Below are 57,671 nucleotides of genomic sequence, written 5' to 3' on the forward strand. Positions count from 1 at the left end.
CCGGCAAAAACAAGCTCAGCATCTTGAAAAGCGATGGCAGAATCTGTTCGTTGAGTCCAAAAAACATAATCTTTTAGCCCCTCCAATGTCAGAGATTCTTTGGAAGATTTAATTTCCATCGATGGAGCAGCCTCTGTAAATACTGAAACCAAAGGAACATCCTGAATGTAGGAATCACCATTTCCGGGCTCCAAACCATAAGATTCAAATTCATGAACCAAAAAATCAATCGTCTTCTTTTCTCCTTCCGAAAAAGGCATTCGACCTTCAAAATAATCCGAAGACAAACTATCAATAAGTGGCTCAAGATCAGAAACCTGAAATTGATAGGGCTTTTCAGGACTACAGGCTACCCAAGCAAGTAGGGAGGCAAGAAGAAATAAGTTAATTCGTTTCATAGCTCTAGAGAATAATTAGCAGGTAGTAAGCTACATAAAATTTGAATTTGGAGATAATTTTTAAAAAATTAGAGCTAGATAAAAACCTTCACTTTTTAAAATGAAAATCGCAATCATCATTATTTCAATCATTCATGGGCTAATCCATCTCCTCGGTTTTTTGAAAGCCTTTAAACTTGCAGAAATCTACCAATTAAAACAGCCCATTTCTACCTTGGCAGGTGGGTTTTGGTTATTGGCAAGCGTCCTCTTTTTGGCTTTTGCACTTATTACTTATCTGGAAAAATCCATCACTGGATATCTAGGTCTAGTTGCCATTATTTTATCCCAGATTTTAATTTTCACAGTTTGGCAGGATGCAAAATTCGGAAGCTTGGCGAATCTTTTTTTGCTATTAGTTTCCATCCAAATGATTTTCTATGCGATTTGGGAGCAAAAACTAACTCGCGAAAAATCCGATTTCATTAACAAAATGGAAGCTGTAGAATTGCGCAAAGTTCAAGAGGCTCCAGCTATTATTCAAAAGTGGCTAAACAGGATTGGATTTGATGAAAATCACTCCATGATATCAGCTGAAATTCATCAGCTCGCCCAAATGAAAATGAAACCTGACCAGGAGGATTGGAAAAAGGCAACCGCGTATCAAATCAGTCGAATAAATTCTCCTGCCTTTCATTGGGAAGTAAAAATGGAAATGATGCCCGGATTGACCATTTATGGAAGAGATCAATTTTTAGAGGGGAAAGGAGAAATGCTCATTCGACTGGGGGCAATTCTTTCCATTGTTGACGAAAAAGGGTCGAAAATTGATAAGGGAAGTCTACAACGGTTACTTGGAGAATTGGTTTGGATACCAAGCTTGGCACTTCATCCTCAGGTTTCATGGAAAGAACTTGACGATCATTCCTTAGAGGGAAGTCTGAAGGTAGGCAAAACAACAGGAAAGGGTATCTTTTACTTCAATGAGGACGGGGATTTCACAAAGTTTGAAGCGCTTCGATATTATGAAAACAAACCCGAATCAAACCGATTTCCTTGGATCCTAACCGTAAAAGAATATCGAGATTGGGATGGAATTAGAATTCCAAATCACATGGAAGCCACTTGGATCCTACCTGACGGAGATTGGACTTGGCTAGATCTAAAAATCACCTCATTAAAATATTCCTACTGATCACTTTTTTTTGATGCTAATCACCTCAAGATGTGATGGATATCATTCAATTTTCATTCGAAAGAAATGATATTCATTTCATCATTTAAACAACAAAAAAATGGGCACTATAACTAAACGAAGTAGAGGTTTTTGGCCCAAAATGGCCCAAGACTTCTTTGGAGCAGAAAATCCCTTCGAATGGGATAACAAGTTTTGGATGACGGATAAATCCGTAGAGGTTCCCTCAGCGAATGTAATCGAAAATGACAAAGAATTTAAGATCGAACTTTCCGCTCCGGGATTTGATAAGAAGGACTTTAAAGTGGAAGTTGAAGATGGCGTTTTGAACATTTTTGCTGAAAAAGAGCACAGAGACGAGGAGGAAAAAGAAAACTATCGTAAAAAAGAATTCTCTTATACCAGCATCAGGAGATCCTTTGTACTTCCTGAAAATGTTGCCGAAGAAACCATCGATGCCAAATACGAAAACGGTCTATTGAGATTAGTCCTTCCAAAAAGTAAAATGGCTCAAAAAGACCATAAAAAAGCCATTGAAGTAGGTTAAGTAGCTTCCGTAGGGAAACACTTTTTTGTTAGTAAAAGGAAAGCCTCGGTTTAAATAAGCCGGGGTTTTCTTTTTCCTGTGGGCAAAGCCCCTTCATTGGAATTATGCAATTATTTGCAGAAATTACTTCAAACCCAAACGCCATGAACTTCAATCTAAAACCTTCTTTGGTTGCATTTTTCTTATTGGTAATTGTAAGCGCTTGCCAAAAGAATCAAATCCAAATCCCAGGACTTCAGGCAGAGGTGGAAGTCATCCGGGATGAAAACGGAATCAATCATATTTTCGCTCAAAACGAACAGGATCTTTTCTTTTCCCAAGGCTATTTAGCTGCGAAAGATCGACTGTTTCAATTTGAACTTTGGAGAAGACAGGCTACTGGGACACTTTCTGAGATTTTAGGAGAACGGGAATTGGAACGGGACCGAGGGGTGCGTTTATTCAAATTCAGAGGTGATAAGGAAACCGAACTTCGTCACTATCATCCGAGGGGAGTAGAGATCGTTGATGCGTTTGTGGCAGGAATCAACACCTATATAGAAGAAGCGAGACAAAACCCCGAAGAACTCCCCATAGAATTTAAGATGTTGAATATTCTTCCCGAACCATGGACTTGGGAAGTTGTTATTTCCCGCCATCAGGGACTTTTGGAAAATGTGGTGGACGAATTAAACATCAGTCGAGTTGTTAGTCAAATCGGAGTTGAAAAAGCAAAAGAGCTATATTATTTCCATCCCAATGAACCCATTTTGGAACTGGATCCTGACATCCCAGAGGAGTTATTAATGAAGGATATTTTAGCTCCTTATCAAGCTTTTCGAAAGCGTGTGGAATTTCTACCGAAGGACATTACAGAACCCTATAGAATTCAAAATGAAAACTTTGATGAATCCACCGCAGAATTAGAAGAATCCATTGAATACACGCTGGCTTCGGATGCCTTTGCACAAGGAAGTAATAATTGGGTTGTTTCAGGAGAAAAAACGGATACAGGCTTCCCTTTAATGGCGAATGATCCCCATCGGCTGCAAGCCATTCCCTCACTACGATATTGGGTCCATTTAAACGCTCCGGGATGGAATGTGATTGGAGCAGGAGAACCTGAAATTCCGGGAGTATCCATCGGCCACAATGAATATGGGGCTTGGGGCTTGACGATTTTCTCTACAGACAATGAAGACTTGCGCATCTATGATCTCGACCCCGAGAATCCGAAACGTTATTATTACAAAGGGGAATGGCTGGAATTAGATGAGATTCAGGACACCATTCACATCAAAGGAGGAAAAACAAAAGTTGTCACACACCAATATACCATTCATGGTCCCGTCACCTTCGTCGATCAAGAATTGAATAAGCTTGTAGCTGTCGAATGTGCCTGGCTCGAACCCGGGTCGGCGCCTTATTTGGCGAGCCTGCGAATGGATCAATCACAGACTTGGGAAGAGTTTCGGGAGGCTTGTACTTACAATAATATTCCTGCTGAAAATATGGTATGGGCTGGCAAAGATGGAACGATCGGTTGGCAGGCTACCGGTATTACCCCCATTCGAAAAGGATTTTCAGGTTTGGTGGCTACTCCGGGAAGGGGCGACCATGAATGGGACGGCTACCTACCCATTGCAGACCGCCCTCATAAAGTCAATCCAGAATCAGGATTTATTGCAACCGCAAATCAAAATGTTGCCGAAGAAAACTACCCCTATCCAGAAGCTTTGGGCTATGAGTGGGCAGACAATTTCCGAGGCGAACGGATCAAAGAAGTCTTAAGCAAAGACCGGAAGTTCACAATCGAAGAAATGGGGGACTTACAAAATGACTACCTCTCCCTACCGGCACGAAAGTTAGTCCCCTTCTTGAAAAACTTAACTTGGAATAATCCGCTTGCAGATTCATTAAATCAAAAATTACAAGAATGGGATTTTGTATTGGATAAAAATTCGTTTGAAGCTGGGGTATATGTAATGTGGGAGCGGATTTTAAGAAATAAAGTCTCGGATTTTATGATCCCAGATGAAATAAAACCTTGGCTCGGAAGCATTCAATTGACACGAGTTTTAGAATGGATGGAAAAGCCTGAATTGATGTATTCCAATAACCCATTGGAAAATCGGGACCGCCTTTTGGCTGACAGCTTTGAAGAGGCACTTCAAGCTCTTGAAAATAAATTAGGCCCAAATCCCAAAAATTGGAAGTATGGTCAGGCGGATTACAAACATGCCCAAATAGTTCATCCTTTGGGTAAAGTCGTGAATGAAGAATGGCAAGCCAAATTAAACACCGCTATTCTCCCCCGCGGAGGCTATAGCTATACGCCTGGAGCCAATGCCTATGGAGACAACAATACTTCAGGTGCTTCCTTCCGAACCGTAGTCAATACGGGAGATTGGGAAAAAGCGATAGGAATTAATACCCCTGGCCAGTCAGGAAATCCCGAAAGCTCATTTTACAAAAACCTGTTTCCAATTTGGGCAAATGATGAGTTTGTAGATCTCCCTTTTTCAAAGGAGCATATTCAATCTAAAAAAGCATATGTGGAACAGTTAATTCCCGAAGATTAAACCCACCACCAGTCTTTTCCTTCCTTGAGACCGATTTGAGCAAGGTTCTTATGAATCTCAATCCGCTCTTTCTCGTCAGGATATTCTGTTATCAACAATTGGGGTTGCGTAAGTTTTTCAATCCGATGAAAATCGCCCATCTCCTGAATTTTGAAGTGGATATGATGGGATTTGAGCAACTTGGAAATCAACTCTGATTTTTGGTTTTTACCCCATATGATCAAGGGGGCTCCACGAAAATCATTTTTTAAAAAAGCATTGATTTTTAATTCAAAAAACAAACGTTGATTGTAAAAATTTGAATTATGAGAGGCACGGTCTGGATGATCTCTCCAATACAAAGTCAATTCCTGAACCGCCTCAAAAGCAATCTGATTCTCATACCATTTGATCGCCAAGTCGTAATCCTCAGGATAATGAAGGATTCCGAATCCGCCTATTAAATCAATATTTTCCCGATAGGTAAGCCAATTCGGAGAAGCGATGACACAATCCCTGTAAATATTGGCATATTGATTACCATGCATGTTTACATCATTCAGCCAACTTTGATAATCCAAATAACCTGGACTCACCTCATGTTCAGAAAAGTACAATACTTTTCCAGTGACTACCGTCCGTTTGTCGCAGCGAAGTAGGCGATTCCGCATGATTTCCAATCGATGATCCGGCATGCGGTCATCGGGATCCATTCGGGTGATCATATTTCCTTTGGAGGCAACAAAGGCCAAGTCCAAGGCAGGAATAATCCCATGGTTGGTATTGGAAAATAAAAGGAATCGGGAATCCTTTTTTACAAATTTTTCAAAAATCGCCTTGCTCCCATCGGAAGAAAAATCATCCACCCCAATCACTTCAAAATCAGCAAATGATTGATTTTCAATAGACTCTAAACATTCCTCTATCCAAGCTTCAGCATTTTTAAAAGGAATCAATATGCTGATCTCGGGTGATTCTTGTTTTTTTCCAGACATTTAAATCCCCTCCTGCTCTATCAAGTACACCAAAGCCGTCATGGCTGCAGCACCCAATTCTAATTCCCGTTGATCAACGGCCTCAAAGACATCTGCAGGCGTATGATGATAGATGAAATAGCGTTGGGAATCCGGATGCAATCCTATCAAAATCGGCCCTTGATCCCGAAGCGGACCAATGTCTGCTCCTCCACCCGGCACATCAAATTTCCAAATATTATAAGGGGTAAAAAGATCCTTCCAACTGACTAGTTTTGATCGTTGGGCATCGGTACCGGAAGATGAAAAACCAAGAGGTAAAAATCCTCCCGCATCGGATTCAATAGCCGCGATGTGTTTCTCTCCTTTCTCTTTAGCTACCCTGGCATATTCTCGACCTCCCATCAGGCCATTCTCTTCATTCATCCACATCACAGCCCGTATGGTGCGTTTTGGTTTCCAACCAAGCTCCTTATAAATCCTTAAAACTTCGATTGCCTGTATACATCCTGCACCATCATCATGCGCTCCTTCTCCCACATCCCAAGAGTCCAAATGCCCTCCAACAGCAATGATTTCTTCTGGTTTTTCGGTGCCTCTTATTTCTCCAATAACATTGTAGGAAAGAACTTCTCCTTTCATCTCCCCTTCAGACTTAAGGAAAACCTTTAGATCAGATTGTTCCTCCAGGAGATCACTTAATAATTCTGCATCCTTGGTACTAATAGCCAAAGAAGGAATTTCAGTATATTCCGGATTGTAACGTTGATTTCCAGTATGGGGAATTTCGTCAATTCGATTACTCATGGAACGGACAATCACTCCCACAGCTCCAAATTTTGCAGCTTCGGCGGCACCGGAACCCCGCTGCCCTACAGCACCACTATAAGCTTGAAAAGTGTTGACTTTGGTGGGATCCATTGGTTGATTATAAAACACAATCTTTCCTCTCGCACCCTCTCCAAGTGCCTGTAGGCCATCTAACCCTTGTACTTCTACAACTTCGCCGAGCAAACCTGAAGGTCCTGTTCCCTGCGTATTCCCCAAAGCCAAAGCATGGAGATCAACAGTTCCCAATTTTTCAGAATTGACAATCTTTACCTCATCTTTTCCACCGCGTACCCAATGCGGAACCATTACAGGCTGTAAATACACTGTGTCGAATCCGTAGCTTTCCATAAGTTGTCTGGTATATTCCACAGCAGCTGCAGCTTGTGGAGAACCTGATAGCCGATGACCAATTTCTTTGCAGAGGTAGCGCAGATTTTCATAGGTATGGCCTTGCGTCAACTCCAGATTGAAAATAGTTTGAATCTTTTCTTTATGGCTTTGTGCCCAAGAAAAGGCAGGAATTAGAAAAAGAAATAGAAGTAATTTTTTCATGCTTGATTGGGTTTGGGATGAAATGAATAAAAAGTTCGGAATTTTCAAACCCAAATCAGGATAAAGAGGAAAATTAGCCTATCACTTGAAGACCAGAATCAATAGAGCGGCAGGAATTTCGTATCTTATTTTTTCATCTAATCCCATAACCATGAAACTAGGAGCATTCTCAATCAGTCTCTCAGTGAAAAACTTAGAAACCTCCCGAAAATTCTATGAGCATTTAGGCTTTTCGGTTTTTGCTGGAAGTGAAGAGATGAATTATTTAATCATGAAAAATGAGGAAACTTTAATCGGACTTTTCCACGGAATGTTCGAAAAAAACATCCTCACCTTTAATCCAGGTTGGGATCAAAATGCCCAAGAATTAAAAGAATTTGACGATGTGCGAAAAATCCAACAGACCTTGAAAGAAAATGGGATCCCACTAGCTCAAGAAACCGAACCTCAGAAAAAAGGCCCGGGAAGCATTTTATTATTCGATCCGGATGGAAATGGAATTTTAATTGATCAGCATATTTGAGCAGAGTTTTTTGGTAATTTTTCTCACAGAAAAATGCCTTTTATTAACCCTACATTTGTCAAAAAACCTTTCCAATGAGAAATTTCGCCCCTTTTTTCCTCTTTCTAATTCTAGTTTTCACTTCCTGCCAATCCGAAAAAGGATCCCAACAGGATTCAGTCGCAGGAGAAGTGGTGAATCTTAACCCCCAAGAGTTTCAGAAGTTGGGAGCTACTGGAAATGTACTTGATGTCAGGACTCCTGGAGAAATTGCCCAAGGAAAAATAGAGGGAGCTATTGAGATTGATTATTACCAACCTGATTTCAGGAAAAAAGTTGAAGGACTTCCAAAAGACGAACCTGTTTTACTTTATTGTGCGGTAGGTGCCCGAAGTAGAGAAGCTGCAGATTTATTGTTAGAGATGGGATTTACAAAGGTCTACCATTTACAGGGTGGAATTCAAGCTTGGTATCAGCAAGGCCTTCCCATAATCCGAGAATAAAAACTAATACACATCCAGAATGAAATAGCGGATTCCTCCATACTCGAAGGAATCCCCTTCGACTTTTCCTTGCATCACTGGAAAAATCGGGGCTTTTGTGGATATTCCGAACAATGATTTTCCTTCCACATCAAACTGTTCGATCGAAGTAGAAACAAAGAATATCCGCTGATCCGTTTCTACAACAGCTCCCTCATTGACTCGTTCCAAAATCTTTTCCGGGTCAATGGAATCTAGCGTTTGCAATTCTTTCTTCAAAAACATGAGCTCGTGTTCCAATCGCACAATCATTTCATTGTCGCTGCTACTCCCTTTTTGAGATTGGCTGGCACTTTCATCGTGATTGGTAAGATTTTCACGAATATTTTTTAGTTCCTGATCAAAATCTGCAATCGTCTGCTTTTGCTTTTGTTTACAGGCCTCTATAATGCTTTTCTTGGAAAGTCGATCGGATGTCATAGCTCTTGGAGTTTATTATCAATATTAGCCACCAAATCCCAGTCTAAAAATGACAATTATCACCTCTTATCCTGAATAACACCAGTAAGGCAAACAGCATTTTAAATCCAACAGAGCAAGAACTATTCAAATCTTCAATTTTGAGGTTGAAAGACCTCGTGATTTTCATTTCCTCCCGAAATCAGGTATGCCATCAAATCCTTCAGTTCTTCCTCATTTAGGCGATTAATGAGCCCCGGAAGCATGATGGAAACATCTGAATTTTTGGTAAAGGCGACTGTATTTTTTGGTACAGTCCGTAGGTTATCAGGCGCAAAAGGATTCTGTGACACATAAAAATTTGCATCATCCTCATTGGTCAGTCGTCCTACGACTGAGCCCCCTTCTCTCAATTCAAAGACAGTCGCATGATATTGCTCTGAAATCACGGCACTGGGGTGGATGGTGGCTTCCAAAATATCCTTTTTCGAGAAGCGAGTTCCCAATTGGGTTAAATCTGGTCCAATGATTCCTCCTTCTCCTTGCATGGTATGGCAAGACTGACAAAGCGTAGCCTGATACATGGCTTTTCCTTTGATAAAATCTCTGCCTTCAAGTGTATCTACCACGGCGAGCGCCTCGTCAACTGTCCAGCTTCTTCCGGGACCTTCAGGTTGGATACCTGTATTCGCGATATCATTGCCACTAGCAGTCAATAATTTTCCACCAGAAAGCTCATCATACTTTTCGAAATCTTCTGATGCCACATGAGACAAAGCCATTTTGCGGCTACGATCCAAGAAGCCTACATAGCTCCTACCCCCCTTGTAATTGGTAAGAGCATTCTTGATCCAGGCAAAATATTCTTCCCGCATTTCAGGAGTCCAACCTGTCTCAGCTCCTCCCAAAACGGTGGCAAAATAAGTAGCTTGGGCTGGTGGAACATTCGCTAGCATATTGGCAATATCCAAGCCGTATTGAGGATTTCGGAATACCAGTTCAGCAGAAGAAGTGAAGGTCTTTTGATAGTCTGAATCGTCTTTGGCTGTTTTCAACAATGCCAAGGTCTTTTCCACTGCATCTGGTGCATTAAGGTGGGTCAAAAGCACCGAAAGTGAACGGTTCAAAAGATTGTCATCAGCCGGGAAATTCGGAGAAAGATAAGTTACTAAATCTGATTTAATTGGATTTGCAGCCTCATCAAATCGATATAAAATCACTTCAATCGTCCGAAGTAAATCCTGCCTTTCTTTTTCCGAAAGTCCAGAATAATCAATGCTCATCAAGGCCTGCAGCATCGGAACAGCATCTGCATTTTGACCGTGTCGGGCCAAAGCTAATATTGCCTGGGTTTTCTTCACAGCATTGGGTTCGGTTAATGCTTTTTCCTTCCAAGAATCAATCGGTTGATGCTCTAAGGCTATCCTTGCTGCATATTGAACAAAACGATCTGTATGATTGAGATTTTCCCAAGCCAGTTCCAGTCCAGCCGGATCTGCCGGACTTTGATGGTATTTTTCTAAATCACGACGAAGTTTTGCCTCCGCCGGAAGAGCTGATTCTGTTAAAGGTTGGTATGAATCCGGAGATCCTTCATAATAAACGCGATACAAATCCGACTCTAGCCTTCTACCTCCTGTCGCAAAATACATTGCACCATCTGGACCAATCGTACCATCAGTCAAGGGTAGCGGGGAACCTGAAAGAAACTCTTCAGCTGTTGCTTGATAACTTGCACCTAAAGGTGTCAGATGGATAGCGTAGATAATGCCAAAACTCCAATCAAATGCAAACAAGGCTTTTCGGTAATTGGATGGAAAGTTTGCTTCCGTTCCAAACATCACGTTGGTGGGAGAACCTTGCCCAATATTCAAAACAGCGGGAAGGTTGTCAGGGTAATTGGGAGACCACTTGGCATTCCCTGTTCGCCAACCGAATTCCGCCCCACTCGTCACGTGATTGATTCGTGTAGGACGATACCAAGGCATCCCAAAGTCCCATTCCATATCCGAATCGTAGGTGAATAGATCTCCCACTTCATTAAATGCAATGTCAAACTCATTTCTGAATCCCGCTGCAATCAATTCCCAATTTTTACCTTCAGGATCAATTTGTGCAATCCAGCCTCCCGGTGCTTTTCGGTTATTCGCATGCCCCCTAGGATCCTTAATCAAAGGAAATAAATTGTCTTCATCCCAAACCCTTGGCAAACGATATTGATCCATTTCCGGCACATCTACATGGTTTCCAGCAGAAAGAACAATATGGGTTCCATCTGGAGATAATTTCAAAGAGTGCGGTCCGTGTTCTCCGGGTTCTCCTGAGAAAGTTCGTATCTCCGTGACCGTTTCATACTGATCATCCCCATCCAAATCCTGAATCCGGTACAAGCCTGTACTTTTTGAAAATCGATCATCCGGATTATGGTTAACCATAACATACAGACTATTGAAAGCATACAATAATCCTTGTGCATAGCCCATACCCACCTGCGGTTCAGCCACATTTCCAACGATCAATCTTTCCACCTTCGGAGTTACATCTTCAGAACCAATTGTAGGAATTGTCAGTCGATACAAGAATCCGTATTGGTCGGCAGTAATCATTCTGCCCTTCTCATCAAAGGTCATCGCTACCCAAGATCCCTGCTCATTTTCTCCTGGACTGTACAAGTGCTCTACCCTAAAGCCTTCCGGGATTTTGAGCTTATCGATTTTAGGATTACCTGTTAATTCTCTTTCGGATCTAGGTTTTTCACAAGAAAACACCAGCAACAAGACGGCTAGAAAAATGGATAAAACAGGGATTTGATTACGGGTTATCATGGGTTTTTAAATGGATTTCAACTTGAAATTTAAAAAAAGCAACAGAGATAAGCACCCAAACGATCTACCATTTACAAAAAAGGTGGTGAAATTTTATTTTGAAAGTCCTTGATTTTGCTCCAGTTGAACCTTAGAAAAATAAAAGCGATATTTCAAATTCTTATCACCAGTCCCAGAAACCTTGAACCCATGATCAAACGCCTCTCCCTAACTAGCCTAATCCTGAGTTTTCTAATTCTTGCCTCCTGCAAAGAAGAACAGCGACTCCAATTAAAAAAAGATGCTCATATCACATTAATTGGGGGAAATCTCGCTTCAAGAATGATGGAATTCGGCTGGTTTGAGACAGAGATGCATCTTCGATATCCTGATAGCACCTTGTTTATCAGAAATATGGCAGATCCAGGAGACACACCTGGTTTTCGTCCACGTTCTGCCACCAATGATCCCTGGGCTTTCCCTGGCGCGGAGGCTTTTCAAGATGAATATGCCACGAATTCAAATTCTGAAGGCTTTTTTGAAAAACCAGATGAATGGCTTACAAGATTGCAGGCAGATGTGGTAGTTGGATTTTTTGGATTCAGCGAATCGTTTCAAGGAAAAGAAAAACTTGAAACCTTCAAAGATGAATTAGAAGCTTGGGTGATTCATTCCAAAGCTCAAAAATACAATGGGCAAACAGCTCCTCAATTGGCCTTGGTATCTCCCATTGCCATGGAGGACATCTCTGATATTATAGATGTACCCAGTGGAGAAACTCAAAACGAAAACATCCGACTCTACACCAAAGCGATGGAGGAAGTCGCCAAAAAGCATGAGTTGGTTTTTGTGGACGCTTTCTCAGCAAGTCAAAAATGGTATGAATCCACAGCTGAACCCTTAACAATCGATGGATCGCAGCTAACCGAAGAAGGGTATCAAAAATTTGCTCAATTGTTAGCAGATGAACTTTTCGGAGAAGTTGATCAAAAAGCTTCGAGTCAAAAAGAAGCGGTTCATCAGGCCGTTCAAGAGAAAAACTGGATGTGGCATAATGATTACAAAATCCCTAATGGAGTCCATGTTTTTGGAAGACGCTATGATCCTTTTGGACCGGATAATTATCCTTATGAATTAGAAAAAATCCGTCAACTCACCGCAAATCGGGACGCTGCCATTTGGGCTGCCGCGCAAGGAGAGGATTATGATTTAGCTGCAGCTGATGCCAAAACACGGGAACTTCCAGATGTAGAGACCAACTACAATCCGCAAGCAAATGGGAGTTTGGAATACAAGTATGGAGAAGAGGCTTTAGCTAGTTTAAGAGTACCGGAAGGATATAAAATCGAACTCTTTGCTTCAGAAGAAGACTTTCCCGATCTGGCCAATCCGGTTCAACTTTCCTTTGACAACAAGGGACGGCTTTGGGTCGCTACGATGCCCAGCTATCCGCACTACAAGCCTGGAGATCCCAAGCCTTCGGATAAACTCATTATTCTGGAAGATACTGACAAGGATGGTAAAGCAGATAAGCAGACCATTTTTGCCGATAACCTCCACCTCCCTGTTGGCTTTGAGATCGCTGCAGAGGGAGTGTATGTTTCCCAGCTTCCTAACTTAGTACTTCTACAGGATAAAGATGGAGATGACCGGGCTGATCAAGAGACCATTTTGCTTTCAGGTTTTGATGACCATGACACCCACCATGCAATTTCTGCCTATACCACCGATGAATCCGGAGCTATTTACATGGCAGAAGGGGTCTTTTTGCATACCAATGTAGAAACTTCCTATGGACCTGTACGAGCTACAAATGGAGGATTCTACCGCTATGAACCTAAACGACATAAACTGGAACGAGTCAATCAAGTGTCCATTCCAAATCCATGGGGAATTGCCTTCGATGACTGGGGACAAAACTTCTATCTAGAAACCTCCGGTCCAAATCTCAACTGGATGCTTCCGGGTTCGGTCTTACCACGCTACGGAAATGCTAATTTCAAAGGACCCAATTTGGTAGAGCAAGAACAGATGGTCCGTCCGACATCAGGCTTGGAATTCGTTTCCAGCCGTCACTTTCCGGATGAGGTGCAAGGGGATATTCTATTGAACAATACCATTGGTTTTTTGGGAACCAAGCAGCACCGAATGATGGAAGACACCGTCGGATTCAAAACTGAATTTCGACAGGATTTGGTGAGTTCTACGGATCGAAATTTCAGACCGGTGGATTTGGAGTTTGCTCCTGATGGTTCCTTATACATTGTGGATTGGCACAATATCCTGATTGGCCACATGCAACACAATGCCCGAGATCCACTTCGAGACCATGTCCATGGCCGAATTTATCGGGTCACTTATCCTTCCCGCCCTTTGGTGACACCCGCCAAAATTGATGGTGCAAGTATTCCTGGATTATTAGAAAACCTAAAACTTCCAGAATACAGAACCCGCTACAGAACCCGAAGAGAATTACGAGGAAGAGATGCAGGCGAGGTATATGAGGAAGTTGAAAAATGGGTGGCAAATCTTGACCCAAATGATCCAAACTATGATCATCAGCGACTCGAAGCCCTATGGGTAACTTGGGGGATCAACAAGGTTAATCAAGACTTACTTCGGGAATTATTGAATTCAAAAGATCACCGTGTTAGGGCGGCTTCAGTTCGAGTTTTAAGATATACGGGGCATCAGGTAAAAGATCAGACCGAGTTAATGATGAAAGCAGCGACAGATCCGCATGGAAGAGTCCGAATGGAAGTAATCGCAGCTTCTTCGTGGTTACCACAAGAGGACGGAGTAAAAGTGTTGGCTGAAGTCGAAAAACAACCAAAAGATGCAACTTGGATTCCGAGAACCTTGGAAACGGCTATAGCACATATCAATGGCCTTTCTGTGGAAGAGAAAAAAGAAGAGGACATTAAATCCAGTCTGACGGGTTCTGATCGGGAATTATTTGTTATAGGTAAAGAAATTTATGCCCGTGATGGATTCTGTGGCACTTGTCACCAATTGGATGGAAGAGGGCTGACGGCCTCTCAGTTCCCACCACTAAGGGGGACAAATTGGGTGACTGGTAATCAAGAACGATTAATCAAAATTGTCTTGAAGGGAATTATGGGTGAAATAGAAGTGAATGGCCGCGTATATCCAGGACAGGTTCCAATGACTCCTTACGAAGGCATGCTAAATGATACCGAAATTGCTGCAGTACTTACATATGTGCGTAATTCATTCGGAAATCAGGCTTCACCGATTTCTCCTGAGTTGGTTAAACAAGTACGGGAAGAAGTGAAGGATAAAAAAGGATTTTGGAGTGCAGAAGAACTGCTAAAAATGCATCCGATGGAAAAATAAAAGGTACTTTATTTTAAAACCTAAACCAATCCCTAACTATTTGCTCTGATGATCCTTCGCATTCTTTTCTTCTTGGCTTTCCTTTTCTTGATTGACTGGTACTCCTTCCAGGCTTTCAAGGCTTCATTTCCTGCTAATTTCTGGGTCAAGCTAATTTTCTGGATATTTTCCATTACGGTTTACCTCTTTATCACTTACTCCATCTTGACTTTCAATAATAGAGGGGTGAGCAATCCCAGCTTTGGGAGAATGGCCTCTCTGCTCATACTTTCATTGATCCCAAAACTGATAATTCTAACTTTTCTTTTTGGGGAGGACATCCTCCGTTTTTCAACAGGAATATTTCAATCCTTTTCGGGAAACCGGGAAGGAGATTTTTTGCCTGACCGGCGAAAATTCATCAGTCAAACAGCCTTGCTTCTTTCGGCTATTCCTTTTGTAGGAATTCTCCATGGCGTTTTGATAGGGAAATACCGCTACCGAGTGGTTAAACACACCTTGGAATTCGATGATCTCCCTGAGGAATTCGACGGTTTTACGATCACCCAAATTTCGGACATTCACTCTGGAAGTTTTGATGATAAAAAGAAACTTGAATACGGAGTTGACCTGATTAACCAACAAGGCTCGGATGTGATTCTCTTTACCGGAGACTTGGTCAACAACCGGTCTGAGGAAATGGAACCCTGGATCGAAACCTTCAAAAAGCTCCATGCCCCGATGGGCAAATTTTCCATCTTGGGAAATCATGACTATGGAGACTACATGGCTTGGCCGAGTCAGGAGGCAAAAGCAGCAAACATGCAACGCCTTTTCCAAATACAGGAAGAACTGGGGTTCAAGCTTCTCCGAAATGAAAATATTCAACTCCAAAAAGGGAATTCAAGCATTGACCTGATTGGAGTGGAAAATTGGGGAAAAGGATTTGCCCAATATGGTGATTTGGCGAAAGCTGCAGCCAAACTTTCCCGAGAGAGCTTCAAAATTCTGATGAGTCACGATCCTTCCCATTTTGACGAGGAAGTAAAGTCTTTTGCTCACCATATTCACCTCACCCTTAGCGGACATACCCATGGGATGCAGTTTGGGATAGAAATCCCTGGATTCATCAAATGGAGCCCTGCCTCACTACGCTACCCCAAATGGGCAGGATTATACGAAGAGCTTGGCCGCTACCTTCATGTCAACCGTGGCTTCGGATTTTTAGCATTTCCGGGAAGAGTCGGTATTTGGCCTGAAATTACGGTGCTGAGGTTGAAGAGGAAATAACTATTTATTATTCTTTCTAAATCCTGTTTTTAGGAGTATACCTTGTGAGAAAACCAATAAGACCATTGCAATTGCAGTGAAGTTAGGGACACTTTTTGCCTCATTAAGCCAAAGACCGCTATACCAAATGGAAACACCTCCTTTTACCAAAGCAACGAGAATTATAAAAAGATGAAAATAAAATCGGGGTTTGCCCATTGATTAAAAATTATTTATGAACTAATAAAGCACAATACACACTAAAAAAACAACCCCCTCGAGAATTTCTTCTCGAGGGGGTTGCTTTCAGACTTTACTATTCAGCTTTCTGAATTATTTCAAATTTTTATAGCGGATTCTTTTTGGCGTCACATCGCCCAACCGCTTCTTCTTGTTTTCCTCGTAATCGGTGAAGTTACCTTCAAACCAATATACTTGGGAATCACCTTCGAAAGCTAAGATGTGGGTACAGATACGATCCAGGAACCATCGGTCGTGGGAGATGATCACCGCACAGCCACCGAAATTTTCCAAAGCCTCTTCCAATGCTCGAAGTGTATTTACATCCAAATCGTTGGTAGGTTCGTCCAAAAGCAAGAGGTTTCCTCCTTCTTTCAAGGTCAAGGCCAAATGCACGCGGTTCCTTTCCCCTCCGGAAAGGACACCCACTTTTTTCTCTTGGTCTGATCCTGCAAAGTTGAACTTGGAAACATAAGCCCGGGAATTCACTTCCTTATTGCCCAGTTTCATCAATTCATTTCCTTCTGATATGGTCTGATAAACCGTTTTATTCGGATCCAAATGATCATGCTCCTGATCCACATAAGCAAGCTTCACCGTCTCACCCACTTCAAAATGACCAGAATCCGGTTTTTCCTGCCCTGTAATTAACTTGAAAAGGGTGGTTTTACCAGCACCATTGGGGCCGATAATTCCGACGATACCACCTTGTGGGAGCGAAAAGCTCAAATCTTCAAACAACAACTTATCGCCGTAGGCCTTCGAAACATGGTTGGCCTCTATCACCTTCGCACCTAAACGGGGACCCGGTGGAATGAAGAGTTCCAGTTTTGCTTCTTTTTCTTTTGCCTCTTCCCCTACCAATTTATCATAGGCATTCAAACGCGCCTTTCCTTTGGATTGTCGAGCCTTTGGAGACATGCGTATCCACTCCAATTCTCGCTCCAAGGTCTTCTGACGCTTGGATTCGGTCTTTTCTTCCTGCTTCAGTCGTTGCTGCTTTTGATCCAACCAAGAGGAATAATTTCCTTTCCAAGGAATACCCTCTCCCCGATCCAATTCCAGAATCCATCCTGCCACATTATCCAAGAAATAGCGATCGTGAGTCACCGCGATAACCGTTCCTTTATACTGTTGTAAATGTTGCTCAAGCCAAAGTACAGACTCCGCATCCAAGTGGTTGGTAGGTTCGTCCAATAGCAAGACGTCCGGTTCTTGAAGCAATAACCGACAAAGGGCAACTCTTCGTTTTTCACCCCCAGAAAGATTTCCAACGATGGCGTCACTTGGTGGAAGTCTCAAGGCATCCATCGCCTTATCCAACATCACATCCAGTTCCCATGCATTGGCTGCATCGAGTTTTTCCTGCACCTCACCTTGTCGCTCAATCAATTTATTCATCGCATCCGGATCATCCATCAAGGCCGGATCCATGAATTTTTCGTTGATTTCTTCAAACTCTTTTAGCAGATTAACTGTGTCAGCCACAGCTTCTTCGACCACTTCTTTCACCGTCTTGTTGGGATCAAGCTGGGGTTCTTGCTCCAACATTCCTACGGTATAACCCGGTGAGAAAACGACTTCTCCTTGATATTCCTTGTCTACTCCTGCAATGATCCGAAGGAGCGAGGATTTACCGGAACCATTAAGACCCAAAACACCAATTTTGGCTCCGTAGAAAAATGAGAGGTAGATATCTTTTAGTACTTTTTTCTGTGGCGGGTAAATTTTGGATACCCCGGCCATGGAAAAGATGATTTTTTCTGCACTCATGCGATGAATTTTTCCTGGAAATTTGCGTTAAAAAGCAAAGATGCAAAAAAAGCCCTTTCTTAGGATAAGTGCTTTTGAATTAATTAATTTGCGGAAAATTGAAAACGACCACCTATAACCTACTGTAGTGCGATGGACCATCCATATGGATACATTAAGGATAATAAAGTTTTTCTAAAGGGGTTTTTAGGAAAACCTGACCGGGAAATCGGCGAAGTGAAGGAAGATGAAGCTTCTACCATCGCTTATTTTGAAGACCGCTTTGCCCAAATCAAGGAGAAAGTTGAAAAACTGAAACAAGACATTCAGGAGAATCAAAACAAAGGTTCTTTCCTGATGAAACTGATCCACCTTCGAGATTCTTTGTATGAATCGGACGCGCTTGGTGATTTTGTGCCTTTGATTGAAGAACTCAATCAGCAGGAAAACTACCTAAACGAAATCATCCAAAGTAACCGGGCCAAAAACTTGGAAATCAAAAAAGCGTTGATTCAGGAAGCCGAAGCCAAAAAAGACGATACAGACTGGAAAGAAACCACAGAGTTTTATAAAGATCTCAAAATGCGCTGGATCAAAACCGGACCAGTTGAAAAAGAAATCCAGGAGGAAATCGAGGCCCAGTTTAACGACGCCGTCCAGCATTTCTTCGAAAATCGTAGACATTACTTTGAAGGAATGGCCCTTCAGGCGGAAGAAAATATAAAGGTTTATGAAGCCTTGGTTGTACAAGCCCGAGAGGCACATGATCTTCCTGATGCTAAGATGGCCTTTGAAATCAGCAAGAGAATTCAAAAGGAGTGGAAAGCAGCCGGAAAAGTACCTGCCGAAAAACGACAACCGCTTTGGGATGAATTTTCCCGCTTAAACAACCGAATCTTTTCCCGTTACAAGCGCACCTTGAATACAGGTCCGCAAATGCATCCTCGGGAAGTCATGAAAAAGGTGGAAACTTTGACGGAGGAAATCAAAAAACTGGCAGCTAAGGAAACCAGCCCAGAACTAATCCAACGAGCTAAAGAAATCCAACAAGAATGGCGAAAACTCCCTCCTCGGAAGCCGAAAGACGCCAATCTTTTGGCGCGTTCTTTTCAGTTCTTCTCTGATATAGTTTTTGAAAAAGCTTTCTTGGATAAATTAATCCATAATAAATACACTGATTTTGACAGCAAATCCCCTCAGGAGCAACTTCAAATTCGAACAGCGCTATTGAGAGATTTACTTCACCGAGATCAGACTGAATATGAGACCGCCCAAGACAACTCAGGGAACTTCCGAGTTCAAACCGGAGACTTTGAAATCATGATGAAGAAAAAATTATTTGGGCTTAAGCGAAAAGTAGATGTAAAAAATCACATCTTAAAGCAACTTTCTCAGAAATAATGAGTACAAGCATACATATTTGAAAAAAAAGATAATTTTGCACCCTTTATAATCCGGAACACTTTAAATCGAATACTATGTACTGGACACTAGAATTAGCATCCTACTTGGAAGACGCTCCTTGGCCAGCAACCAAAGACGAGTTGATCGACTACGCTATCCGCTCAGGAGCACCACTTGAAGTGGTCGAAAACCTCCAAGAGTTGGAAGACGATGGAGAACCTTATGAAACCATCGAAGAAATTTGGCCGGATTATCCGACCAAGGACGATTTCTTCTTTAATGAGGACGAATATTAATTGAAAGCCCCTTCTTGGGGCTTTTTGTCTTTTTGGGCTAAAGCCCGAGCACTTGTCTTAACCGACTATATCCTGTCTTGCTGACGGGAAGTTTTTGCCCGCTTTTTAAAAATACCAAATAGCTATCCCGCTCATAGGGCTCAATTCGAGTTATTTCATTCAAATTCAGCATATAGGATCGATGAATCCTCGCAAACTTTTCGGGAGAAACTGCATCTTCCAATGCTTTCATCGTCATTTTTTTAAGATAGGTACCCGATTCCGTTACAATTCGGATGTAATCATCAGCAGCCTCGAAATAACTTACCTGGTCAATAGGAATAATCTTAATTTCATTTTTAACCCGAACGACCAAACGCTGTCCCTTATCCGCTAATTCTGAAATGGAAGCATTTTCCTTTGCTTCTCCTGCTGCATATTTTTCCAAAAATCGATCGATTGCCTGTTGAAAGCGCTGCTTGGAAAAAGGCTTGAGTAAATAATCAATGGCTTTCGCATCAAAAGCTGCCAAAGCATACTGATCAAAAGCGGTGGTAAAAATCACCTCTGGTGGATTATCCAGTAATTCTAGCATTTCAAAACCTGTAATCTTAGGCATTTGTACATCTAAAAAAATCAAATCGGGATTATACTGGTGAATGGCCTTAAATCCCTCAAATCCATCATGACAAATAGCGGCGATTTCAAATCGCTCATCATCTTTTAAAAATTCCTGAACCACACTGGCAGCCAAAGGCTCATCGTCAATAATGATGGTTTTGATCATTTCGGTTGGGGTATTTTCAAATTTACAGAAAAATCACTCCCCTCTTTTTGAGTGGTTAGCAGATCATTCCTTCCAAAAAGAAGATAAAGTCTCCTTCGCAAAGAACTCAATCCAAAACCAGTACCTTTTTGAGAAGGGGTTTCCGGATCAAAGGGATTGTCAATCTGAATGACCAAATAGTGTTGATCTTTCTTTGAACTTAGGTGGATTTTAACTTCACCAGTCACTCCATAAAGCCCATGTTTGATCGCATTTTCTAAAAGAGGTTGAATCAATAATTGAGGGATTTTGAGTTTTTCAGAATCGGGTGAAATTTCAAATAAAACCTCCAACCGATGTCCAAAACGTACCCGTTCAATTTCCAGATACATCTGAAGGTATTCCAACTCTTCTTTTAAAGATGTCCAAGCCTTTAAATCTTTCCGAATGGTCCCTCGAAGAAAATCCGAAAGCATGACAACCATTTCTCGGGCCCGCTCGGGCTGACTCATCACCAAGGCACTGATGGAATTCAAGCTATTGAATAAAAAATGTGGTTGAAGCTGTTGCCTTAGCTGCGAAAGTTCGGCTTCTTTACTCAATTCCATCATGTGCAATTCCCGATTTTTTGTTTCCTCCTGTTGCTCCAATCTTGACATGACCACTGCCAATAAGGTAATCATCATGGCAGCCAAGGCTAAAATTGCCCAACGGAGGTAAAAATGCTGCCCGAGGAATTCGAGGTATTCAAGATCATCTGCAAAAGCAAAAGCTGAAGAAAAGCGATGGAGCAAAACCACCAAGAATGACAGGATTAAGGGAAGAATAAAAAGCAGAATCATATTCCCACTCTTGGGATTATAGAAGGTGAAAATCCGATCCAGTACGGTCACCATCCCAACAAAAAGAAGTGTAAAAATCCCAGCATCAATCAATGCTTGAAAGGTTTCGATTTCATAATTCCTCAAGATCAAAAAAGTACCAAGGAACCAGACTAGGCCGGCTCCTTGGATAATCCAATAGTATTTCTTGGTGGATCGAAAGGCTCTTGAGAACACAGTTCTTGAGATTTGATTGATGGAAATTCGTTAAAATGATTTGATTTCCAAACCTCCAAAGAAGACCGTGCCTCGGAGTACAAGTACTTTATCGGCATCTACTTCAGATTGACGATAGATTCGTTTGTCTTCTACTCCGGCTGCTACATTGGTGACTTCCACACGTACATCCCAATGAGGGGGAACGATAATCTTCATCCCTCCAAAAATCACATCCACTTGTAAATTGATTAACCCAGAAAAATCCGCTTGAGTCAAATCCAAATCCACTCCCCCAAATGCTGCAGTCAGTTTTCCTCCTTGGAAATTTTTAGATAGAACCCGTTTGTTTACCCCGCTGAAAACCGCATCAATGTTAATTCGATCTGAGAAACTTGTTCCTGAAACTCCTGAAATGGGAGGTTTCTGTGATGTTTCTGCTGAATTAGCTCCTTGAGAACTGTCCGAGGAATCTCCTCTGCTTCCAGCAGAATCAGAGGATTTGAAGCTTTTATTCCGGATTTGATCCTGAATATTGTCCATTATCCGCTTTTCCTTTTGCTTCTGGGTAATGAGATAAATCCCCAGAATAATAAGACCGATTGGTAGAATGTAGCGTTCGATTCCAAAGTTCAAATCAAATTCCCTATCAAAGAGGAAATAGACACCGATAAAGAGCATAATCCCTCCAAAAAGAGATCGGAATTGATGTTTTACTGACACGACCAATCCGATTGCAATCAAGATCATTGGCCAGCTGAGTAACCAATCGGGAAAGAAAATACCAAGCTTTCGAAGAAGCAGGAGAACACCTAAGCCTAAGATGATAACCCCGAAGATTAAGCCTCCGTCACTGCTGTTATTGGGTTTAGAATAATTTGCCATCGCTTTTTATGATTTGAATGATGCTCAAATGTAGCATGGCTTATTCTCATCAAATAAAAGCTTTCGACAGCCTATCAAAAAAGTCGGCGAATGCGGAGAAAAAGTCGGTGAAATTGCATGAAAATTTTACCGACTCTTTATTTTTTGAATTAAGAACTCCGCATAATCCATGTCTTCAGGTGTGGTGATTTTGATATTTTCAGGGTTTCCTGGAATCAAAGTTACCTGCCAACCTTGATGCTCATAAACCGTAGCATCATCAGTGAATTGAGGCAATTCGGTTACCCCAAATGCTTTTCTGATTTTTTGAATATCAAATGTTTGTGGGGTTTGAACAAGGCGAAAATATTGGCGCTCTTGATAGAAACTCCGGTCATCGTCAGTCAATTTCCGAATGGAATCCTTTAATGCCACTACCGCAACAGCACTTCCTGTTTCAGCAGCTTTTTCAAAGCTTTCTTGAATGACACTTTCTTGCACGAAAGGCCTGACACCATCATGAATAGCCACCACTCCTTCAGTAAAAGAAATTGAAGAGATACCATTCTTCACAGATTGAAATCTTGAATTTCCACCGGCAACAACCCGGTGTGGAATAGAAAAATCATGCTCTTCACATAATTTCCGCCATAATTCGAAATCATCTTGGGGGATCACCAAAATCAACTCCATTTCTGGATCCACGTGATAAAAAACAGAAAGGGTATGCATCAAAATGGGCATCCCCCCAATGGGAAGGTATTGCTTTGACAAAGGGCCACCCATTCGAGTCCCCCTTCCTCCTGCTACCAAGACTGCTGCTTTTTGCATTTTCTATTTTTTGAAAAAGTAGTTTCTTTCTACTCTTATTTTGTGATCAATACCGGGTAAAAATAAAAAAGCTCCTCGAAAGGAGCCTTTTGTTTAAAGTATTAACATCGCATCTCCATAGGAGAAAAAGCGGTATTTTTCTTTGATTGCTTCTTTGTAAGCTTTCATGATCAAATCATAGCCTCCAAATGCAGCTGCCGTCATCAATAAAGTAGACTCTGGTAAGTGGAAATTGGTAATCAGCGCATTGGCTATTTTGAATTCGTAAGGCGGAATGATGAATTTATCAGTCCATCCGCTGGAAGCTTTCAAATGATTGCTTGCAGTAACTGAAGATTCTACTGTTTTAAGCACTGTAGTTCCCACTGCTACTACCCGCTTTTTATTATCCAATGCCTCATTGACCAATTCAACGGTTTTCTCAGGAATATCATAATTCTCAGAGTCCATCTTATGCTTGGTCAAGTCTTCTACGTCTACTTGTCGAAAAGTTCCTAAACCCACATGAAGAGTAATCGGAGTCACTTCAATTCCTTTTAACTCCAAGCGCTTCAATAGATGAGGAGTAAAATGCAAACCAGCAGTAGGTGCGGCAACAGCGCCAACGTTCTTTGCGAAAACGGTTTGATAACGCTCCCGATCTTCAGGCTCAACTTTACGATCGATGATTTCTTTTAATAGTGGAGTTTCCCCCAAGGTATCGATTGCCTTGTAAAACTCTTCCTGCGTTCCGTCAAAAAGGAATCGGATAGTTCTACCTCTAGAGGTAGTGTTGTCAATCACTTCAGCAACCAAATCGGAATCTCCGAAGTACAACTTATTTCCTACACGAATTTTACGAGCTGGGTCAACCAAAACATCCCAAAGTCTCAATTCAGGGTTCAATTCCCGAAGCAAGAAAACTTCAATCTCAGCACCTGTTTTTTCTTTATTTCCATACAATCGAGCCGGAAACACCTTCGTGTCGTTGGTTACGAAAACGTCCCCTTCATCGAAGTATTCAAGAATATCCTTAAACATGCGATGTTCGAACTCTCCTGTTTTCCGGTGAACAACCATGAGTCTGGATTCATCCCGGTTTTCTGTTGGATAAAGTGCAACAAGTTTCTTTGGTACGTCAAATTTGAAATCTGATAATTTCATAGAGAAGCGTTAGGTGTATGGGGTATAATTTTTTTATTAGAATTACTCTAAAAAGCGCAAAGTTAAGAATATAATATCCAAATTCCGCTAACTTTATAGATTGATTTAACCAACTATTCCCCGCCATGCTCTTTTTGAGACTTTCTTGGGAGAGCCTCCGATTTGCTCTCAATGCCCTGAAATCCAATCTAACCCGCACTATTTTGTCTTTATTGGGGGTTACAGTCGGGATTTTTGCAATCATAGCTGTCTTTACTTTGGTTGATTCCCTTGAAAACAACATCAAGTCTTCTTTTTCTTTTTTGGGAACAAATGTCATCCGAGTAGACAAATTTCCGTTTCAATCAGGCCCTCCGGGAAATTTTCCCTGGTGGAAATACTTCCGTCGACCGAATAACACGGTTGAAGAATATGAGTTTTTGAAAAATAGACTTACAACTGCTGAAGGAATTACCATTGCAGCTTCGGCAAATACGACGGTGGCTGCAGGAAGTAATGCTTATCAAGGCGTCTCGTTAACAGGAGCCTTTGAAGATTATGGTGACGTATATGATGTTCCGATCGAAGAAGGTCGATTTTTTAACGGAAATGAAATAAAAGCAGCTAGAAACTTGGCTGTCATCGGTAAAAAAATCGCCAATACTCTTTTCCCGAATCAATCAGCAGTAGGAAAAGAATTCAAAATCAAGGGGCTGAAATTTGTAGTCGTTGGGATTTTTGAAGAAGAAGGAAGTGGCGTATTGGATTTGCCTTCCAAAGATGAGGCCTGCCTGATTCCTTACCCGGCTTTCACCAAATTGTTCAATACGGGAAAAAACGGGATCAACCCAACCATTGCTGCTAAGGGAAAAGAAGAGGATGTAGGTCTAGTTGCGATCGAAAATGAAATGATCGGTTTGCTTAGAGCTAAACGGGCACTCAAACCTACAGAGGACGATTCTTTCTCGCTTAATAAAACTGAATTCCTTCAAAACGCCATTGGATCCGTATTCGATGTAATTTCTACCGCAGGATGGGTAATTGGAGGCTTCTCCATTTTGGTAGGAGGTTTTGGTATCGCCAATATCATGTTTGTATCCGTTCGGGAGCGAACCAACATTATCGGTATTCAAAAATCGCTGGGTGCAAAAAATTATTTTATCCTTTTTCAATTCCTCTTTGAGGCAGTTTGTCTGAGCTTGATTGGGGGAGGAACAGGAATAATACTCGTTTACTTTTTGAGTTTTATCCAACTCGGAAGTTTAGATCTTATTTTATCATTTGGGAATATTATTTTGGGAATCGGCGTGTCTTCCATCATCGGAGTAGTATCTGGTATCGTCCCCGCAACCCTTGCTGCAAGAATGGATCCAGTGGAAGCGATTCGTACCGCCTAAAAACAAAAGGTGTTAAAACAAAAAAGGAAAGCATTTCAAATTTGCTTTCCTTTTTTGTTATCAATCAAACACACCCCATTAATCCATATCTGGAGTAGGGTCAACAGGTAGTAATCCTGCCGCAGCTTTAATTTTCGTTTCTAGCTCCTCCATTAATTCAGGATTATCAAGCAATAGATTTTTCACAGCATCCCGGCCTTGTCCCAATTTCTCTCCATTGTATGAGAACCAAGATCCGGCTTTTTTAATGATGTCAAATTCCACTCCCAAATCAATCACCTCACCGACTTTGGAAATCCCCTGACCATACATGATGTCAAATTCCACCACTTTAAAAGGAGGAGCAACTTTATTTTTTACCACCTTCACTCGCGTACGGTTTCCAGTTACATTATCGGCACTCTCTTTGATTTGGCCGATCCGTCGGATATCCAATCGAACAGAAGCGTAGAATTTCAAGGCATTACCACCTGTGGTAGTCTCAGGGTTGCCAAACATCACTCCGATTTTCTCCCGAAGCTGGTTGATGAAGATACAAGCACATCCGGTTTTATTTATTGCGCCAGTCAGCTTTCTCAAAGCCTGGGACATGAGCCTAGCCTGAAGACCCATTTTACTTTCACCCATTTCACCTTCCAATTCCCCTTTAGGAACCAAGGCAGCAACCGAGTCAATTACGATGATGTCAATTGCTCCAGATCGGATTAGGTGCTCAGCAATTTCCAAAGCCTGCTCCCCATTGTCCGGCTGGGAGATCAAAAGATTTTCAGTATCAATACCTAGTTTTTCAGCATACACTTTATCAAAGGCATGTTCCGCGTCAATAAAAGCCGCCAAACCACCTGCCTTTTGCGCTTCTGCAATACAATGCATGGTCAAGGTAGTCTTACCGGATGACTCTGGACCATATATTTCAATGACTCTTCCTCTCGGAATCCCTCCTACTCCCAGGGCCATATCCAAACCTAGCGAACCGGTAGAAATTGCAGGAACATCCTGCACCGTATTATCACTAAGTTTCATCACGGTCCCTTTTCCGTAAGCCTTCTCCAGTTTATCAATGGTAAGTTGGAGGGCTTTTAATTTTTCTGCATTCGTACTCATGAGTCTATGTTTAAAGAATTCTTACGTTAAAGTTAAATCTTGTAAAGGATATGGTCAAAAGAAGTAACCATCTTGATTTCGAGAAGCAAATTCGTATTTTTCGCCACTAATCGGCATGCTTTTTCGTAATCATGTTAAAAATACCAGCTTTTTGTCAGGTATTGTCAATTAATATGAAACAAAGTATCAAAATCTCATTCTTCCTCCTTTTCCTCACGCTTTCCCAACTTTCTTGGGGACAGCAAGAACATCCCTTTACCTATGGAGAAGAATTGGAGTTTGAGGTAAGCTACGGCTGGTTCAATTTGGCGGATGCGAAGATGAAAATCGCTAAAAAGCCCGAAACCATCGAAAATAAACCCCATTATAAAATCGATGTATACGGAAAAACAAAAGGAGCAGCCACCATTTTTGGACGGGTAAACGATAATTGGGGAACTATTTGGGACGTAAATTCTAAATTGCCCTCTGTATCCTACAGACATATTGAAGAAGGAAAATACCGGAAGCATGAAAAGGTATTTTTTGACCAGCAAAAGGAGAAAGCTCGGATGCAACTCTTCGATAAGGAAAACAAAACTCTCAAAGAAGAAAATGAATACCTTCTTCCCGGAAAAGTTCAGGATATCGTCAGCGGGTTTTATTACTTAAGAACCCTTGATTTAAGGAATTTAAAGGTGGGTGATACCGTAAATATCCTCGGATTCTTCGATAAGGAAATATATAACATAAAATTAATCTACGAGGGGCAAGAGCGGATTGACACTGAAATTGGAGAGAAGGACACCTATATTTTTTCACCACAAATCCCAAAGAATAAACTTTTCAGAGGTGATTTTCCTGTAACCGTTTGGGTAACCCAGGATCAAAATAAAATTCCGGTAAAAATTAAGGCAAATTTGTTTCTTGGCTCCTTGAATTTAGAACTGAAATCAGCCAGTGGGCTCCGCTATTAATTTCACACTTCAGTAATTTTAGCTTAACAATTCGGTCAACTAGCTCCCTTTTTGAGGATATTTTTCACGCAATCACAGCTTGAAAAGCTAAAAAAATTGCGTCCCATCCTTAAATATTACTTAATTTTATCCAAATCAATAAGCAAAAATCCCAATGGGCGATAAGCAGAAAATCAAGGTTCTGGTTGTAGATGACGAACCGGATATTGTTGAGATTCTAAAATATAACCTTCAAAAGGAGGGGTATGAGGTTGAAACTGCAGAAGATGGAATCAAAGCAGTCAAGAAAGCTTCTAAATTTTTACCGGATGTGATTCTTTTGGATATCATGATGCCTAATCAGGACGGGGTAGAAACCTGCCGTCAAATCCGGGAAATCCCTGAACTGAAAAACACCTTTGTTATATTCTTAACCGCTCGAATGGAAGAGTACTCGGAAGTAGCTGCTTTTGACGTGGGAGCGGATGACTACATCACCAAACCTATCAAACCACGGGCCTTGATGAGTCGAATTGCGGCACTATTCAGAAGAGAAGCCAAAAAAGAACAAGAGCAGGCCCAAATCAAAATCCGAGATCTAGTCATTGACAGGGGAAGCTACACCATCGAAAAGGCTGGAAAAACCATCACCCTTCCCAAGAAAGAATTTGAACTTTTGTATTTCCTTGCCAAAAACCCTAATATCGTCTACAGTAGAGATGAGCTTCTTCAGAATATTTGGGGAGCGGATGTTTTTGTCTTAGCGAGAACAGTAGACGTACACATCCGAAAAGTCCGCGAAAAAATCGGAGATGACTACATCACTACAGTTAAAGGTGTAGGTTATAAGTTCGATTTGGGTTAATTCATGCTCACTACTTCCCGAGGGATTGCTGTTGTATTGGCCTTGGCCATTTCGGTCTTGGTAGTAGCTTTTTTATCTTTGGTAGATGAGGCATCGACCCTTGTGATACTGGTTGCAGCTGGAGTTGCTTTTTCTACTTCCTACCTCTTAATCTCCATTACCCTTGAATTCCTAGTTTTCCGGGAGATCGGCAACATTTACCAATTGCTGGAGAAAATTCAAAAGAAAGACCTTTCTGAAATTCAGGAGAAGAAAACCAAATCTTCTATTTCTCCCTTGCGGAAAATCAATGCCGTCATCAATTCCTATGCACTTGCCCGACAAAAGGAAATTGAAGCACTTCAGAAAAATGCGGAGTTCAGGAGGGAGTTCATTGCAGACATCTCACATGAATTAAAGACTCCCATTTTCGCAACCCAAGGATATATCCATACGCTTTTGGACGGTGCTATTGACGACAAGCATGTACGGATGAAATTCTTGAAGCGAGCTGCGAAAAGTCTGGACTCCTTGGATAACTTGGTTCAAGACCTCCTAACCCTCAACCAAATGGAAAGCGGGGTGATCAAGTTTGTTTTCGAGGATTTTGACTTAAAAGAATTAATTGATGAGGTAATCGAGGAATTAGAGCATAAGGCCTCCAAGAGAAACGTTACGATCAACTTCAAATACGATCCGGAAAAATCATACATCACCCATGCAGACCGTCAAAAAATCTATCGAGTTTGCCAAAATCTGATCTTCAATGCGGTCAAATACAATCACGAGGAAGGAGAAGTTAAGATTTTATTGAAAGCACAAAAGAATCACATTCAAGTCGATATCAAGGACGATGGCCAAGGTATTCCACCGGAAGACCTGAAACGGATTTTTGAGCGCTTTTATCGGGTCGAGAAAAGCCGAAATAAAAAAGAAGGAGGAACCGGTCTTGGATTGGCTATAGTCAAGCATATCCTGGAAGGTCATAAAAGCAAAATCTCCGTCAGCTCCACCGTAGGCAAAGGGTCAATTTTTAGTTTTTCATTGCCTTTGGTAAAAGCCAATCCACAAGAAGATTCTCAGAAAATAAGTGAGGGAAGTTTGAAATAATGTGAGTTAATTTTTTAACTGTCATTTTCCCTCTAACTTTGCAGCCTCTTTGAAGAGGCAGGAGAATCCATGAAGAAAGTAGATTTTCAAAAACTTATTCTGTTTGAAAACGAGGATTACCTGGTAATCAACAAGCCGCCTTACCTGTCGAGCTTAGACGATAGGCATGAGGCGCAGAACATCCTGGACCTTGCCAAGGATTACTCAGCAGATGCCCAGCTGTGTCATCGATTGGACAAGGAGACCTCCGGATGTCTGGTGATTGCCAAGAATCCAGCGGCCTACAGGCACTTGGCCATCCAGTTTGAAAACCGCAAAGTCAACAAAATCTACCATGCTGTAGTCGAGGGAATCAAAGAATATGAGCAGTTGCTCGTAGACCGAAATCTCGTCGCATCAGCCAAAGGAGTCGCCAAAGTCAGCAAAGAAGGTAAGCCAGCCCAGACTGTTTTTAATACACTTAAAACGTATCGGGCTCATTCCCTAATTGAATGCAAGCCGATCACGGGTCGATTGCATCAAATCCGGATTCATTTGGCTTACCTCAAATCCCCCATTTGTGGGGATGAGCTGTATGGGGGGAGGCCTTTGTACCTTTCTTCATTGAAGCGCCGCTTCAATCTCAAAAAGGACACAGAAGAGCTGCCGATTATGCAGCGGGTTTCCTTGCATGCTTATTCGATTGAATTTGAGGGACTAGATGGAAAAAAAATTTTCATCGAAGCCCCTTATCCGAAGGATTTTCAGGTTTTGATCCATCAATTGGAGAAAACTAATTGATTTTCAACCAAAATATCCATCAAAAATTCAGTATTCAGATGCTAAACCTATGAAAATTAGGAGGTAGCATTTGAAATATTTTGCATGGAAAATAAAATACTTCTATCTTTGTGTCCCTTTTTGGGGGTCGAAAACATTTAACAAGCTAAAAATTAAACAGTTACACAGTGGATACTTTAAGCTATAAGACCATATCTGCTAACGACGCGACTGTAGACAAGCAATGGGTGGTAGTGGATGCCCAAGCTGCAGTTTTGGGTCGATTGGCCAGTGAGGTAGCAAGAATCTTAAGGGGGAAAAACAAGCCGAATTTCACCCCGCACGTGGATTGTGGTGACAATGTCATTGTAATCAACGCAGACAAAGTTCGATTGACCGGTAAAAAGTGGGACGAAAAAGTTTACGTTCGCCATACCGGATATCCAGGAGGACAGCGAATTTCTACTCCTAGATTGTTGAAGCAAAAGTCTTCAGCCATCTTGGTTGAGAAAGCTGTAAGAGGCATGTTGCCTAAAAACAGACTCGGAAGAAAAATGTACGGAAACTTGTACGTGTATGAAGGAGCTGAGCACCCACATGAAGCACAGCAGCCTAAAACCATCACGCTCTAATCGTAATAACTCATGGATGTAATCAATACAATCGGTAGAAGAAAAACCTCAGTAGCCCGAATCTATTTACAGCCGGGTAAAGGAGAAATCACCGTAAACAAGCAGTCTTTGGAAAAATACTTTCCATTTGACCTTCACCAAATCGTGGTTAAACAACCATTGACTTTGGTAGGTGAAGACGGCAACTTCGACATCAAAATCAATGTTGATGGTGGCGGAATCAAAGGGCAGGCTGAAGCAGCCAGAATGGCCATCGCAAGAGCTTTGTGCGAAGTAAACGAAGAGCACAGAGGTCCATTGAAAAAAGAAGGATTCTTGACTCGTGACCCTCGTATGGTCGAGCGTAAGAAGCCAGGTAGAAGAAAAGCACGAAGAAGATTCCAGTTCTCCAAGCGTTAATCGGAACATTCTTCCTCATATTAGAAACCAATTTATTTCATGTCAAAAATCGAATACAAAGACTTATTGGATGCTGGTGTTCACTTCGGACACTTGACGAGAAAGTGGGATCCCCGTATGGCTCCATACATCTTCATGGAGAAGAACGGAATCCATATTATCGACCTTAATAAAACGCTTGCCTGCCTCGAAGAAGCATCCGCTGCAGTCAAGCAGATCGTAAGATCCGGCAAAAAAGTAATGTTCGTCGCTACTAAAAAACAGGCTAAAGACCTAGTAGCTGATGAAGCACGTCGTCTAAACATGCCTTTCGTGACCGAAAGATGGTTGGGTGGTATGTTGACCAACTTCGCTACAATCAGAAAATCCTTGAAGAAAATGTCTTCTTTGGATAAAATGATGAAGGAAGATGCCTTCAAAAACATGGCGAAGAAGGAAAGATTGATGATCTCTCGTCAAAAAGAGAAAATGGAAAACGTCTTGGGCGGTATCGCTGACCTGACTAGACTTCCAGCTGCTCTTTTCATCGTGGACATCAAGCGTGAGCACATTGCGATTGCCGAAGCACAAAAGCTTGGTATCCCTGTTTTCGCATTGGTAGATACAAACTCCAACCCTAATGAGGTAGATTTCCCTATCCCTGCCAATGATGACGCTTTCAAATCAGTTAATCTACTCGTTAAAGCATTCGGTGCGGCTATTGAAGAAGGCCTAGCTGAGCGCAAGAAAGAGAAGGAAGAAGCTAAACTTTCCGAAGAGGAAGAGGCTAAAAGAGCCGTTGACGCTGAAACCAAAGAGTAATCCCACTCCTGATTTTGAAATAGTTTAAAAAATTGAACATCTGGTCCCGGCCGATGTTCAATTTTTTGTTTTATCTGATAAGGACCAATAATCCCACTCATTATTCAAGCCCTGCGTATAAACAGGCATTTACTAGAAATAATTATCGTTTAATTCCATAAACAGACCCGAAAATGGCAATTACTGCACAAGACGTAAACAAATTGAGACAAATGACCGGTGCCGGTATGATGGATTGCAAAAAAGCCTTGACAGAAGCTGAAGGCGATTTTGAAAAAGCAATCGACATCCTCCGTAAAAAAGGTCAAAAAGTATCTGCTTCCAGAGCTGATCGCGAAACTAAAGAAGGTGTTGTAGTAACACACGTAAGCGCAGACGGAACAAAAGGAACTATTCTTTCTCTTACTTGCGAAACTGACTTCGTGGCTAAAAACGAAGAGTTCGGCGCGTTCGCAAATACCTTGTTGAACCTAGCGGTAGAAAATGGTGCTGCTTCTAAAGAAGCTATCATGGCTTTGCCTATCGAAGGAATCACCGTAGCGGAGAAAATCGTTGAAATGACCGGTAAAATCGGTGAGAAAATTGACGTATCTCACTTTGAAATCGTTTCTGCCGAGGCTGTTGTTCCTTACATCCACTCCAATGGCAAATTGGGTGTTTTGGTAGGTTTGACCAACACTAACGGTGCAGACGTAGAAGAAGCTGGAAAAGACGTGGCGATGCAAATTGCTGCGATGAATCCAGTGGCTGTTGACAAAGACGGTGTTGATGCTTCTGTAATCGAACGTGAAATCGAAGTAGGTAAAGAGCAAGCTAGAGCTGAAGGTAAGCCTGAAGAAATGTTGGAAAAAATTGCTTTGGGTAAGTTGAACAAGTTCTACAAAGAAAACACTTTATTGAGCCAGCAGTTCGTAAAAGACAGCAGTAAGACCATCGCTCAGTACCTAGACGGTGTAAGCAAAGGCTTGACTGTTGCAGCATTTAAGCGAGTTTCTATCGGATAATTTATTTCCGACTCATCATAAAAAAACCCTTTCTGTTAATTCAGGAAGGGTTTTTTAGTTTCTGTTTTTCTAATCAAGGTTCCAATGCAGCCACACCCGGAAGTTCTTTTCCTTCCATATACTCCAGCAAAGCACCTCCACCTGTAGATACAAAAGAAACCTCATCTCCATAGCCAAACTTGTTGACGGCAGCAGCAGAGTCTCCCCCACCAATCAATGAATAGGCTCCATTTTTCGTTGCTTCTACCACGGCTTCAGCTATTGCTTTGGTACCTTTATCGAAAGATTCCATTTCAAAAACACCCATAGGTCCGTTCCATAGAATGGTCTTTGACTTCAAAATCGTTTCTGCAAAAAGCTCGCGGGTTTTCGGACCAATATCCAAGCCCATCCAACCGTCAGGAATTTCACCTTTATTCGCCAAACCTTGTTCAGCATCATTCGCAAAAGCCTTTGAAATCACGGTGTCAAGGGGAAGAATCAAATTTACGCCTTTCGCTTTGGCTTTCTCCATCAACTCCAATACAAAGTCCAACTTATCGGCCTCCAACAAAGAATCTCCGATGGTTCCCCCTTGAGCCTTGGCAAAGGTATAAGACATACCACCTCCTATGATTAGGTTATCAACTTTATCCAACAAGCGCTCAATAATCAAAATCTTATCTGAAATCTTAGCTCCTCCCATAATTGCAGTGTAAGGTCGCTCAGGGTTCCCCAATACCTTATCAGCATTTTTCAATTCGGAAAGCATTAGGTAGCCACACACTTTCTCAGTAAAAAACTGGGCAATCACCGCAGTCGATGCATGTGCCCGGTGCGCTGTTCCAAAAGCATCATTTACATAGATATTTCCCAAAGATGCCAATTTCTTCGCAAATTCAGGGTCTCCTTTTTCTTCTTCTTTATAAAACCGAAGGTTTTCCAAAAGCAACACCTCTCCCGGCTTCAACCCAAGCGCCAACATCTCTGCTTCTTCTCCGATGCAATCCTGCGCAAACTTTACAGGCCTTCCCAAGGCTTTTTCCAAATCCAACACAATGTGCCGCAATGAAAATCTATCTTCCGGTCCATTTTTCGGTCTTCCCAGGTGGGACATCAAAATAGCAGAACCGCCATCGTTTAAGATTTTCTCAATGGTAGGAATAGCAGCTTGGATACGGGTATCATCAGTTACTTTCAAATGATCATCCAGGGGAACGTTAAAGTCCACCCGAATGAGCGCTTTCATACCCTCAAAGCTCAGGTTGTCTAGATGTTTTATTCTAGGATTCATAAAATAGGTGTTAATAGATTATCAAAATTGGAAAAACACGGTCGAATTTATCAAAGTTTCTAACAAAAACCGACTTTCCTGAAACAGGAAATGAAGGCTATGCAATTAACCTTTTGCTGCCGCTCTTCTTAGGCGATCATTTATAGCACGACCCAAGCCATGCTCGGGCATTAATTCCGCTACTATAACCGAAGCTCCTGATTGGTCCAATTGACGTAGATAATCAAAAAGATTTTTAGCCGCTTCCACCAAATCCCCAGATGGGCTCAGTTGAAATTGCGGAGAAGGACCATCTAAGGAAAATCGCTTATTCAGACTCAATACACCAAAGGGTATTTCCCGTTGTAACATCTCAGGAACCAGCTCATTTAGATCACCTAGAATAAATTCTTTGGAAGGTGCATAATGACTTTTTAAAAGTCCAGGAGCTGCTGGATTAGAGGAACTATGGGATTTGATTTCCACTTCTCCAACTAGTTCAGTGATTAGGTTCAAATCCAAACCACCCAAACGATAAATAGTGACTTTCCCCTCCTCTATTCCTACAATGGTGCTTTCCAAACCCACTTCGCAACTTCCGCCATCTAAAATATAGGGGATTTGCTCACCCAATTGCTGGGCTACGTGGGATGCCTTTGTAGGACTGATATAGCCAAAGGGATTAGCGCTGGGAGCAGCCAAAGGAAAATCCAATTCCCTTAAGAGCCTTAAGGTGAGCGGATGCTTAGGAATCCTTACCGCAACTCGGTTTAATCCAGCGGTCACCAAATCAGGGATAATATCCTGTTTTTCCAGTAATAAAGTCAGAGGACCTGGCCAGAACTTTTCAGCAAGCTGTTGAAGCGGTTCAGGAATCCCCTTGACAAATGAATTGATTTTTTCAATCGAATCGGTGTGAACGATCAAAGGATCAAAAGAAGGTCGATTTTTAGTTTGAAAAATTTTCGCGACAGCATCCACATTCAAGGCATTTCCGGCTAACCCATAGACTGTCTCTGTAGGAATTCCTACCAGTTGGCCAGCCTCCAAAAATCCCTTTGCCTTATTGATGTCCTGACCGATCAAAGCCATCTTATTGACAGAAGTCTTTTACCCAACTTTCGGCCTCTTGGTACCCGAGAGAAAGCGCCATTTTCAGATCCGCACAACCCTCGGATTTTTCATTCAAAGCACTCAAACGCGTTACTCCTAATAAATAATAGGCTGCACCATTTTTAGGATCCAAGTTGACGGCATTGGTTAAGGATTCCAATGCACCGATCGGATCATTATTCCCCATTTGGGCTTTCCCTTTATTGAAGTAGACTAAGGCTTGGTTAGGATTGACTTGCAAAGCCATATCAAAATCAAGAATGGCGTCTTCGTAATACTCAATGCCCAAAAGAGCCAAACCCCGATTGTAATAAATATCCGTTTGCTGAGGATCTAGGCGGTTAGCCATGTTGTAATCAGAGACAGCTTCTTTCAAGTTTCCCAATTCAAAATGTGCATTCCCTCGGTTAAACCACGGCTTATAACTGGCGGAATCTACCTCGATCGCTTCTGAAAAAACAGAAATTGCTTCCTTGTATTTCTCTTGTTGGAATAAGGCTACACCCTTTGCATTGATAGCCTGACTTTGACCAGCATTTTTCTCCAAGACCCGATCAAAAATGGACACCGCATCCTCCCACTGTTGGGTATCCATTTTTTCCATTCCTGCTTGCATCAACTCTTCCTCGCTAGGCGAGCAGGCGATGAGTCCGAAGACCAGCAGCCCTAACATCCAAATTTTTTTCACTTTTGCTTTTATTTTGGGCAAAGATAGGCAATCAGGCGCTTTTGCGAAGATCTGCTTCTAAAATCTCCCGATAAGAAGTAGGAATGGAAACAGGCTTCATGTTTTTCATTGAAACAGAAACCATCACGGTTTTACACCTTGCAAAAATCGTCTCTCCCCTTTCATCCACTAGAACCTGTTCCAAATCAAAGGATGTGTTGCCCAAACGACTGCAACGTACCCAAGCTTTGACCTGATCTTCCATATGAATGGGTTTAAGGTAATCCAGTTCAATTCGCGCCACTACTGTCCCTACTTCCATGATATTCCAACCACAGCGGTCATATAGGTACAGGGCACGAGCATGCTCAAAATAATTGAAATAGATTCCATTATTGACATGCATGTATCCATCAATATCAGAGAAACGGACTTGGATGGGTACCGAAAAATCAAACTTTTCTTGAAAATCTTTGGGATTCATAGCCTACAGCAAAATCTCAGATTTACTGGTTTTCTCCAGCATTCGCAGGATGGAAGGATTATAACCAATCATATCTGCTACTGAATCAAAACTGAACCACGCCAAGGAAATACTTTCGTCGCTTATTTGTAAAGGCTCATTCATGTCTGCCTCTAGCAGAAAGCGTACGTCATAATGGTAATGTTCGGGAACATGTGGCCTCTCAGGGATAATATGCTTATCCAGATCAAAAATTTGCTCCTCCACCAAACGAAGATTCTGAAGTCCACTCTCTTCCTGGGCTTCTTTTAGTGCCACCTCGATCAAGTTTTCATTTCCATCGGCATGACCTCCAAGTTGTAGCCAGCGACCCAATTTTCGGTGTAAAGTCAACAAGGTGTGGGTTCGTTTTTTATTGACGATCCACGAAGAGGCTGTAAAGTGTCCTGCAAGTCGCTCTCGCTTATAGGCGAGCGGATCTTGGGTCAAGTCTGCAAAATCGGCAATAAACGCAGCTTCCTCCTCATAAGGAGTTCGGTACAGTTCCAGTTGTTTTTGAAAGGTAAATCTATCCATGCTTGGTTTCGAATAATCGATCTATCATTTGGTCGAAAGGTTGAGCATCTTCGTAAAGCCGATCCGAATAGACGGTTACTAGGAGCTTGAGGTAACTGGGTTTATTATCAATACTGATTTTTTCAATACTTACATTTCCGAAAAGCTGAGAAATCCGCTGATTTTCGGAAGGTGCTTGCAAGGGAGGTTTCAGGTAAAACTTTTCGGTAACCTTCACTTGGTCGTTGATCTCTTCCATTTTCCGATCCAAACTCACCTGCTTATACCCCAAAGCTAGGATGCGTCGTGAAAAAGCCAAGAAAAGCTTGGAAAAAGTTTCAGGAGTAAAGGGAGGCTCGAAAGTTACTGCAAAGCCATTGGCATAGGGAGATTGAAATAAATGAACCTGAGGTGTCTCTTGAATTCCGGTTCGTTTGAGGTGAAAGTTCCTGTAAATCCTATCAAAAATATCAATAGCTTGAGGTGAATCCATCCATTGATCAATCTCGTTCAGGTCGGCTTCCTTGACCTCATAATTTTCTTTCACCCGAACAGGAGTTTTTGATGGGTTTTTAAAAATTTTACCAAAAAGGTCATCGAAGAAACTATTCATCAGAATTTAATTTAAGGATTCCTCCTGAAGTACATTGCACCTGTCCCTCATCGATCAATTGTCTGAGTATTTCCGAGGCACGGTTTGCATTGGAGTAGTTCACCTGATTGATAAGCGAGTCTTCTTCTAACTCCCCAACTTGCCCCAAAGTTTCAAGAATCCATTTACGAAGTTTTAGATCCAAAGCTCTAGGATCTTTTTTATGCTCCACACACCAATCACAAATTCCACAGGTCTCGTCCGTTTTTTCCCCAAAGTACTCCTGAATAAATTGTGTCCTGCAGATTAAATTTTGATGCGCATACATAACCATGCTTTTTGCTTTTTCCAAAGTTAATTCCCTTCGCAAAGCAATTCTTCTACCATTCAACGGAAGTTTTGCCGCATCATATCGGCCTGTTAAAAAAGTAATTTGGGGTTTATCCTTTCGCTTTTCGTAATCAATAATATCCAATTGCGCCATCCGGTCCAATAGCTTGATCAGTTCAGACTCTTTCATTTCCAGAATTTTGGCCAACTTGGATTCCTGAATTTTGATGTATTCTGAAAATAAATTCCCACCATAGGTTCGAAGCAACATCTTAATAACCGGATCCAATCGTACATGGGCAATCTGAATTTCATACAATTGCTGAGGATTGACTAAAAAATGAAGCCTTGAAGGACTATAATAACTTTCACTCAACCCTATAAAACCTTCCTCTTCCAGAACCTTTAGCGCATAGAAGGTCTCCAAAACTCCCAAATGATAGGTTTTAGCGAATTCCCCCCAATCAAAATCAAAACTACTGAGCATGTTACTTCCGACCGCGATCTGGAAATAATTAGCCAAGCATTGGTACACTTTCTTGATAAAATCAATTGGAGGGTAAACCAAGGCAGCCCGCTCCATCAATTTTTCAAGGTCTTCTTCGCTGCATAATAATACTGCAAAAGATTTCTTACCATCTCTGCCTGCCCGACCTGCTTCTTGGTAATAACTTTCAATATTTTCTGGTACATCCGAATGGATAACCACCCGGACATCCGGTTTATCAATTCCCATCCCAAAAGCATTGGTGGAAACCATCACCCGAACCTGATTTTTCATCCAAAGTTCCTGCCGCTCCGTACGATCCTTCACCAATAACCCTGCGTGGTAAAACGTAGAAGAAATCCCCATTTGATGAAGAGCCTTTGCAATTTGCTGGGTGGCTTGCCTGTTTCTGACATACCAAATTGCAGTTCCCGCTACCCGATCCAAAATCTCCTTCCCTTTTTCCAGCTTATTTTCAACAATCCGAACACTATAACTGAGGTTTGGCCGAGCAAAGCTTTGTCGGAAAACTTGAGGCTTCTTCATTTGGAGCTTTTCCAAAATATCCTCCAATACCTGAGGTGTAGCAGAAGCCGTTAAGGCCAACACAGGGACTTTGGGATGAAAAGCTCGAATCGCTGCAATTTCCAAATAGGGAGGTCTAAAATCGTATCCCCACTGGGAAATACAATGCGCCTCATCCACAGCAATTAGATTGACGGGCATTTGCTTAAAGCGCTCTAGAAACAAATCAGACTTCAAACGCTCTGGAGAGACATATAGGAACTTATAATTTCCGTAGATACAATTATTCAAAACCCGGTCTATCTCTCGATAACTCATCCCCGAATAAATCGCTTGAGCAAGTATTCCTTTTGCCCGAAGTTGATCAACTTGATCTTTCATCAAGGCAATCAGGGGGCTGACAACCAAACAAATGCCTTCTTGGACTAAGCCTGGAATTTGATAGCAAAGAGATTTTCCTCCTCCTGTAGGCATCAAGGCAAGACTATCCACCCCTTCCAGCACGGAATCAATAACTTGCTTTTGGACGGGTCGAAACTCCTGATAGCCAAAAACCTGTCTGAGGATTTCCTTTGCTTGATTTTCCAATTACCAGCTTGGTTTTTCTTTATTTAAAAAGGCCGATATCCCATGAATACAATCGGCATGAGCCCGCGACTGAGCATTCAATTTAGCGGCAGCTTCAAGTTTACGATTTCGCTCCTCTTGGTGGACACTTCGCAATAATGCCTTGGTGACCATCATGGCATGGGACGAGTTGTTTTGAATGAGTTTTTCGGCAAATTCCTGAACCTCATTTTCTAAAAATTCGGACTCTTTCACACCGGAGATTATCCCCAAATCAGCTGCTTTTTGTGCAGAAATAAATTCCCCTGAAAGTAAAAGCTCTTGGGTTTTGGCAACGCCTATTTGTTCCAAAAGAAAAACTGAAACTAAAGCCGGAATAAAACCAATTTTCACTTCCGTGTAACCAAAAAGAGCCTCAGGGACGGCAAAAGCAAAATCACAAACCGTCACCAAGCCACAGCCTCCCGCCAATGCATGGCCTTGAACTTGCGCGATGACAGGTTTGGGAAAATTATAAATGCGATCAAACAGTCCCATCAATCGTCGGCTATCTTCCAAATTTTCTTCAGGAGTAAAGCTTTGCATTTGCTGCAGATAGGCCAAGTCGGCACCAGCGCAAAAGGCTTTCCCTTCCGCCGCAATGATTACTACTTTCACATGAGGATCTGAGTCTAGCTCATCCAGAGCCTTTAATAGCCCCACTATAAGTTCAGGACTCATCGCATTTCTTTTCTCGGGTCGGTTCAAAGTGATTTTTCCGATTCGATTTGACTTCTCAAGTCTGATTGGAGCTTCCATGCATTCTTGTTTGTTCTTGAAATTAGCAGGAGTATAGGGTAATTCAAAAGGAGATTTGAACAGCGGATTGGGAAATGGGAAAAATCGGGGATTCACTAGCTGATTTCCAAGTCGGATCATCCCAAACCCTCCACTTAATATTGTTTTTTTGGTTTAGGAAAACTGAATCTTGAAAAATCCTTATCCCCATTTCGGGAAAAAATAATTCTCCAGCTTGAACTTGCATAGCTTTTAAAGAAGCAGGTTGATTTCGCCATTGACGCTGGATACGGTTCGGATGAACATAAAATTTCATTTCCTCACCTTTTATTCCATTATTCCAGGATTTGAGTTCCCCATCCTCCCAAAAATCAATAGCCCATCCATCTGCCGATCGATAAACTATGGCTTGATTAGAATGAAAACCAGAACTTTGAATTAGTCTTCCGCCCGCCCAAATCAAGGTCAAAAACAATCCAAAATAGATTAATCCTTTCTTTGAAAAATAGAACCAACTCACCCAAATAAGAAGCATTCCCCAAACAAATACCATGGTAGTCGGATAAATGCTTAACTCCTGAAAGCGGAATGGCAATTTTTGAAATAGCGATAGAATGAGAAGTTCGAATTGGATTAAGAATCCAACTAGCCATCCCATTATTTTGCCAACAAATGGCATCCAAGCCAAAAAAAGAAAGGGAATTCCCAGTTGCATAATGACAAATGTTAGGGGAATCACTATTAGGTTGGCCGGTAAAAACCAAATAGGAAAACTATGGAAATACCAAACCGAAATCGGAAAAGTAGCCAATTGGGCGGCTATTGAAACGGCCGCCAATTGCCAAATGTATTCCAGAAATCGGTTGGGAGGATACCACCACTTTAAAATCAAAGGTTGCAGTAAAATGATTCCTGATACAGCTAAATAGGACAATTGGAATCCAATATCTAAAATTACTGATGGGTTAACGGCAATCATTAAAAGCGCTGAAAATGCCATGATATTAAAAATCGGAGGCTTACGCTCCCGAAGCTCTCCTAGTACTACCAAGGTAAACATCACAGAGGCTCGAACCACGGATGGCGAAAATCCAGTGATTCCAGCATAGCCCCAAATAATAAAAACTACACCTACTAGATAAAATCGGCGAGCGGCAATTTTTAATTTAAGAGGCTTTATCAGAAATAGTAGTACAGCCACCAAAATCCCAACGTGTAATCCAGAAACAGCTAAAATATGCATCACACCTGCATCGGAAAACGCTTCTCGTAAGGATCGATCCAACTGATTTTTCTGTCCAAGCAATAAAGCCAATGCAATAGGCTGAGATTCTTTTTGTGGAATATTATCTTTAACCAATTCCCCCAACTGCTCTCGAAAATGCGTCAGCAAAAATCGAAATGTTGATGACGAGGATTCCTTGACCAAAGAAATCTTTCCTCGGGGGATAAATTGCCTCGAGAAAATCCCCCGCTTAGCAAGGTATTCTCGGTAATCGAATTCGGAAGGATTGCGGGGAGGGGCAATAGGTTCCGGAGCTTGACTCACCCAAACCAACTGTCCCGGCTCTAGTTCTAAATTACTTTGATGATAAATTAATACCAACTGATCAGTTTCGATCCATTCCGAATCCCGATGGAATCGTTTTACCTTCAAAGTATTCTCTTTAGAATTGGGTTTTTCGAGATCAAAACCCTGTACTTCTGCTAAATAAGCTCCATTGATAGGAGTAGGTTGATTTTGCTGATTTTTGAAAATAAGGGATAAAACTAAGCCCAGGAAAACCAGTTGAGCATATCCTAAAAAAGTAATCCAAACCAGACTTTTCTTCTTCCAGACCAAAAAAAGGTAGAGAAACCAACTTCCGATAATTAGTATCCAACAATAGGGGATCAATGCTTCCCAACTGAAAAAACGCCCCAAGAGGATTCCAATTAGAAAAAAGAGTAGAAATCGTAAAAAGGGAAAATCAGAAAAACGCATAACAATGAAAAATCACCTATTAATTTAAAAATAAAAAAGCCATCCTGAAAGATCAGAATGGCTAAATTTCTTACATGATGCGTTTTATCAGAAGCGATAACCTAGGCTAAAGCCCGCATTTAATTCTATTCTAGTGAAACGATCAGCAACTTCATCACTAAACCCTCTCGCTATACTTCCATAGGGACCAAAGGCAAAATGCGGAGAGAATTCCCATTTGTATCCCCCTCCTACACCAAACATAAAAGCATTCATATTGGTAGTAGAAATTCCCCCATCTACAGGCTCTTCGAATTCTCCAAAACGGATTTTAGCGAGCGGGAAAATATAAATTCTTCCATTTGGATTATTCCCAAAATAGAAATTCATAGAAGCCTGAACCGCATTCGTTTTGTAGTTTTTCCCATTTTTTTGAGAATTAAATCCAAACCGATCGTTAATGTGGACTTGAAGATCAAGCGAATGATCTTCGGATAAATACTTCTCAAACCCAGCCTCGAGCGAACCTAAGGCAATCAAGTTCAAAAAGTTGAGTTTAAATTCATTGGAAAAATCTCTATTCGTGCTTCCTCCTGAACTCGAGATGACATTCTGCCCAAAGGAATGACCTAAGAGCCCCATCATCAAAATGGTTATTAAAATCTTTTTCATAGTTGTCAATTTAAAAATAAAATTAATGCTTCAATTCCATCTTGTAATGAAGAATATTACATTCTTCAAATTGGCCTCCAACTTTTTTAAAACCAAATTTCTGGTAAAGTGGAACTGCGGAAATCTGTGAATGTAGGTAACGGGTTTTTCCCTGGGCTTCAGGATGCACTAACAAATCCCGAAGTACCGCTAGAACTAAAGCCTGACCTACTCCCTTTCCCCTTGCTTCTTTCAATACGGCAAACCGCTCTAATTTGATTCCATTTGAAGTAAATCTCCAACGAGCAGTACCAACCGGTTTTCCATTAAGAGAAGCTAGAAAATGTGTGGACACATCTTCAAATTCATCGTATTCAGCATCAGCGTCAACCTTTTGCTCTTTTACAAATACTTCTGTCCGAATCTTAAAAGCGATATCCATCCCGGCTTTACCGGTCACTTTTTCTACTAGCAGACTCATTTTTTGCAATGTCTTTTTCAGCCTGATTTTTCTCGTAGGCTTCAATGATAGCCTTTACCAATTTATGTCGAATGACATCCTTTCCACTAAGATTAACGATGCCTATTCCTTTGACATCCTTGAGAATCCGCAATGCTTCACTCAATCCTGATTTTTGTCGAATAGGGAGATCGACCTGCGTTTGGTCCCCGGTAATAATTACTTTCGAGTTGGGGCCCATCCTAGTCAAAAACATCTTGATCTGCTCCGAAGTAGTATTTTGCGCTTCATCCAACAAAACAAAAGCATCATGGAGCGTCCTTCCTCGCATGTAGGCCAAGGGAGCTATCTCAATCACACGGGTTTCCTGATAATATTTGAGCTTTTCCGGTGGCACCATATCTTGCAGCGCGTCATAAATGGGGCGCAGATAAGGATCGAGCTTTTCTTGTAGGTCCCCAGGTAGAAACCCTAAATTTTCACCGGCTTCCACTGCTGGGCGAGTGATAATTATACGCTTGACTTCCCGATTTTTCAGAGCCCGAACTGCAAGCGCTACCGCAATATAGGTCTTACCTGTTCCAGCTGGGCCTAAAGCAAAAACCAAATCGTTTTTCATGGAAGCTTCCACCAATTTTCGTTGGTTGGTGGACTTTGGCTTGATTACAAGTCCCTTATTCCCGAAAACGATAACTGCGTCTCGGTTGGATTGCTCAAAAGGCACGCCCTCCACGTCCAGATAGTCTTTTACCTTATCCGGGCTCAAATGTCCGAAGCGCTCCACATGCTCCAAGAGCAAATTAATCAGATTGTTAATACGTAAAATCTCAGGGGCACTCCCCTGAATCCGTATCTCATTTCCTCTGGAAATTATTTTGCTTTGCGGGAAGGCCTGTGCTAACTGTCTAATATTTTCATTGGCCTGACCTAAAAATTCCGCAAGCGGCACATTCTCCAGTGTGATTACTTTTTCTACCAAATTTTTTCTTTGATTAAATATTCTTGAAGGACGATGGATTATGTTCTATTTTTGTTCTGATCCCTCACAAACAAAAGTACATAATTTTAATTTACTTGCTTCTATGGCATTGGTGACATTCCTCTCTGATTTTGGAGATCAGGACTTTTACGTACCGGCAGTGAAGGCCAAAATGCTGGCCATCAATCCCCAGTTAAACATCATTGATCTGTCCCATCGAATAGAAACCTATGATCTTGCCCATGCGGCCTTTATCCTACGATCCACTTTCCGGGATTTTCCAAAAGGAACTGTCCATTTGGTAGCTGTCAACACCACGGGATCAATGACTCAAGGTTATATTGGTGTGAAGCTGGAAGAGCATATTTTCATTGGGCCCAACAATGGGATTTTTAGCCTACTTGCTGATAAAGAACCTGGTATCATGGTACAGTTTGCTGACATTCACGTTCAGGAGAGTTCTTTTCCTGCGAAGGATATTTTAGCTCCGATTGCCGCTAAAGTAGCATCAGGAGCAGCCATTCATGACTTCGGTGGACCCTTACAAAACTTCCGCAAATTGATGCCTCGCATCCCAAAAGCCACGAAAGAACAAATCACCGGGCATGTGATGCGGGTAGATCGCTATGGCAATCTGATCACTAATATTTCCAAAGAGCTTTTTGATAAGCTAAATCCCGGTAAATTTTCCATTGAATTTGGAAGAGAGAGTCTCGATCGACTTTTCTCAGGTTATGACCAAGTTGAGCCGGGGGATTGCTTTGCCTTCTTCAATAGCTCAGGCTATTTAGAAATCGGAATCAATCACGGCCATGGAGGGAATTTATTAGGACTGCGTTTTGAGTCAGTTGTAAATATTCACTTTGCAAACTAAGCCATGCTAATTCGTAGCGTACGTATGACTTTTCAGGAAGATAAGATTGATGCCTTCTTGAAGAACTTTGGAGCCAATAAGAAAAAAATACGCTCTTTTCCCGGTTGCCATCATTTAGAACTTTGGCAAGATGAAAATCAAAAAAATATTTTCATGACCTATTCCCATTGGGAAAATGAGGAAGCATTGAACAAATACCGTGATTCTGAACTATTTAAATCTGTCTGGAGCTATACAAAAACATTGTTTTCTGAAAGACCGATTGCTTTTAGCTCAAAAAAAATTGAGGAAGTAGAAATCTAAGGTTGGAGAAAAATAAAATTGTATTCATATTTGCATCCCGTTTGGTAAGAAACGGGGTCAGATTGACAAGCCCAGGTGGCGGAATTGGTAGACGCGTTGGTCTCAAACACCAATGAGGTAACACTCGTGCCGGTTCGACTCCGGCCCTGGGTACAAAGAAAAAGCTCGCAGATTGCGAGCTTTTTTTGTTTATGCAGTTGGGAAAAAAATAAGCTCCCAAAATCAAGGAACTTTTCAAATTTGAATAAAGATCAATTACCCCATGAAGTAATCTTCCAACTCCCGCATCATTTCTGATTTTTCGTGAAGGTCTCGGATTATTTTTCCTTTCTCGAGTAAAACAATTCGATCGCAGATCTCTGTCACATGGTTTAGGTCATGCGAGGAAATCAAAAAGGTAATTCGTGATTCATCTTTTTCTTTCAGAATTAGCTTTTTTAGGCGCATCTGAGAACTTGGATCCAAATTTTCAAAAGGCTCATCCAAATACACCACTTCGGGTTTTCCTAGCATTGCTGCCGCAATCCCAACCTTTTTTAAGTTCCCTTTGGATAGATCACGGATGTATTTCTTTTTCCCACGAACTTCATCATTGAAGAGTTCAGTGAATTTTTCCAAATGAACTTCCAGATCAGCCTCAGACATCCCATATATCTTTCGTAAAGTTTGGAAATATTCATCCGGAGTGAGGTAGGATAATAGCATATGCTCATCCAAATAAGCCCCAGTAAACTTTTTCCATTCCTCTGTTTGATTGACTTGATACCCATCTATCGTCACTTCACCTTGTGTGGGCCGAACCAAGTCAAGCATGATTCGAAATAAGGTGGTTTTTCCAGCCCCATTATTTCCAACAAGACCAAAACACTCGCCTTTGGGTATTTCAAGGGACTCTACATCCAATACAACTGCTTCTTTATATTGCTTTTTGAGATTTTTTACCGTGATCATAATTCTTGTCTAAATGAAGATGAAATTTCGTATTTGTTGTCATACACGCGCTTCACATTAATTGCGCTAAGTTTTTTATAGAATAAGATTCCTAAAAGCCCAAAAATCCCTAGAGCAGCCAAGCCCGCATACTCATTAATCAGGAGTGCAAAAGGAAGGTAAAACACATAAGGCATGATCATCATAGGAATCACCATCAACCACTGTGCTGCTCCTACCCCCTCGTAGTTAAACATCGCTCCCTTATTCAAGTCCATAGGTTTAGGCTTCCAAAGTGCCAAATAGATAATCACATGAATGAGGATTCCGACATTGAAGAGAAAGGTAACGGCATGGGTCAAAAGGATTTTCCAACCGAAATAAACATAAGGGATAGAGGCCAAAAAGCATATGACTGAAATGGAAATAAAGAGGAGATATTTTCCACGAACCAACTGTTCGACCCCATCTTTTTTCTGAAGGTAAAAATCGAAATTCCCCGAATTCCAGCTTAAGAAAAGCTGCCCGTATTGAATCATAAAAATCCCTGTAATGAATACCCCTACAAAAATGAGAATGAAACTGAGATTCTCATTTTCCATATAGGCAGGCTGTGTGTAAAACACCATTCCATAGAGCAGGAAGAATGCGGAAAGCATCAAGTATGTTCGGCTCTTTTTGTGTCTAATGATAAGCTTCCATTCGATATCTGCCATTTCACCCGAGAGACCAAATCTGGAAAAGAAACCGATGGATTGCCCCCTCACACGACTCTCATCATCCGAAGAAAGATCTTCTAAGTAGGCATTGGCAACATGATATCTGTAGCAAAGCCAATAGCTTCCCAAAAATACCAGGAACAATACCACCACAGGAATCGGGGAGGATATTGACAAGTCGAAAATAGGTTTAGTCAATTCTCCCAGATTAAACCAACCCACGTAGCTAGAGCCTCCACCAAGTACCAGCACCCCCATCACAATTAGCAAACCCAATGTAGAATCTTCAAATCGCTGCTTGAACCAAAGCATAAACCAATGTAGAATCCAACTGGTCAGCACTATGGACCCTAGCCAACCCAAAAATGCCACATCCCCAAACCGAGTACCTACGACTTCAAGACCGAAAGGTAAAAACAGCAATAAGGCAATGATATTAATTGGAGAAATGAACGTCCGAATCAATAGCATATGCATGATTTTCCGTTTTCCAATAGGCAGGTGCAGGAGACTTTCCAAATCCACCACTGGAAGGCTTTGAATGAAGTAGCGATACAAAAACTCTGTAAGGAAAAAGAATATCAAATAGCTATTCAATACCTCTAAGCTATCTTGACCTTCTGCCAATTGACCTATTACTCGATTGAGTAACAATCCTGCTCCAAACACATAGCCCAATAACAACAGGATTATAAACCCTAGAAAAATATTGGTCATTAGGCTTTTTGCGAAGGATGTCGACCGCATAGATTTTAAAAACTGCAGTCTGATTAATTCAAAAAACATGGCGATCTAGTTGGTTTGAAATTTTTAACTTGCCTTGAAATTAGAAATTAAGCCGAAAATTTGTTTCTCCAAGTCAGTAAAATCAACTAAATGAAGGAAAATTTACAAGAATTAGGATTTTTCGAAGCCGTAGAAGCCAGGAGATCTGTCCGGATTTTTGACCAGGAATCCCCATTTGACCATGAGCAAGTGAAGAAATGTTTGGAAGCAGCCATTCTTTCCCCAAATAGCTCCAATCTTCAGTTGTACCAATTTGTGCGAGTTCCTGAATCCTCTCCTCTAAAAGATCCTTTGGCCCAACTTTGTATGCGACAAAAGGCAGCAACTACTGCCCGCGAACTCGTGGTGATTATTACTCGACGTGATCTTTGGAAATCCCGAGCAGAGGCAAATTTTAGATACCTCAGTGAAACGGCTCAAAATCAATCCGAAAAGAAGGTGAAACAGGCCCGAAATTATTACAAAAACCTCATCCCTAAGCTTTTTGGAAAATTTCCAGGATGGACAATCTTAAAAAAAATCATTGCTTGGTGGGTAGGTTTAAGACGACCAATGGTTCGTGAAGTTGGAGAAACTGAAGTCCGTATTTCTGTTCATAAAAGTGCTGCCTTGGCTGCCATGACTTTTATGCTTGGGATGAAAGCGGTAGGCTATGATACCTGCCCCATGGAAGGATTTGATTCCAAAAGAGTGAAAAAACTCCTTAATCTTCCATCGGAAGCTGAAATCTGCATGATTATCGGCTGTGGAAAAGGTCTTCCTGAAGGAGTTTATGGCCCAAGGTTTAGAGTTCCTACATCAGAACTTATCGAGGAGAAATAAAAAAGAGGCTGTTATTTCTAACAGCCTCTTTTTTTTAAGGATTCAATCGTGCCAAGATATCCTTTGCTTGGTGCCATTGCAAACGCGGTCCAAATTGACTTACGATTTGGGAACTTGCCATTGAAGCTAATTTACCGCTGGAAGCATATGAATGACCATTAGTAATCCCATATAAAAAAGCTCCTGCAAACATATCACCCGCTCCATTACTATCAATAGCGGTTGTCTTATAGGGCTCGATATCGATGAAAGTATCCCCATCAAAGATCATAGCTCCGTTTTTCCCTTGGGTAATCACAAAATGCTTGGCGGCTTTTTTCATTTCCTCGCGTGCTTCGGCTAGGCTATCCTTTCCAGTATAAAGCATGGCTTCCTCTTCATTTGCAAATAGCAAATCCACACTTGGCCCGATCACATCATCAAAGTTCTCTTTGAAGTATTTTACCATGGCAGGATCTGAAAAGGTCAAAGCTACCTTGGTTCCAGCTTCTTCGGCTTCCTTTTTAGCATGAAGCATGGCTTCTTTTCCATTAGGTGAAGTCACCAAATACCCTTCGATAAATAAAAACTGCGAATCCTTGATTGCAGAATCATGGATATCTTTCATGGAAAAATTTTGAGTAATACCCAAAAAAGTATTCATGGTACGCTCGGAGTCTTCTGTCACCATCACAAGACATTTTCCTGTAATCCCATTTTCCAAAAGCTCAGGCACTAAGGCAATATCCACTCCGGAATCGACTAAATTTTGAAGGTAAAAATGACCCAATTCATCATTTGCAACTCGGAAACAGTAGAAGGATTTTCCACCGAACTGGCTTACAGCCACAACCGTATTGGCAGCGGAACCACCAGCTTGTTTCTTTGCTTCGGCATGATTAATTGCCTGCATCAAGTGGTTTTGTCTGTCTTCGTCCACTAAAGTCATCAAGCCTTTTTCGACTCCGTTGTCTACAAAAAACTGATCAGTGACTTTGAATTCAATATCTACCAAAGCATTTCCTATGCCTGTTACGTCATATTTTTTCATTTATTGAAGATTGTAAAATTGAAATATTTTAAAATTGGAAAATTGGTTTGGCCTCATTTCAGTATTCGAAATTCAGCGTTCAATATTCGACACTAATTTTTCGTATTCTCAATCTGCAAAATCAGGTTTGAGGTTCCAATTTGCGTCGTAACTCGTACTTCGTCAATCGTATTTTTAAATAAGACAAGGCTTCGACTCCGCTCAGCCTGACTTCGAACATCTTAATTTCTTCAATCGAAAATCGGATGTCGCTCAAACGGTTTTTCCCGATCAAATAAGTAGCGATAGGTATGATGGGTTTTGTAAATATCCGCTAATAGCTGTTCGCAAACCCGCATCATCTTTGGATTAAAATCCCCAATCCAGTTCATTTCTATGGTTTTGTAAGGGAATTTGGGATCATTGCTCATCTTATCATAAGAAATAATCATCGCACTCTCCACTCCTTTGCCCTGATGTTCGGGCACAACTCCAAAGACCAAACCTAGCATTTTATTAGGTGGAGAAAAGGTTTTATACCAAAGGAATTTGAGCTTCCCGATCAAATCCATTTTTCCATTCACATGCTTAAAGATCTGATTGATCTCTGGAATATTGATGAAGAAGGAAACTGGTTCACCTTTATAAAAACCAAAATAAATCAAGCGAGGATCGATGATGGGTTTCATCTTCCCAAACATAATTTGAGCTTCTTTTAAGGTGAGGGATTTTCCTAGATGTCTAGCCCAAGCCTTATTGTAAACGGTCATGAAGTATTCAGGAGCTTTTTCCTTCAATTCCTTTCCCTTGATGTATCGAAAAGAATAATCCGGATTCGCGATCACCAAATTTGCACGCTTGATCATCTTTTCATCAAATCTCAGATCCTGAACGGGGCGCTGATAAGTAAATTGCTTGAAATAAAGCTTGAACCCGTAGTCTTCAAAGAATTTCTGATAGTATTTGAAATTCCAAGGCATGTTGTAATTCGGCTCCGTAAACCCATCTACTAACAAGCCCCACCACTTGTCACGCTCACCGAAATTGATCGGCCCATCCATGGCTTCCATCCCCTCACTTTGGAACCACTCCTTTGCCACATCAAAGAGCATAAAAGCCGCCTCTTGATTGTCAATACATTCAAAAAACCCTACACCGCCTGTTGGCTGTTTCTCCTTCATTTTGGGATTGATAAAGGCAGCAATCCGACCGATCGTTTGGCCTTTTTCGTCTTGTAACAACCAACGCTTTGCTTTAGCTCCTCGGCGAAATAGCTTATTAGACTCAGGATGAAAAAGTCCTTCGATATCATTATCGAGCGGTCGAATCCAGTTTTTTTCATTCTTGTATATACGCACCGCCATCTCAATAAATTCTTTTTGATGGGCAGGCGTGGTAACTTCAATAAGCTTCATGCGGGAAATTTTAGTCGGCTAAATTACTTTATGCTATTCAAAAGCCAAAAATTAGGTAAGCCCTCAAGTGCTTTCTATGAAATATTTAATTCCTATTATCAAAATATCTCATATTATCCCTCATAAAATCTGAGAACCCCTCAATTGGGTCAGAAGTTTTAATATCCGGCCCAGTCCTAGAAAACCTTTCAATTCCAACAGATTGACGGGTCTCTATCCTAGCCTGTTGCCCAAAGGTCCCTATTTTTCCAAAATCTTTTTCCCCTCTAACCGCTCCGTTATAAGTAAAATAGGTCCAGGTTCCTACTTGTTCTTTGCCAATATATTTTCCTGAACTCGAAACCCGATCAGATTTAGGATAATAGATGTACCAAAACCCATTTCTAAATCCGTCCTTTATTCTTCCTTCAGCGATTTTATTCCCATCTTGATCAAAATAGGCTCTTTTTCCTTTGCCTCCTTTGAGCTTTACCTCTCCAAATATTTGTCCATTAACCTGAAAATCGCTTAAAGAAAGTAATCTACCTTTCTCATAAAATTCAGTCTGCATCATTTTCCCTTCTGAATTCACTAAATTCCATTCACCCTCTTTAAGGCCAGCTTTATAAGCCCCTTTTCGATAGTATTCTGGATAAATATCTACCTGCTCAATCCATTCTCCGTCTGCTTCGCCATTTTTGAATTCACCCTCAAAAATCAATTCACCTTTCTGATTCCAGCTTTTCCAAATCCCTGTTTGCTTTCCTTCCAAAAACTTACCTTGCAATTTCCGTGTACTATCTGGATAAAATTGGATGAATTCACCTTCCCTAGATCCTGATTTATAATTCCCTCTTTCTTCCAAGATGCCACTTGAATAGTAAAAACTGTATTCTCCATCCAGTTCCCCTTGTCTATAAGGTAATTTCCATTGGAGCTTTCCATCCGGAAAATAGGAAAAAGCATCCCAGGTTAGAAGTCCAAATGAATAGACATAAGCAGATTTTTTAGTCCCATCCGGATAAAATTCCGACCATTCTCCGTGCTTTTTCCCGTTTAAATACTGGCCTGAAATTTCAATCTCTCCATTATCAAAAAACTGGTAAAACTCTCCGTCACTAACACCATCTTTAAAATTGTTGATAATCCGAATCTTCCCATCCGAATAAAATTCCTGAAAAAGACCATTAGGTTGGTCATGGGAAAAGGAAATACTAAACCTTGGAGAATTAGTATTGAAGTTTTTTAAAAAATAACTGGAGTCGGCTTTTGCAAGACTAGGCTGAGGGTCGGCTTCTGGTATTTTTTGCTCATAAATCAACCATTCTCCGGTTTTTCTATCCTCATCTACCAACCCTTTTCCAATGAATTTTGTACTCCCAAAATAATAATAGGAGACCTCTGTTGAATCAGGCGACTGAAAGAATAGCAAGATTCCAAGAATAAGATTTACCATCACCTTAGTATTTAAACTTTAAAATCTAACTCAATAAAAAAGGCATGTCCTTTTATATCTTAAGTGCGAAAAGCTATCGCTTTGGCGCCAAATTGGGATAATCCGTAATGATCCCATCAACTCCTAAATCTAAAAGCTTCTCCATCTGTTCCTTCGTGTTAACAGTCCATGGAACAACCTTCATCCCTTTTTGATGCAGTGTCTCCACAATTTCTTGATTCAAGGCTAAGAAATAAGGAGAATAGAATTCCGGAACGAATCCTAGGTCTTCCAAATCCTCTTGATAACTGGCAGCATTTTCTACCAACATGGCCAAGGGAACATTCGGATAGGTTTCATGAATGTATTTCAACACCCGAAAGTCAAAGGATTGAATATTCACCCGCTCCCAGCCAATGGACTCAGAGATTAATTTGACTACAAGGTCTGAGAATTCTACTACTCCTGGATGATAAACCCCATCCCCTTCAGGACTACTTTTGATCTCAATATTGTAATGAGGTGCCGGAAGCCCCATGTCTTTGGCATAATTTTCTGCCACTAAAAAAACATCTTGAAGTAAAGGTTTGGTAGCAAAAAATTTAACCTGCTGAGGAAACCCCGGGTGAATTTTGCTTCCACAATCAAAAGCCAAAACCTCCTCATAGGTCATCTGATAAATGTTAAATGAATGGTCATCTCTAGCGATATCCTTCCCTTCTGGAGTTAGGCAAATCACAGGATTCATAAAGGGTTCATGCGAAAGAATAACCTTGCCATCCTTTGTGATCGCCAAATCCATTTCTAAGGTAGTCACGCCCAAATCCAAAGCCTTGATCATGGCCGGAATCGTATTCTCCGGCATCAAACCCCTACTCCCGCGATGTCCCTGAAGATCATAGGAGAATTGAGCATGAACCGATAATGGAAATATCGACAAGACAGCTAAAACAAATATTTTCTCAAGTTGAATTTGGAATCGTTTTGTAATCATCAATTTCGAAGTAAAAAGGATCCGTTATTATTGAATTGAGTCCTAAACATACTTTCTTGAGCAGAACGCAAGGCATCCATTGAACCACTCGGACTGGTAGGATAACCCATAGTCCGTAGGTTTCTTTGTTGTCTAGATGAATGTAAACCGGAACCTGAGCTATTGGAATCTGAATAATCAGGAAAATACTCTTGCTGGTCTATAATCTTCCCCTCAAAACTGTAAAAATACCACATCCCCGTTCGATCTGAACCCACCAATCTACCGGCTGCAGCCACGCGATCTGATTTGGGAAAATAAAAATACCAATCCCCTTTTTGAATTCCTTTGGAATACTTGCCCTTAGCTAGGATATGGCCTTCCGAGTCATAAAATATTCGTTGCCCTGTTCCATTTCTTAATTTCCCTCCATCCAACTCTTTTTCGGCTACTCTAAATGGTCCAATTGAAATCAGTTTACCAGATTTATAGGTTTCGACTTGCACCGTTTCGCCAAGCTGATTGGTTAGCATCCAATCTCCTTCTTTGACTCCTTCTTCAAATTGACCTTTCCTGTAAAAACCGGGTAAAATATCCACCTGCTCCTTCCATTCCCCAGAAGCAATTCCTTGTTTAAACTCCCCTTCGAAAACCAAATCTCCACTTTTGTTATAGGAAGCCCACTTCCCATCAGGCCTTCCATTTAAAAAGTTCCCTCTAACAATCAGCTTTCCTTCTTCATTAAACTTCTCTAAAAACCCTTGAGGAGTTCCACCTTCATAGATTCCTCTTTCCTGCAAATTCCCATTTCCAAAAAACAGCCGGTATTCACCATTAATTTTACCATTTTGATAGGGGATTTCCCACTGGGATTTACCATCAGAAAAATATCCTTTGACAATTCCTTCCATCAAACCATTTTGATAGTTGGCTACTAATCCGATATTTCCATTTTCATAAAACTCCTCCCATTTCCCCTCTCTTTTTCCATCTAGATAAGTCCCTTGGGATTTTATTTCACCATTTTTATGAAACTCACGAAAATCACCATTTTGCTTTCCCTCCTCGAAAAATGTAATAGACTTAATCTCCCCAGATGGATAATTTTCTTGAAACAAGCCATCCGGAAGATCTCCTTTGAATTGGATTTGAAATACTAGTTGTTCTGGAGTGAATTTCTCCTCGAAGACTTCCTGATTTGCCTTCAGCAAACTCGGCTCGGGATTGTCTAGCGGGTCATTTGCATAGTAGACCTTCCACAATCCTTCTTTTTTTCCATTTGAAATTTCACCAACTCCCATCAGGTTGGTATTTCCAAAATACAAGTAGCTCAGTTGAATTGAATCAGAAGCTGAAAAAAGGAAAAAAATCGAAGCAATAAGCGTGTACATACAGTTTTTATAAAAAGGGAATTCAGATAAAAATAACACTCCCCTCGAATAACTCCAACTTCATTTCAATCTGATTTTTAGATAATTACATCGGCATATAAATCAAACTCCGTCGCCTCCGTCACTTTAGCATGCACGAAATCACCCACACGACAATAATACTTGGAAGCATCAATCAGTACTTCATTGTCCACCTCCACAGAATCATATTCAGTTCGGCCAACGAAATAGCCCCCTTCTTTCTTGTCAATTAAAACTTTGAAGGTTTTCCCAACTTTCTCCTGATTCAGGTCATAGGAGATTTGCTCCTGAACCTCCATCAAGTGATTCGCTCTATCCTGCTTTTCCTCTTGAGAAAGTTTATCTTCCATCGTAAAAGCATGGGTATTTTCCTCATGAGAATAAGTAAACACACCCAATCGCTCAAACTTCATTCGCTCTACAAAATCCACCATTTCCTGAAATTCCTTTTCTCCCTCTCCCGGGTGTCCTGCGATCAAGGTAGTACGGATCGCAATCTCAGGAATGATTTCTCGGATTCGGTAAATCAGTTCTTCTTGCTTTTCCCGAGTGGTGCCACGGCGCATTGCTTTCAACACATCAGTTGAGCCGTGCTGCAAAGGAATGTCAAGATATTTGCAAATATTGGATCGCTCCTTCATCACCTCGATCACATCCATGGGGAATCCTGTAGGATAGGCATAGTGCAGACGAATCCAATCGATTCCCTCCACATCTGAAAGCTGTCTCAGCAATTCGGCAAGATTCCGCTTTTTATACAAATCCAACCCGTAATACGTTGAATCCTGAGCGATCAACAACAGCTCCTTGGTTCCTTGAGCGGCTTTATGCTGGGCTTCCTTAACCAACTCTTCAATTGGACGGGAAATATGGCCTCCCCGCATCAAAGGAATCGCACAGAAAGAACATGGGCGGTCGCACCCCTCGGAAATCTTCATGTAAGCATAATGGGCATTGTGAGTGAGCAATCGCTCTCCAACCAACTCATGCTTGTAGTCTGCTTTGAACTTTTTCAAAATGGCTGGCAAATCCCTCGTGCCGAAAAAGGCATCCACCTGGGGAATTTCCTTTTCCAAATCGTCTTTGTAACGCTGTGAGAGACATCCGGTCACATACACCTTGTCTACCAAACCTTGCTCTTTGGCATCAACATACTGAAGGATGGTATCGATCGACTCTTGCTTGGCGTTGTCGATAAAACCACAGGTATTGATGATAATGATGTTATTGTCATCAGAATTGGACTCATGACTGGCATGGATACCGTTACCCTTCAACTGCGTCAAAAGGACCTCGGAATCAACCAGGTTTTTGGAGCAACCCATGGTGATGATATTGACTTTGTCTTTCTTTAATGTTCTCGCTTTCACAGAATTCGCTTCGATTTGGGAGTGCAAAGGTAGGCAAAAAAACTGCTTTGCAGTTTTTAGATTGGAAAATTGAAAGATTGAAAGATTTGAAAATTCAAGTGAACCGCCTCTAACCAAATATCAATGGAAATCTTAAACTATAGCAATTTTGCAATCTTCAAATTTTCCAATTTTTCAACCACCCTATTCATGATCTAGATCCACTCCCCATAAAACCAAACCCAAAGCCGGTGCCGGAGGAATTTTTTCCCAATCTTGTGAGGGCCTTTTTAGTCTGTTTTCGATTTCGGCCAAATCCCATTGCCCTGATCCCACATACCAAATGGCACGCATCATTTTACGGACTTGATGATGCAAAAAGCCGGTTCCCACCACTTCTAGGTAGTACACTGGATCAGCTAGATTCTTGTAAGGAATTTCATCCGACAGCAAAATCTGACATTGCAAAATTTCCCGCTCGAAATCTGTCTTGGTGGGAGATGGTGTGCAAAAAGCACTAAAATCATGGTTTCCCTGAAATATTTTTGCAGCTTCATTCATTCGACCCAAATCAAGTTTCTTGAAAATTGGCTGAAGCCAAGCAGCATGCAAAGCAGGAGTTTCGGCGGAATCAGTAAAAAAATAACGATAGATCTTCCTTTTTGAAGCTTTGATCAAATTGAAATCCCTTCGAACAGGCCCTATGAATTGAATTAGAATTTCGCCTCCTAGATTTTCATTGATGGCTGCGATAGTTTGCTCGGAAAAGTCATTTTTTTCTGAAAGAAAAAGCTGAAAAAAGCCTTCTCTACAACTCACGCCAGAATCTGTTCGACTTCCGCCCAATAAGGTAAAATCATCATGTCCTAAAATGAATCTCAGAACCCGTTCTAATTTACCCTGAATGGTAGGCTGTCCTTTTTGGATTGCCCAACCTTTGTAGCGGGCACCGAAGTAGGAAATGGAGAATAAATAAGAGAAAGCTTTGGTCTGCACCTTCGAAATTACTTAAAAAAGAATTCCAGAGTCAAATCATGCAGACTAAAGCCCACAACTAGCATATTAACCTAGAAAGTGTTCATTTACCCAATCCACTTCCTCTTGTCGGATGGTATGTGCAGGATCTTTAAAAGTCAAAAG

General features: G+C 41.4%; 55 protein-coding genes and 1 tRNA gene (2 of these 56 running past the window's edge). 22 read left to right on the forward strand and 34 right to left on the reverse strand.

All coding sequences use genetic code 11. The features are described from left to right. Positions 1 to 398, reverse strand: partial view of a M28 family metallopeptidase gene (locus tag HWE15_RS08585; protein ID WP_290507111.1) — the start only. Its footprint begins 1,237 nt before the window's first position; 398 of the gene's 1,635 nt are visible here — the first part of the coding sequence; it begins with the start codon at positions 396 to 398; its stop codon lies beyond the left edge, outside the window. 100 nt (positions 399 to 498) lie between these two features. On the opposite strand from HWE15_RS08585, the gene HWE15_RS08590 reads away from it, so the two are divergent. The 3 genes from HWE15_RS08590 (at position 499) to HWE15_RS08600 (ending at position 4,680) form a co-directional block, all read left to right on the forward strand. After that, entirely contained in the window at positions 499 to 1,572 is a 1,074-nt protein-coding gene (locus tag HWE15_RS08590) for a DUF6544 family protein (RefSeq protein WP_290507112.1), read from the forward strand. A 100-nt stretch (positions 1,573 to 1,672) separates the two neighbouring features. Beyond that, positions 1,673 to 2,119, forward strand: coding sequence for an Hsp20/alpha crystallin family protein (locus tag HWE15_RS08595; RefSeq protein WP_290507113.1), 447 nt, complete (start codon positions 1,673 to 1,675; stop codon positions 2,117 to 2,119). A 143-nt stretch (positions 2,120 to 2,262) separates the two neighbouring features. Then, entirely contained in the window at positions 2,263 to 4,680 is a 2,418-nt protein-coding gene (locus HWE15_RS08600; protein WP_290507114.1) for a penicillin acylase family protein, read from the forward strand. On the opposite strand, the gene HWE15_RS08605 is transcribed toward HWE15_RS08600, so the two are convergent. Both HWE15_RS08605 and HWE15_RS08610 read right to left on the reverse strand, forming a co-directional pair. Beyond that, positions 4,677 to 5,654, reverse strand: coding sequence for a glycosyltransferase family 2 protein (locus HWE15_RS08605; RefSeq protein ID WP_290507115.1), 978 nt, complete (start codon positions 5,652 to 5,654; stop codon positions 4,677 to 4,679). The genes HWE15_RS08600 and HWE15_RS08605 overlap by 4 nt on opposite strands. Further along, positions 5,655 to 7,016 (reverse strand): M20/M25/M40 family metallo-hydrolase, encoded by a 1,362-nt coding sequence (locus tag HWE15_RS08610; protein ID WP_290507116.1) that lies wholly within the window; start codon positions 7,014 to 7,016, stop codon positions 5,655 to 5,657. It abuts the gene before it with no gap. 151 nt (positions 7,017 to 7,167) lie between these two features. Between HWE15_RS08610 and HWE15_RS08615 the strand changes: the two genes are divergently transcribed. Beyond that, complete coding sequence (locus HWE15_RS08615; RefSeq protein WP_290507117.1) at positions 7,168 to 7,539, forward strand: VOC family protein; 372 nt, start codon at positions 7,168 to 7,170, stop codon at positions 7,537 to 7,539. A 74-nt stretch (positions 7,540 to 7,613) separates the two neighbouring features. After that, complete coding sequence (locus HWE15_RS08620; RefSeq protein WP_290507118.1) at positions 7,614 to 8,021, forward strand: rhodanese-like domain-containing protein; 408 nt, start codon at positions 7,614 to 7,616, stop codon at positions 8,019 to 8,021. A gap of 3 nt (positions 8,022 to 8,024) precedes the next feature. Here HWE15_RS08620 and HWE15_RS08625 read toward each other — a convergent pair whose 3' ends face one another. Together HWE15_RS08625 and HWE15_RS08630 are read right to left on the reverse strand one after the other, a co-directional pair. Next, positions 8,025 to 8,480, reverse strand: a complete 456-nt coding sequence (locus HWE15_RS08625; RefSeq protein WP_290507119.1) for a hypothetical protein — start codon at positions 8,478 to 8,480, stop codon at positions 8,025 to 8,027. A 134-nt stretch (positions 8,481 to 8,614) separates the two neighbouring features. Beyond that, a complete protein-coding gene (locus HWE15_RS08630; RefSeq protein WP_290507120.1) occupies positions 8,615 to 11,284 on the reverse strand; it encodes a c-type cytochrome in 2,670 nt (889 codons plus the stop codon). Positions 11,285 to 11,473: 189 nt separating this feature from the next. Between HWE15_RS08630 and HWE15_RS08635 the strand changes: the two genes are divergently transcribed. Then, positions 11,474 to 14,620: a PVC-type heme-binding CxxCH protein gene (locus tag HWE15_RS08635; RefSeq protein ID WP_290507121.1), complete on the forward strand. Its 3,147-nt coding sequence runs from the start codon at positions 11,474 to 11,476 to the stop codon at positions 14,618 to 14,620. Positions 14,621 to 14,668: 48 nt separating this feature from the next. Next, positions 14,669 to 15,889, forward strand: a complete 1,221-nt coding sequence (locus HWE15_RS08640; RefSeq protein WP_290507122.1) for a metallophosphoesterase — start codon at positions 14,669 to 14,671, stop codon at positions 15,887 to 15,889. Positions 15,890 to 16,201: 312 nt separating this feature from the next. Here HWE15_RS08640 and ettA read toward each other — a convergent pair whose 3' ends face one another. Further along, positions 16,202 to 17,881 carry an energy-dependent translational throttle protein EttA gene (ettA, locus tag HWE15_RS08645; RefSeq protein WP_290507123.1) on the reverse strand — a complete coding sequence of 560 codons (1,680 nt, stop codon included), beginning with the start codon at positions 17,879 to 17,881 and terminating at the stop codon, positions 16,202 to 16,204. Positions 17,882 to 18,013: 132 nt separating this feature from the next. Between ettA and HWE15_RS08650 the strand changes: the two genes are divergently transcribed. Continuing rightward, positions 18,014 to 19,261, forward strand: a complete 1,248-nt coding sequence (locus HWE15_RS08650) for a DUF349 domain-containing protein (RefSeq protein WP_290507124.1) — start codon at positions 18,014 to 18,016, stop codon at positions 19,259 to 19,261. A gap of 77 nt (positions 19,262 to 19,338) precedes the next feature. Beyond that, positions 19,339 to 19,560: a DUF2795 domain-containing protein gene (locus tag HWE15_RS08655; RefSeq protein ID WP_026952747.1), complete on the forward strand. Its 222-nt coding sequence runs from the start codon at positions 19,339 to 19,341 to the stop codon at positions 19,558 to 19,560. Between the two features lie 37 nt (positions 19,561 to 19,597). Here the strand turns inward: HWE15_RS08655 and HWE15_RS08660 are convergent, their stop codons facing one another. The 5 genes from HWE15_RS08660 to queA all read right to left on the reverse strand — a co-directional run bounded on the left by HWE15_RS08660 (position 19,598) and on the right by queA (position 24,180). Further along, entirely contained in the window at positions 19,598 to 20,326 is a 729-nt protein-coding gene (locus HWE15_RS08660) for a LytTR family transcriptional regulator DNA-binding domain-containing protein (protein WP_290507125.1), read from the reverse strand. Further along, on the reverse strand, positions 20,323 to 21,363 hold the full coding sequence (locus tag HWE15_RS08665) for a sensor histidine kinase (RefSeq protein ID WP_290507126.1): 1,041 nt from the start codon (positions 21,361 to 21,363) through the stop codon (positions 20,323 to 20,325). Before HWE15_RS08665 ends, HWE15_RS08660 begins: the two co-directional genes overlap by 4 nt. Positions 21,364 to 21,393: 30 nt before the next feature. Then, positions 21,394 to 22,227 (reverse strand): DUF5668 domain-containing protein, encoded by an 834-nt coding sequence (locus tag HWE15_RS08670; RefSeq protein ID WP_290507127.1) that lies wholly within the window; start codon positions 22,225 to 22,227, stop codon positions 21,394 to 21,396. 126 nt (positions 22,228 to 22,353) lie between these two features. Then, positions 22,354 to 23,037 (reverse strand): 2-C-methyl-D-erythritol 4-phosphate cytidylyltransferase, encoded by a 684-nt coding sequence (locus tag HWE15_RS08675; RefSeq protein WP_290507128.1) that lies wholly within the window; start codon positions 23,035 to 23,037, stop codon positions 22,354 to 22,356. Between the two features lie 93 nt (positions 23,038 to 23,130). Further along, positions 23,131 to 24,180, reverse strand: coding sequence for a tRNA preQ1(34) S-adenosylmethionine ribosyltransferase-isomerase QueA (gene queA, locus HWE15_RS08680; RefSeq protein WP_290507129.1), 1,050 nt, complete (start codon positions 24,178 to 24,180; stop codon positions 23,131 to 23,133). A 125-nt stretch (positions 24,181 to 24,305) separates the two neighbouring features. Between queA and HWE15_RS08685 the strand changes: the two genes are divergently transcribed. Next, positions 24,306 to 25,556, forward strand: coding sequence for an ABC transporter permease (locus tag HWE15_RS08685; RefSeq protein WP_290507130.1), 1,251 nt, complete (start codon positions 24,306 to 24,308; stop codon positions 25,554 to 25,556). A 78-nt stretch (positions 25,557 to 25,634) separates the two neighbouring features. Here the strand turns inward: HWE15_RS08685 and recA are convergent, their stop codons facing one another. Then, entirely contained in the window at positions 25,635 to 26,660 is a 1,026-nt protein-coding gene (gene recA / locus HWE15_RS08690; RefSeq protein WP_290507131.1) for a recombinase RecA, read from the reverse strand. A gap of 173 nt (positions 26,661 to 26,833) precedes the next feature. Between recA and HWE15_RS08695 the strand changes: the two genes are divergently transcribed. The 8 genes from HWE15_RS08695 (at position 26,834) to tsf (ending at position 33,144) form a co-directional block, all read left to right on the forward strand. Next, positions 26,834 to 27,616 (forward strand): DUF3108 domain-containing protein, encoded by a 783-nt coding sequence (locus HWE15_RS08695; RefSeq protein ID WP_290507132.1) that lies wholly within the window; start codon positions 26,834 to 26,836, stop codon positions 27,614 to 27,616. Between the two features lie 154 nt (positions 27,617 to 27,770). Beyond that, a complete protein-coding gene (locus HWE15_RS08700; protein ID WP_290507133.1) occupies positions 27,771 to 28,460 on the forward strand; it encodes a response regulator transcription factor in 690 nt (229 codons plus the stop codon). A gap of 3 nt (positions 28,461 to 28,463) precedes the next feature. Continuing rightward, on the forward strand, positions 28,464 to 29,549 hold the full coding sequence (locus HWE15_RS08705; RefSeq protein WP_290507134.1) for an ATP-binding protein: 1,086 nt from the start codon (positions 28,464 to 28,466) through the stop codon (positions 29,547 to 29,549). A 69-nt stretch (positions 29,550 to 29,618) separates the two neighbouring features. Next, complete coding sequence (locus HWE15_RS08710) at positions 29,619 to 30,329, forward strand: pseudouridine synthase (RefSeq protein WP_290507135.1); 711 nt, start codon at positions 29,619 to 29,621, stop codon at positions 30,327 to 30,329. A 167-nt stretch (positions 30,330 to 30,496) separates the two neighbouring features. Next, the gene (gene rplM, locus HWE15_RS08715; RefSeq protein WP_290507136.1) at positions 30,497 to 30,940 is read left to right on the forward strand and encodes a 50S ribosomal protein L13; all 444 of its coding nucleotides are present in this window, start codon (positions 30,497 to 30,499) and stop codon (positions 30,938 to 30,940) included. Positions 30,941 to 30,952: 12 nt separating this feature from the next. Continuing rightward, complete coding sequence (gene rpsI, locus HWE15_RS08720; protein WP_135075245.1) at positions 30,953 to 31,339, forward strand: 30S ribosomal protein S9; 387 nt, start codon at positions 30,953 to 30,955, stop codon at positions 31,337 to 31,339. Positions 31,340 to 31,378: 39 nt separating this feature from the next. Continuing rightward, on the forward strand, positions 31,379 to 32,140 hold the full coding sequence (gene rpsB, locus HWE15_RS08725; RefSeq protein ID WP_290507137.1) for a 30S ribosomal protein S2: 762 nt from the start codon (positions 31,379 to 31,381) through the stop codon (positions 32,138 to 32,140). A gap of 173 nt (positions 32,141 to 32,313) precedes the next feature. Further along, positions 32,314 to 33,144 (forward strand): translation elongation factor Ts, encoded by an 831-nt coding sequence (gene tsf / locus HWE15_RS08730; RefSeq protein ID WP_290507138.1) that lies wholly within the window; start codon positions 32,314 to 32,316, stop codon positions 33,142 to 33,144. A 73-nt stretch (positions 33,145 to 33,217) separates the two neighbouring features. Here tsf and pgk read toward each other — a convergent pair whose 3' ends face one another. The 12 genes from pgk to HWE15_RS08790 form a co-directional block, all read right to left on the reverse strand. Continuing rightward, positions 33,218 to 34,417 carry a phosphoglycerate kinase gene (pgk, locus tag HWE15_RS08735; protein ID WP_290507139.1) on the reverse strand — a complete coding sequence of 400 codons (1,200 nt, stop codon included), beginning with the start codon at positions 34,415 to 34,417 and terminating at the stop codon, positions 33,218 to 33,220. Positions 34,418 to 34,522: 105 nt separating this feature from the next. Then, positions 34,523 to 35,488: an L-threonylcarbamoyladenylate synthase gene (locus tag HWE15_RS08740; RefSeq protein WP_290507140.1), complete on the reverse strand. Its 966-nt coding sequence runs from the start codon at positions 35,486 to 35,488 to the stop codon at positions 34,523 to 34,525. A 1-nt stretch (position 35,489) separates the two neighbouring features. Further along, complete coding sequence (locus HWE15_RS08745; RefSeq protein WP_290507141.1) at positions 35,490 to 36,197, reverse strand: tetratricopeptide repeat protein; 708 nt, start codon at positions 36,195 to 36,197, stop codon at positions 35,490 to 35,492. A gap of 31 nt (positions 36,198 to 36,228) precedes the next feature. Beyond that, complete coding sequence (locus HWE15_RS08750) at positions 36,229 to 36,660, reverse strand: thioesterase family protein (RefSeq protein ID WP_290507142.1); 432 nt, start codon at positions 36,658 to 36,660, stop codon at positions 36,229 to 36,231. Between the two features lie 3 nt (positions 36,661 to 36,663). After that, on the reverse strand, positions 36,664 to 37,215 hold the full coding sequence (locus HWE15_RS08755; RefSeq protein WP_290507143.1) for an NUDIX hydrolase: 552 nt from the start codon (positions 37,213 to 37,215) through the stop codon (positions 36,664 to 36,666). Continuing rightward, positions 37,208 to 37,807 carry a hypothetical protein gene (locus HWE15_RS08760; RefSeq protein WP_290507144.1) on the reverse strand — a complete coding sequence of 200 codons (600 nt, stop codon included), beginning with the start codon at positions 37,805 to 37,807 and terminating at the stop codon, positions 37,208 to 37,210. The genes HWE15_RS08755 and HWE15_RS08760 overlap by 8 nt, the downstream gene beginning before the upstream one ends. Next, positions 37,800 to 39,716: an ATP-dependent DNA helicase RecQ gene (locus HWE15_RS08765; RefSeq protein ID WP_290507145.1), complete on the reverse strand. Its 1,917-nt coding sequence runs from the start codon at positions 39,714 to 39,716 to the stop codon at positions 37,800 to 37,802. The genes HWE15_RS08760 and HWE15_RS08765 overlap by 8 nt, the downstream gene beginning before the upstream one ends. Beyond that, positions 39,717 to 40,493 (reverse strand): enoyl-CoA hydratase-related protein, encoded by a 777-nt coding sequence (locus HWE15_RS08770; RefSeq protein ID WP_290507146.1) that lies wholly within the window; start codon positions 40,491 to 40,493, stop codon positions 39,717 to 39,719. It abuts the gene before it with no gap. A 43-nt stretch (positions 40,494 to 40,536) separates the two neighbouring features. Then, the gene (locus HWE15_RS08775) at positions 40,537 to 42,396 is read right to left on the reverse strand and encodes a ComEC/Rec2 family competence protein (protein ID WP_290507147.1); all 1,860 of its coding nucleotides are present in this window, start codon (positions 42,394 to 42,396) and stop codon (positions 40,537 to 40,539) included. Positions 42,397 to 42,543: 147 nt separating this feature from the next. After that, a complete protein-coding gene (locus HWE15_RS08780) occupies positions 42,544 to 43,107 on the reverse strand; it encodes a DUF3575 domain-containing protein (protein WP_290507148.1) in 564 nt (187 codons plus the stop codon). Between the two features lie 22 nt (positions 43,108 to 43,129). Beyond that, positions 43,130 to 43,567 carry a GNAT family N-acetyltransferase gene (locus HWE15_RS08785; protein WP_290507149.1) on the reverse strand — a complete coding sequence of 146 codons (438 nt, stop codon included), beginning with the start codon at positions 43,565 to 43,567 and terminating at the stop codon, positions 43,130 to 43,132. Then, on the reverse strand, positions 43,536 to 44,525 hold the full coding sequence (locus HWE15_RS08790) for a PhoH family protein (RefSeq protein WP_290507150.1): 990 nt from the start codon (positions 44,523 to 44,525) through the stop codon (positions 43,536 to 43,538). Before HWE15_RS08790 ends, HWE15_RS08785 begins: the two co-directional genes overlap by 32 nt. 103 nt (positions 44,526 to 44,628) lie before the next feature. Between HWE15_RS08790 and HWE15_RS08795 the strand changes: the two genes are divergently transcribed. The 3 genes from HWE15_RS08795 (at position 44,629) to HWE15_RS08805 (ending at position 45,855) form a co-directional block, all read left to right on the forward strand. Continuing rightward, positions 44,629 to 45,399, forward strand: coding sequence for an SAM-dependent chlorinase/fluorinase (locus HWE15_RS08795; protein WP_290507151.1), 771 nt, complete (start codon positions 44,629 to 44,631; stop codon positions 45,397 to 45,399). Between the two features lie 3 nt (positions 45,400 to 45,402). Beyond that, positions 45,403 to 45,702, forward strand: a complete 300-nt coding sequence (locus HWE15_RS08800; protein WP_290507152.1) for a putative quinol monooxygenase — start codon at positions 45,403 to 45,405, stop codon at positions 45,700 to 45,702. A gap of 69 nt (positions 45,703 to 45,771) precedes the next feature. Then, positions 45,772 to 45,855 (forward strand) — tRNA-Leu (locus HWE15_RS08805). Positions 45,856 to 45,957: 102 nt separating this feature from the next. On the opposite strand, the gene HWE15_RS08810 is transcribed toward HWE15_RS08805, so the two are convergent. Further along, complete coding sequence (locus tag HWE15_RS08810; RefSeq protein WP_290507153.1) at positions 45,958 to 46,653, reverse strand: ABC transporter ATP-binding protein; 696 nt, start codon at positions 46,651 to 46,653, stop codon at positions 45,958 to 45,960. After that, positions 46,650 to 48,137 carry a DUF5687 family protein gene (locus tag HWE15_RS08815; RefSeq protein ID WP_290507154.1) on the reverse strand — a complete coding sequence of 496 codons (1,488 nt, stop codon included), beginning with the start codon at positions 48,135 to 48,137 and terminating at the stop codon, positions 46,650 to 46,652. Before HWE15_RS08815 ends, HWE15_RS08810 begins: the two co-directional genes overlap by 4 nt. A gap of 90 nt (positions 48,138 to 48,227) precedes the next feature. Between HWE15_RS08815 and HWE15_RS08820 the strand changes: the two genes are divergently transcribed. Further along, complete coding sequence (locus HWE15_RS08820) at positions 48,228 to 48,959, forward strand: nitroreductase family protein (RefSeq protein ID WP_290507155.1); 732 nt, start codon at positions 48,228 to 48,230, stop codon at positions 48,957 to 48,959. A gap of 34 nt (positions 48,960 to 48,993) precedes the next feature. Here HWE15_RS08820 and HWE15_RS08825 read toward each other — a convergent pair whose 3' ends face one another. The 8 genes from HWE15_RS08825 to HWE15_RS08860 form a co-directional block, all read right to left on the reverse strand. After that, positions 48,994 to 49,989, reverse strand: coding sequence for an adenosine kinase (locus tag HWE15_RS08825; protein WP_290507156.1), 996 nt, complete (start codon positions 49,987 to 49,989; stop codon positions 48,994 to 48,996). 230 nt (positions 49,990 to 50,219) lie between these two features. Further along, complete coding sequence (locus HWE15_RS08830) at positions 50,220 to 51,383, reverse strand: hypothetical protein (RefSeq protein ID WP_290507157.1); 1,164 nt, start codon at positions 51,381 to 51,383, stop codon at positions 50,220 to 50,222. Between the two features lie 85 nt (positions 51,384 to 51,468). Continuing rightward, on the reverse strand, positions 51,469 to 52,818 hold the full coding sequence (locus HWE15_RS08835; protein WP_290507158.1) for a toxin-antitoxin system YwqK family antitoxin: 1,350 nt from the start codon (positions 52,816 to 52,818) through the stop codon (positions 51,469 to 51,471). Between the two features lie 73 nt (positions 52,819 to 52,891). Further along, positions 52,892 to 53,791, reverse strand: coding sequence for a glycerophosphodiester phosphodiesterase (locus HWE15_RS08840; RefSeq protein ID WP_290507159.1), 900 nt, complete (start codon positions 53,789 to 53,791; stop codon positions 52,892 to 52,894). Next, complete coding sequence (locus HWE15_RS08845) at positions 53,791 to 55,161, reverse strand: toxin-antitoxin system YwqK family antitoxin (protein WP_290507160.1); 1,371 nt, start codon at positions 55,159 to 55,161, stop codon at positions 53,791 to 53,793. The genes HWE15_RS08840 and HWE15_RS08845 overlap by 1 nt, the downstream gene beginning before the upstream one ends. A gap of 77 nt (positions 55,162 to 55,238) precedes the next feature. Beyond that, positions 55,239 to 56,552 (reverse strand): 30S ribosomal protein S12 methylthiotransferase RimO, encoded by a 1,314-nt coding sequence (rimO, locus tag HWE15_RS08850; RefSeq protein ID WP_290507161.1) that lies wholly within the window; start codon positions 56,550 to 56,552, stop codon positions 55,239 to 55,241. Between the two features lie 183 nt (positions 56,553 to 56,735). Next, positions 56,736 to 57,527: a tRNA pseudouridine(38-40) synthase TruA gene (locus HWE15_RS08855; RefSeq protein WP_290507162.1), complete on the reverse strand. Its 792-nt coding sequence runs from the start codon at positions 57,525 to 57,527 to the stop codon at positions 56,736 to 56,738. Positions 57,528 to 57,593: 66 nt separating this feature from the next. Continuing rightward, positions 57,594 to 57,671, reverse strand: partial view of a dienelactone hydrolase family protein gene (locus tag HWE15_RS08860; RefSeq protein ID WP_290507163.1) — the final stretch only. Its footprint extends 534 nt past the window's final position; the window shows 78 of its 612 coding nt (coding positions 535–612); the start codon falls outside the window, past its right edge — the gene reads right to left on this strand; its stop codon occupies positions 57,594 to 57,596.

Source organism: Algoriphagus sp., from assembly GCF_013373065.1.
GTDB lineage: Bacteria > Bacteroidota > Bacteroidia > Cytophagales > Cyclobacteriaceae > Algoriphagus.

What these genes read in the sequence shown, in the direction of transcription:
- HWE15_RS08590 (WP_290507112.1), top strand. Translation starts at nt 499, where the DNA reads ATGAAAATCGCAATCATCATTATTTCAATCATTCATGGGCTAATCCAT.
- HWE15_RS08595 (WP_290507113.1), top strand. Translation starts at nt 1,673, where the DNA reads ATGGGCACTATAACTAAACGAAGTAGAGGTTTTTGGCCCAAAATGGCC.
- HWE15_RS08600 (WP_290507114.1), top strand. Translation starts at nt 2,263, where the DNA reads ATGAACTTCAATCTAAAACCTTCTTTGGTTGCATTTTTCTTATTGGTA.
- HWE15_RS08605 (WP_290507115.1), bottom strand. Translation starts at nt 5,654, where the DNA reads ATGTCTGGAAAAAAACAAGAATCACCCGAGATCAGCATATTGATTCCT.
- HWE15_RS08610 (WP_290507116.1), bottom strand. Translation starts at nt 7,016, where the DNA reads ATGAAAAAATTACTTCTATTTCTTTTTCTAATTCCTGCCTTTTCTTGG.
- HWE15_RS08615 (WP_290507117.1), top strand. Translation starts at nt 7,168, where the DNA reads ATGAAACTAGGAGCATTCTCAATCAGTCTCTCAGTGAAAAACTTAGAA.
- HWE15_RS08620 (WP_290507118.1), top strand. Translation starts at nt 7,614, where the DNA reads ATGAGAAATTTCGCCCCTTTTTTCCTCTTTCTAATTCTAGTTTTCACT.
- HWE15_RS08625 (WP_290507119.1), bottom strand. Translation starts at nt 8,480, where the DNA reads ATGACATCCGATCGACTTTCCAAGAAAAGCATTATAGAGGCCTGTAAA.
- HWE15_RS08630 (WP_290507120.1), bottom strand. Translation starts at nt 11,284, where the DNA reads ATGATAACCCGTAATCAAATCCCTGTTTTATCCATTTTTCTAGCCGTC.
- HWE15_RS08635 (WP_290507121.1), top strand. Translation starts at nt 11,474, where the DNA reads ATGATCAAACGCCTCTCCCTAACTAGCCTAATCCTGAGTTTTCTAATT.
- HWE15_RS08640 (WP_290507122.1), top strand. Translation starts at nt 14,669, where the DNA reads ATGATCCTTCGCATTCTTTTCTTCTTGGCTTTCCTTTTCTTGATTGAC.
- ettA (WP_290507123.1), bottom strand. Translation starts at nt 17,881, where the DNA reads ATGAGTGCAGAAAAAATCATCTTTTCCATGGCCGGGGTATCCAAAATT.
- HWE15_RS08650 (WP_290507124.1), top strand. Translation starts at nt 18,014, where the DNA reads ATGGACCATCCATATGGATACATTAAGGATAATAAAGTTTTTCTAAAG.
- HWE15_RS08655 (WP_026952747.1), top strand. Translation starts at nt 19,339, where the DNA reads ATGTACTGGACACTAGAATTAGCATCCTACTTGGAAGACGCTCCTTGG.
- HWE15_RS08660 (WP_290507125.1), bottom strand. Translation starts at nt 20,326, where the DNA reads ATGATCAAAACCATCATTATTGACGATGAGCCTTTGGCTGCCAGTGTG.
- HWE15_RS08670 (WP_290507127.1), bottom strand. Translation starts at nt 22,227, where the DNA reads ATGGCAAATTATTCTAAACCCAATAACAGCAGTGACGGAGGCTTAATC.
- HWE15_RS08675 (WP_290507128.1), bottom strand. Translation starts at nt 23,037, where the DNA reads ATGCAAAAAGCAGCAGTCTTGGTAGCAGGAGGAAGGGGGACTCGAATG.
- queA (WP_290507129.1), bottom strand. Translation starts at nt 24,180, where the DNA reads ATGAAATTATCAGATTTCAAATTTGACGTACCAAAGAAACTTGTTGCA.
- HWE15_RS08685 (WP_290507130.1), top strand. Translation starts at nt 24,306, where the DNA reads ATGCTCTTTTTGAGACTTTCTTGGGAGAGCCTCCGATTTGCTCTCAAT.
- recA (WP_290507131.1), bottom strand. Translation starts at nt 26,660, where the DNA reads ATGAGTACGAATGCAGAAAAATTAAAAGCCCTCCAACTTACCATTGAT.
- HWE15_RS08695 (WP_290507132.1), top strand. Translation starts at nt 26,834, where the DNA reads ATGAAACAAAGTATCAAAATCTCATTCTTCCTCCTTTTCCTCACGCTT.
- HWE15_RS08700 (WP_290507133.1), top strand. Translation starts at nt 27,771, where the DNA reads ATGGGCGATAAGCAGAAAATCAAGGTTCTGGTTGTAGATGACGAACCG.
- HWE15_RS08705 (WP_290507134.1), top strand. Translation starts at nt 28,464, where the DNA reads ATGCTCACTACTTCCCGAGGGATTGCTGTTGTATTGGCCTTGGCCATT.
- HWE15_RS08710 (WP_290507135.1), top strand. Translation starts at nt 29,619, where the DNA reads ATGAAGAAAGTAGATTTTCAAAAACTTATTCTGTTTGAAAACGAGGAT.
- rpsI (WP_135075245.1), top strand. Translation starts at nt 30,953, where the DNA reads ATGGATGTAATCAATACAATCGGTAGAAGAAAAACCTCAGTAGCCCGA.
- rpsB (WP_290507137.1), top strand. Translation starts at nt 31,379, where the DNA reads ATGTCAAAAATCGAATACAAAGACTTATTGGATGCTGGTGTTCACTTC.
- tsf (WP_290507138.1), top strand. Translation starts at nt 32,314, where the DNA reads ATGGCAATTACTGCACAAGACGTAAACAAATTGAGACAAATGACCGGT.
- pgk (WP_290507139.1), bottom strand. Translation starts at nt 34,417, where the DNA reads ATGAATCCTAGAATAAAACATCTAGACAACCTGAGCTTTGAGGGTATG.
- HWE15_RS08740 (WP_290507140.1), bottom strand. Translation starts at nt 35,488, where the DNA reads ATGGCTTTGATCGGTCAGGACATCAATAAGGCAAAGGGATTTTTGGAG.
- HWE15_RS08750 (WP_290507142.1), bottom strand. Translation starts at nt 36,660, where the DNA reads ATGAATCCCAAAGATTTTCAAGAAAAGTTTGATTTTTCGGTACCCATC.
- HWE15_RS08755 (WP_290507143.1), bottom strand. Translation starts at nt 37,215, where the DNA reads ATGGATAGATTTACCTTTCAAAAACAACTGGAACTGTACCGAACTCCT.
- HWE15_RS08760 (WP_290507144.1), bottom strand. Translation starts at nt 37,807, where the DNA reads ATGAATAGTTTCTTCGATGACCTTTTTGGTAAAATTTTTAAAAACCCA.
- HWE15_RS08770 (WP_290507146.1), bottom strand. Translation starts at nt 40,493, where the DNA reads ATGGAAGCTCCAATCAGACTTGAGAAGTCAAATCGAATCGGAAAAATC.
- HWE15_RS08780 (WP_290507148.1), bottom strand. Translation starts at nt 43,107, where the DNA reads ATGAAAAAGATTTTAATAACCATTTTGATGATGGGGCTCTTAGGTCAT.
- HWE15_RS08785 (WP_290507149.1), bottom strand. Translation starts at nt 43,567, where the DNA reads ATGAGTCTGCTAGTAGAAAAAGTGACCGGTAAAGCCGGGATGGATATC.
- HWE15_RS08795 (WP_290507151.1), top strand. Translation starts at nt 44,629, where the DNA reads ATGGCATTGGTGACATTCCTCTCTGATTTTGGAGATCAGGACTTTTAC.
- HWE15_RS08800 (WP_290507152.1), top strand. Translation starts at nt 45,403, where the DNA reads ATGCTAATTCGTAGCGTACGTATGACTTTTCAGGAAGATAAGATTGAT.
- HWE15_RS08810 (WP_290507153.1), bottom strand. Translation starts at nt 46,653, where the DNA reads ATGATCACGGTAAAAAATCTCAAAAAGCAATATAAAGAAGCAGTTGTA.
- HWE15_RS08815 (WP_290507154.1), bottom strand. Translation starts at nt 48,137, where the DNA reads ATGTTTTTTGAATTAATCAGACTGCAGTTTTTAAAATCTATGCGGTCG.
- HWE15_RS08820 (WP_290507155.1), top strand. Translation starts at nt 48,228, where the DNA reads ATGAAGGAAAATTTACAAGAATTAGGATTTTTCGAAGCCGTAGAAGCC.
- HWE15_RS08825 (WP_290507156.1), bottom strand. Translation starts at nt 49,989, where the DNA reads ATGAAAAAATATGACGTAACAGGCATAGGAAATGCTTTGGTAGATATT.
- HWE15_RS08830 (WP_290507157.1), bottom strand. Translation starts at nt 51,383, where the DNA reads ATGAAGCTTATTGAAGTTACCACGCCTGCCCATCAAAAAGAATTTATT.
- HWE15_RS08835 (WP_290507158.1), bottom strand. Translation starts at nt 52,818, where the DNA reads ATGGTAAATCTTATTCTTGGAATCTTGCTATTCTTTCAGTCGCCTGAT.
- HWE15_RS08840 (WP_290507159.1), bottom strand. Translation starts at nt 53,791, where the DNA reads ATGATTACAAAACGATTCCAAATTCAACTTGAGAAAATATTTGTTTTA.
- HWE15_RS08845 (WP_290507160.1), bottom strand. Translation starts at nt 55,161, where the DNA reads ATGTACACGCTTATTGCTTCGATTTTTTTCCTTTTTTCAGCTTCTGAT.